The sequence below is a fragment of the Cryobacterium sp. TMN-39-2 genome (assembly GCF_004402745.1).
Lineage (GTDB): Bacteria > Actinomycetota > Actinomycetes > Actinomycetales > Microbacteriaceae > Cryobacterium > Cryobacterium zongtaii.
In genome coordinates this window covers 1-56,752 of record NZ_SOFX01000045.1, presented here as the reverse complement: position 1 = coordinate 56,752, position 56,752 = coordinate 1, and the positions used below count along the sequence as shown (strand labels likewise).

51 protein-coding genes (1 of these 51 cut by a window edge) are annotated in these 56,752 nt (G+C 67.9%); 27 read left to right on the top strand and 24 right to left on the bottom strand.

From position 1 onward, the window contains the following. Positions 1-146 carry the 3' portion of a biotin--[acetyl-CoA-carboxylase] ligase gene (locus E3O57_RS17090; protein ID WP_103478850.1) on the top strand. The gene continues 688 nt to the left of window position 1, outside the view, so only the last 146 of its 834 coding nucleotides appear in the window; its start codon lies off the left edge, out of view; the stop codon is at positions 144-146. A gap of 21 nt (positions 147-167) precedes the next feature. Continuing rightward, positions 168-725 carry a PH domain-containing protein gene (locus tag E3O57_RS17085; protein WP_241990478.1) on the top strand — a complete coding sequence of 186 codons (558 nt, stop codon included), beginning with the start codon at positions 168-170 and terminating at the stop codon, positions 723-725. On the opposite strand, the gene E3O57_RS17080 is transcribed toward E3O57_RS17085, so the two are convergent. Then, on the bottom strand, positions 684-1,250 hold the full coding sequence (locus E3O57_RS17080; RefSeq protein ID WP_088455265.1) for a GtrA family protein: 567 nt from the start codon (positions 1,248-1,250) through the stop codon (positions 684-686). The genes E3O57_RS17085 and E3O57_RS17080 overlap by 42 nt on opposite strands. Positions 1,251-1,389: 139 nt before the next feature. On the opposite strand from E3O57_RS17080, the gene E3O57_RS17075 reads away from it, so the two are divergent. The 3 genes from E3O57_RS17075 to E3O57_RS17065 all read left to right on the top strand — a co-directional run bounded on the left by E3O57_RS17075 (position 1,390) and on the right by E3O57_RS17065 (position 4,441). Then, positions 1,390-2,526 (top strand): 5-(carboxyamino)imidazole ribonucleotide synthase, encoded by a 1,137-nt coding sequence (locus E3O57_RS17075; RefSeq protein WP_088455266.1) that lies wholly within the window; start codon positions 1,390-1,392, stop codon positions 2,524-2,526. Positions 2,527-2,612: 86 nt separating this feature from the next. Beyond that, complete coding sequence (gene purE, locus E3O57_RS17070; RefSeq protein WP_088457867.1) at positions 2,613-3,080, top strand: 5-(carboxyamino)imidazole ribonucleotide mutase; 468 nt, start codon at positions 2,613-2,615, stop codon at positions 3,078-3,080. Then, positions 3,077-4,441 carry an LCP family protein gene (locus E3O57_RS17065; protein ID WP_088455267.1) on the top strand — a complete coding sequence of 455 codons (1,365 nt, stop codon included), beginning with the start codon at positions 3,077-3,079 and terminating at the stop codon, positions 4,439-4,441. Before purE ends, E3O57_RS17065 begins: the two co-directional genes overlap by 4 nt. 23 nt (positions 4,442-4,464) lie before the next feature. Here E3O57_RS17065 and E3O57_RS17060 read toward each other — a convergent pair whose 3' ends face one another. Genes E3O57_RS17060 through rfbB form a run of 3 tightly spaced genes read right to left on the bottom strand, consistent with a single transcriptional unit; the run spans position 4,465 to position 7,458 of the window. Next, entirely contained in the window at positions 4,465-5,610 is a 1,146-nt protein-coding gene (locus E3O57_RS17060) for a glycosyltransferase family 1 protein (protein WP_103478851.1), read from the bottom strand. After that, the gene (gene rfbD, locus E3O57_RS17055) at positions 5,607-6,461 is read right to left on the bottom strand and encodes a dTDP-4-dehydrorhamnose reductase (RefSeq protein WP_103478852.1); all 855 of its coding nucleotides are present in this window, start codon (positions 6,459-6,461) and stop codon (positions 5,607-5,609) included. Before rfbD ends, E3O57_RS17060 begins: the two co-directional genes overlap by 4 nt. Before the next feature lie 10 nt (positions 6,462-6,471). After that, positions 6,472-7,458: a dTDP-glucose 4,6-dehydratase gene (rfbB, locus tag E3O57_RS17050; protein ID WP_103478853.1), complete on the bottom strand. Its 987-nt coding sequence runs from the start codon at positions 7,456-7,458 to the stop codon at positions 6,472-6,474. A 76-nt stretch (positions 7,459-7,534) separates the two neighbouring features. Between rfbB and E3O57_RS17045 the strand changes: the two genes are divergently transcribed. Next, entirely contained in the window at positions 7,535-8,143 is a 609-nt protein-coding gene (locus E3O57_RS17045; protein WP_103461190.1) for a dTDP-4-dehydrorhamnose 3,5-epimerase family protein, read from the top strand. Between the two features lie 3 nt (positions 8,144-8,146). Next, complete coding sequence (gene rfbA, locus E3O57_RS17040) at positions 8,147-9,013, top strand: glucose-1-phosphate thymidylyltransferase RfbA (RefSeq protein WP_103461189.1); 867 nt, start codon at positions 8,147-8,149, stop codon at positions 9,011-9,013. A gap of 75 nt (positions 9,014-9,088) precedes the next feature. Here rfbA and E3O57_RS17035 read toward each other — a convergent pair whose 3' ends face one another. From E3O57_RS17035 to E3O57_RS17025, 3 genes are read right to left on the bottom strand one after another with little or no spacing between them, the layout of a single operon-like run. Continuing rightward, on the bottom strand, positions 9,089-10,057 hold the full coding sequence (locus E3O57_RS17035) for an NAD-dependent epimerase/dehydratase family protein (RefSeq protein WP_103461188.1): 969 nt from the start codon (positions 10,055-10,057) through the stop codon (positions 9,089-9,091). After that, positions 10,054-11,070, bottom strand: coding sequence for a glycosyltransferase (locus tag E3O57_RS17030; RefSeq protein ID WP_241990477.1), 1,017 nt, complete (start codon positions 11,068-11,070; stop codon positions 10,054-10,056). Before E3O57_RS17030 ends, E3O57_RS17035 begins: the two co-directional genes overlap by 4 nt. Positions 11,071-11,110: 40 nt before the next feature. Next, positions 11,111-11,998: a glycosyltransferase family A protein gene (locus E3O57_RS17025; RefSeq protein ID WP_103478854.1), complete on the bottom strand. Its 888-nt coding sequence runs from the start codon at positions 11,996-11,998 to the stop codon at positions 11,111-11,113. Between the two features lie 323 nt (positions 11,999-12,321). Between E3O57_RS17025 and E3O57_RS17020 the strand changes: the two genes are divergently transcribed. From E3O57_RS17020 to E3O57_RS16995, 6 genes are all read left to right on the top strand, one after another. After that, positions 12,322-14,484, top strand: coding sequence for a hypothetical protein (locus E3O57_RS17020; protein ID WP_133159724.1), 2,163 nt, complete (start codon positions 12,322-12,324; stop codon positions 14,482-14,484). Further along, on the top strand, positions 14,481-15,452 hold the full coding sequence (locus tag E3O57_RS17015) for a glycosyltransferase (RefSeq protein WP_103461185.1): 972 nt from the start codon (positions 14,481-14,483) through the stop codon (positions 15,450-15,452). Before E3O57_RS17020 ends, E3O57_RS17015 begins: the two co-directional genes overlap by 4 nt. After that, on the top strand, positions 15,449-16,294 hold the full coding sequence (locus E3O57_RS17010; protein ID WP_103461184.1) for a glycosyltransferase: 846 nt from the start codon (positions 15,449-15,451) through the stop codon (positions 16,292-16,294). Before E3O57_RS17015 ends, E3O57_RS17010 begins: the two co-directional genes overlap by 4 nt. Positions 16,295-16,341: 47 nt before the next feature. Further along, positions 16,342-17,508, top strand: a complete 1,167-nt coding sequence (gene glf, locus E3O57_RS17005; protein WP_103461183.1) for a UDP-galactopyranose mutase — start codon at positions 16,342-16,344, stop codon at positions 17,506-17,508. Between the two features lie 278 nt (positions 17,509-17,786). Continuing rightward, on the top strand, positions 17,787-19,469 hold the full coding sequence (locus E3O57_RS17000; protein ID WP_165787879.1) for a glycosyltransferase: 1,683 nt from the start codon (positions 17,787-17,789) through the stop codon (positions 19,467-19,469). Beyond that, positions 19,457-20,359 carry a glycosyltransferase family 2 protein gene (locus E3O57_RS16995; protein ID WP_103478856.1) on the top strand — a complete coding sequence of 301 codons (903 nt, stop codon included), beginning with the start codon at positions 19,457-19,459 and terminating at the stop codon, positions 20,357-20,359. Before E3O57_RS17000 ends, E3O57_RS16995 begins: the two co-directional genes overlap by 13 nt. A gap of 718 nt (positions 20,360-21,077) precedes the next feature. Here the strand turns inward: E3O57_RS16995 and E3O57_RS16985 are convergent. Genes E3O57_RS16985 through E3O57_RS16970 form a run of 4 tightly spaced genes read right to left on the bottom strand, consistent with a single transcriptional unit; the run spans position 21,078 to position 26,256 of the window. Further along, a complete protein-coding gene (locus E3O57_RS16985; protein ID WP_103461179.1) occupies positions 21,078-23,318 on the bottom strand; it encodes a hypothetical protein in 2,241 nt (746 codons plus the stop codon). 47 nt (positions 23,319-23,365) lie between these two features. Beyond that, positions 23,366-24,649 carry a hypothetical protein gene (locus E3O57_RS16980; RefSeq protein ID WP_103461178.1) on the bottom strand — a complete coding sequence of 428 codons (1,284 nt, stop codon included), beginning with the start codon at positions 24,647-24,649 and terminating at the stop codon, positions 23,366-23,368. Between the two features lie 4 nt (positions 24,650-24,653). Continuing rightward, entirely contained in the window at positions 24,654-25,403 is a 750-nt protein-coding gene (locus tag E3O57_RS16975; protein WP_103461177.1) for an ABC transporter ATP-binding protein, read from the bottom strand. Then, positions 25,387-26,256, bottom strand: a complete 870-nt coding sequence (locus E3O57_RS16970) for an ABC transporter permease (protein WP_174776357.1) — start codon at positions 26,254-26,256, stop codon at positions 25,387-25,389. Before E3O57_RS16970 ends, E3O57_RS16975 begins: the two co-directional genes overlap by 17 nt. 275 nt (positions 26,257-26,531) lie before the next feature. Between E3O57_RS16970 and E3O57_RS16965 the strand changes: the two genes are divergently transcribed. Continuing rightward, complete coding sequence (locus E3O57_RS16965) at positions 26,532-28,313, top strand: hypothetical protein (RefSeq protein WP_133159725.1); 1,782 nt, start codon at positions 26,532-26,534, stop codon at positions 28,311-28,313. A 46-nt stretch (positions 28,314-28,359) separates the two neighbouring features. Here the strand turns inward: E3O57_RS16965 and E3O57_RS16960 are convergent, their stop codons facing one another. Continuing rightward, positions 28,360-29,661 (bottom strand): O-antigen ligase, encoded by a 1,302-nt coding sequence (locus tag E3O57_RS16960; protein ID WP_103461175.1) that lies wholly within the window; start codon positions 29,659-29,661, stop codon positions 28,360-28,362. Beyond that, positions 29,658-30,971, bottom strand: coding sequence for an O-antigen ligase (locus E3O57_RS16955; protein ID WP_165787881.1), 1,314 nt, complete (start codon positions 30,969-30,971; stop codon positions 29,658-29,660). The genes E3O57_RS16960 and E3O57_RS16955 overlap by 4 nt, the downstream gene beginning before the upstream one ends. 103 nt (positions 30,972-31,074) lie before the next feature. Between E3O57_RS16955 and E3O57_RS16950 the strand changes: the two genes are divergently transcribed. Both E3O57_RS16950 and E3O57_RS16945 read left to right on the top strand, forming a co-directional pair. After that, positions 31,075-31,386: a rhodanese-like domain-containing protein gene (locus tag E3O57_RS16950; RefSeq protein WP_088457870.1), complete on the top strand. Its 312-nt coding sequence runs from the start codon at positions 31,075-31,077 to the stop codon at positions 31,384-31,386. Continuing rightward, entirely contained in the window at positions 31,383-31,682 is a 300-nt protein-coding gene (locus tag E3O57_RS16945; protein WP_103461173.1) for a metal-sensitive transcriptional regulator, read from the top strand. The genes E3O57_RS16950 and E3O57_RS16945 overlap by 4 nt, the downstream gene beginning before the upstream one ends. Positions 31,683-31,826: 144 nt before the next feature. Here E3O57_RS16945 and E3O57_RS16940 read toward each other — a convergent pair whose 3' ends face one another. The 5 genes from E3O57_RS16940 to E3O57_RS16920 all read right to left on the bottom strand — a co-directional run bounded on the left by E3O57_RS16940 (position 31,827) and on the right by E3O57_RS16920 (position 37,791). Next, positions 31,827-33,626 carry an HNH endonuclease signature motif containing protein gene (locus E3O57_RS16940; RefSeq protein WP_103478858.1) on the bottom strand — a complete coding sequence of 600 codons (1,800 nt, stop codon included), beginning with the start codon at positions 33,624-33,626 and terminating at the stop codon, positions 31,827-31,829. Between the two features lie 189 nt (positions 33,627-33,815). After that, positions 33,816-34,259: an SRPBCC family protein gene (locus tag E3O57_RS16935; RefSeq protein WP_241990476.1), complete on the bottom strand. Its 444-nt coding sequence runs from the start codon at positions 34,257-34,259 to the stop codon at positions 33,816-33,818. Between the two features lie 8 nt (positions 34,260-34,267). Next, entirely contained in the window at positions 34,268-35,749 is a 1,482-nt protein-coding gene (locus E3O57_RS16930) for an NAD(P)/FAD-dependent oxidoreductase (RefSeq protein ID WP_103478859.1), read from the bottom strand. Then, entirely contained in the window at positions 35,750-36,535 is a 786-nt protein-coding gene (locus E3O57_RS16925) for a polyprenol monophosphomannose synthase (protein WP_088455292.1), read from the bottom strand. 77 nt (positions 36,536-36,612) lie between these two features. Next, positions 36,613-37,791 carry an acyl-CoA dehydrogenase family protein gene (locus E3O57_RS16920; protein WP_088455293.1) on the bottom strand — a complete coding sequence of 393 codons (1,179 nt, stop codon included), beginning with the start codon at positions 37,789-37,791 and terminating at the stop codon, positions 36,613-36,615. A 127-nt stretch (positions 37,792-37,918) separates the two neighbouring features. Here E3O57_RS16920 and manA point away from each other — a divergent pair, with 127 nt between their 5' ends. Next, positions 37,919-39,202, top strand: a complete 1,284-nt coding sequence (gene manA, locus E3O57_RS16915; protein WP_103478860.1) for a mannose-6-phosphate isomerase, class I — start codon at positions 37,919-37,921, stop codon at positions 39,200-39,202. Here manA and E3O57_RS16910 read toward each other — a convergent pair. After that, positions 39,130-40,191, bottom strand: coding sequence for a GlxA family transcriptional regulator (locus E3O57_RS16910; protein ID WP_088455295.1), 1,062 nt, complete (start codon positions 40,189-40,191; stop codon positions 39,130-39,132). The genes manA and E3O57_RS16910 overlap by 73 nt on opposite strands. 89 nt (positions 40,192-40,280) lie before the next feature. Between E3O57_RS16910 and E3O57_RS18815 the strand changes: the two genes are divergently transcribed. The 6 genes from E3O57_RS18815 (at position 40,281) to E3O57_RS16885 (ending at position 47,666) form a co-directional block, all read left to right on the top strand. Then, entirely contained in the window at positions 40,281-40,424 is a 144-nt protein-coding gene (locus E3O57_RS18815) for a hypothetical protein (protein ID WP_165787882.1), read from the top strand. Between the two features lie 51 nt (positions 40,425-40,475). Next, the gene (gene galE, locus E3O57_RS16905) at positions 40,476-41,441 is read left to right on the top strand and encodes a UDP-glucose 4-epimerase GalE (protein WP_088455296.1); all 966 of its coding nucleotides are present in this window, start codon (positions 40,476-40,478) and stop codon (positions 41,439-41,441) included. A 147-nt stretch (positions 41,442-41,588) separates the two neighbouring features. Next, positions 41,589-41,924: a WhiB family transcriptional regulator gene (locus tag E3O57_RS16900; protein WP_088455297.1), complete on the top strand. Its 336-nt coding sequence runs from the start codon at positions 41,589-41,591 to the stop codon at positions 41,922-41,924. A 95-nt stretch (positions 41,925-42,019) separates the two neighbouring features. Beyond that, positions 42,020-45,097, top strand: coding sequence for a glycosyltransferase family 2 protein (locus E3O57_RS16895; RefSeq protein ID WP_103478861.1), 3,078 nt, complete (start codon positions 42,020-42,022; stop codon positions 45,095-45,097). Further along, a complete protein-coding gene (locus E3O57_RS16890; RefSeq protein ID WP_103478862.1) occupies positions 45,087-46,541 on the top strand; it encodes a DUF5719 family protein in 1,455 nt (484 codons plus the stop codon). The genes E3O57_RS16895 and E3O57_RS16890 overlap by 11 nt, the downstream gene beginning before the upstream one ends. Before the next feature lie 24 nt (positions 46,542-46,565). Beyond that, on the top strand, positions 46,566-47,666 hold the full coding sequence (locus tag E3O57_RS16885) for an NAD(P)-dependent oxidoreductase (protein WP_103478863.1): 1,101 nt from the start codon (positions 46,566-46,568) through the stop codon (positions 47,664-47,666). A gap of 29 nt (positions 47,667-47,695) precedes the next feature. On the opposite strand, the gene E3O57_RS16880 is transcribed toward E3O57_RS16885, so the two are convergent. Next, positions 47,696-48,847: a cell wall metabolism sensor histidine kinase WalK gene (locus E3O57_RS16880; RefSeq protein WP_103478864.1), complete on the bottom strand. Its 1,152-nt coding sequence runs from the start codon at positions 48,845-48,847 to the stop codon at positions 47,696-47,698. Then, complete coding sequence (locus E3O57_RS16875; protein WP_198414976.1) at positions 48,844-49,605, bottom strand: response regulator transcription factor; 762 nt, start codon at positions 49,603-49,605, stop codon at positions 48,844-48,846. Before E3O57_RS16875 ends, E3O57_RS16880 begins: the two co-directional genes overlap by 4 nt. A gap of 109 nt (positions 49,606-49,714) precedes the next feature. On the opposite strand from E3O57_RS16875, the gene E3O57_RS16870 reads away from it, so the two are divergent. From E3O57_RS16870 to E3O57_RS16860, 3 genes are read left to right on the top strand one after another with little or no spacing between them, the layout of a single operon-like run. Then, positions 49,715-50,383 (top strand): glycosyltransferase family 2 protein, encoded by a 669-nt coding sequence (locus E3O57_RS16870; protein WP_198414974.1) that lies wholly within the window; start codon positions 49,715-49,717, stop codon positions 50,381-50,383. Next, the gene (locus E3O57_RS16865) at positions 50,380-51,021 is read left to right on the top strand and encodes a DUF2064 domain-containing protein (RefSeq protein ID WP_088455302.1); all 642 of its coding nucleotides are present in this window, start codon (positions 50,380-50,382) and stop codon (positions 51,019-51,021) included. The genes E3O57_RS16870 and E3O57_RS16865 overlap by 4 nt, the downstream gene beginning before the upstream one ends. Continuing rightward, positions 51,018-51,710 (top strand): bifunctional 2-polyprenyl-6-hydroxyphenol methylase/3-demethylubiquinol 3-O-methyltransferase UbiG, encoded by a 693-nt coding sequence (locus E3O57_RS16860; RefSeq protein ID WP_088455303.1) that lies wholly within the window; start codon positions 51,018-51,020, stop codon positions 51,708-51,710. The genes E3O57_RS16865 and E3O57_RS16860 overlap by 4 nt, the downstream gene beginning before the upstream one ends. Here E3O57_RS16860 and E3O57_RS16855 read toward each other — a convergent pair. Together E3O57_RS16855 and E3O57_RS16850 are read right to left on the bottom strand one after the other, a co-directional pair. Further along, positions 51,659-52,147, bottom strand: coding sequence for a hypothetical protein (locus E3O57_RS16855; protein WP_133159726.1), 489 nt, complete (start codon positions 52,145-52,147; stop codon positions 51,659-51,661). The genes E3O57_RS16860 and E3O57_RS16855 overlap by 52 nt on opposite strands. Further along, positions 52,144-53,394: a molybdopterin-dependent oxidoreductase gene (locus E3O57_RS16850; protein ID WP_088455305.1), complete on the bottom strand. Its 1,251-nt coding sequence runs from the start codon at positions 53,392-53,394 to the stop codon at positions 52,144-52,146. Before E3O57_RS16850 ends, E3O57_RS16855 begins: the two co-directional genes overlap by 4 nt. A gap of 111 nt (positions 53,395-53,505) precedes the next feature. Here E3O57_RS16850 and E3O57_RS16845 point away from each other — a divergent pair, with 111 nt between their 5' ends. Then, positions 53,506-54,909, top strand: a complete 1,404-nt coding sequence (locus E3O57_RS16845; RefSeq protein ID WP_134498829.1) for a glycosyltransferase family 87 protein — start codon at positions 53,506-53,508, stop codon at positions 54,907-54,909. Here the strand turns inward: E3O57_RS16845 and E3O57_RS16840 are convergent. Next, entirely contained in the window at positions 54,897-56,480 is a 1,584-nt protein-coding gene (locus E3O57_RS16840; RefSeq protein ID WP_165787883.1) for a glycosyltransferase family 39 protein, read from the bottom strand. The genes E3O57_RS16845 and E3O57_RS16840 overlap by 13 nt on opposite strands. Positions 56,481-56,752 lie beyond the last annotated feature (272 nt).

Sequence of the window (56,752 nt, the reverse complement as noted above, 5' to 3'; positions counted from 1 at the left end):
CGGTGCGCGTCGAACTGCCCGGTGGGCAGGACCTGGTGGGCACCGCTGTCGGGCTGGACGGGGACGGCCGGCTGATCGTGGAAGACCAGACGAACGGCGAACTACAGGCCGTCGCCGCGGGGGACGTGACCCATCTGCGGTACTGAATCTGAGGTATTAATGGGTATATGACCAACCCAGCGCAAGTGATGCCCGGCGTGCCGACGACGGCGCCAGAGGTGGTCATCGCCCGGCTCCGCTCGCACGCCAGGGCGCTGTTCTGGCCCACCCTGTTCCTGATCGGCGCGTGCGGCGTGACCGGCTACTACTCCGGAAGCCTGGCCGAGCCGTGGCAGAACGTGATGCTCCTGGTCGGCGCCGGCCTGGTCGTCGTGCTGCTGTGGTTGTTGCCGCTGGTGTCCTGGCTCACCCGGCGGTACACGGTGACCAGCCGCCGGATCATCTTCGTGCACGGCATCTTCGTGCACGAGCGGCAGGAACTTCTGCACAGCAGGGGCTACGACGTCACCGTGCGCAAGAACTGGCTGCAGTCGCTGTTTCGGTCCGGGACGGTGCGGATCAATTCGGGGCTGGAACATCCGTTGTCGCTGCGGGACGTGCCCGACGCCGACCTCGTGCAGCAGGTGCTGCAGGACCTGATGGAGCAGTCACAGAGCGTGATGGCCTCGCGCCGGCAGGAGCAGTCAGCGCTCGGTGACGAATTCGGCCTCCGCGCGGGACTGTAGCCGCAGCGCTGCCGTGCTGGTGGTCACCGGACCGGTGGCCGCCGTGCCGGTGGGCACCGCAGTCGCGTCCCGGCGGGACGGTGAGAAGACCCAATACCTGTACAGGGTGAAGCGGAAGACGGCTCCGAGCAGCAGGCCGATCACGTTCGAGGAGATGTTGTCGGCGATGACGCTGGTGTAGCCGAGAACGTAGTGGCTCACCCACAGGCAGGCCAGCCCGATTCCCATACCGACGAGGCTGACCGCGAAGAACTCCAGGCCCTCACGCAGGGTCTGTGACCGGCGGTCCTTCGAGAAGGTCCAGTACCGGTTGCCGACCCAGTTGGCCAGGATGGCGAGGACCGTCGAGACGACCTTCGCCCAGATCGGGCCGGAGGCGAGGGCCTCTGGGGAGAAGACGGTGGCCCGCAGCAGATTGAACACTGTGATGTCCACCGCGAAGCCGACGAGTCCGACCATGCCGAACTTCGCGAGCTGGGTCGCGAACGCCAGCACCCGGTACCTGCTGAAGGTTGTTCTCGACATGCATCCGTCCGGCCGATAGGTGAAAATGGAACGTGTAGCGAGAAAACGCGCTTCTCTCGCAGTCTACGTCCCGGCATATTCCTCATCCTGGGAGTTCCCGGCCCCTCGGATGAACGGTCGCACAGAAATTGGTGAACAAATGAGAACGATCGTTGGTGTGATCGGCGGAGGCCAATTGGCCCGCATGATGATCCCCGCCGCGGTGAACCTCGGCCTCGACCTCCGGGTCCTGGCCGAGGCCGACGGAATGTCCGCGCACCTCGCCGCGGTGTCGGTGGGGGACTACCGCGACCTGGCCACTGTCCTCGCCTTCGCCGAGACCGTCGACGTGGTGACCTTCGACCACGAACACGTTCCGCAGGTGATCCTCCGCGAACTGGTGAACCGGGGCATCAGCGTGCACCCCGGACCCGACGCGTTGCTCTACGCCCAGGACAAGCTGCTCATGCGGGAACGCCTGACCGAGCTGGGCCTGCCCGTCCCCGACTGGGCGCGGGTGGCCGACGCGGACGCTCTGGCGCAGTTCCTGGCCGATCACGGTGGCCGGGCCGTCGTAAAGACAGCCAGGGGCGGCTACGACGGCAAGGGGGTGCGCGTGGTGTCCCACGCCCACGAGGCCGACGACTGGTTCCTCGCGCTCGCCGAAGACGCCAACGGCGGCGACCTGCTGGTCGAGGAGCTCGTCGACTTCCGCCGCGAACTCGCCCAGGTCGTCGCGCGACGCCCGTCCGGTGAGATCGCGATCTGGCCCGTCGTCGAGACCGTGCAGCAGAACGGCGTCTGCGCCGAGGTCATCGCGCCGGCACCGAAGTCGGCTGGCCGGCTCAGCGCGCTCGCCGCCGACATCGCCGAGCGGGTCGCCGAGGGCATCGGTGTCACCGGGGTGCTCGCCGTGGAACTCTTCGAAACCACCGACGGCCGGTTGCTGGTCAACGAGCTCGCGATGCGGCCGCACAACAGCGGTCACTGGTCGATCGACGGCTCCACCACGAGTCAGTTCGAACAGCACCTGCGAGCAGTGCTCGACCTGCCGCTGGGCGACACGGCGCTCCGGGACCCCTGGTCGGTGATGGTCAACGTCCTCGGCGGCCCCGCCGAAGGAAGCATGGCGGCCCGGTACCCGGCCGCGTTCGCCGAGCAGCCGACGGTCAAGGTGCACAACTACGGCAAGGACCCCCGCCCCGGACGCAAGATCGGCCACGTCACGGCATCCGGGCCCGATCTGGACTCAGTCAGCTACCAGGCGCGTGCCACTGCGGCATATTTTCAGGACTAAAGCCTAAGATCGTCACCGTGCCAGACAACCTCGCGACTCCCGCCCCCGAGTCCGCCCCCTCCTCAGCCGCGCTCGTCGGCGTCGTCATGGGGTCGGACTCCGACTGGAACGTCATGAGCGACGCCGCGGCCATGCTGGCCGAATTCGGTGTCGCCCACGAGGTGCAGGTGGTCTCAGCGCACCGCACGCCGGAAAAGATGATGCGCTACGGCGCCGAAGCCTGGGGCCGCGGCCTCAAGGTGATCATCGCCGGCGCCGGCGGCGCCGCACACCTGCCGGGCATGCTCGCCGCGGTCACCACGCTTCCCGTCGTGGGAGTTCCGGTGCCGCTGGGCCGCCTGGACGGCCTGGACTCACTGCTCTCGATCGTGCAGATGCCGGCCGGCGTTCCCGTCGCGACGGTCTCGATCGGCGGCGCGCGCAACGCGGCCCTGATCGCCATCAAGATCCTGGCGACGGCGGATGACGCGCTGCGCCTCAAGCTGCAAGGCTACGCCGACCAGCTGGCCGAGCAGGTGGAGCAGAAGAACACGGCCCTGCAAGCGAAACTATGACGAGCGCCAGCAGCCCGATCCGGCACCCGAATTCCGGCTCCAGGCAGGTCATGACCCGCCGGGCCTGGTGGCTCGTGGTCCTCAACATCCTTCTGCCCGGCTCCGCCCAGGTACTCGCGGGAAGCCGCGGCCTCGGCCGGTTCGGACTGCGCGCCAGCCTGAGTCTGCTCGGCCTCGGCGTGATCGCCGGCATCGTCTACGCGCTGAACCCCGAGATCCTGCTCACCGTGGCCACCAACTCGATCGGACTGTGGATCCTCGCCATCGTGATGGTGTTCTACGCCCTGGTCTGGGTGGTCCTGACCTTCGACACCATCCGGTTGACCCGCCTCGTGAAGGCCCGGCCCAAGGCCCGGCCGTTCATCGCCGGACTGGCGACGGTGGTGATGGTCACTGTGGCCGGAACCGCCTCCTACGGCGCCTACGTGGCCACGACGGCCAGCGGGTTCCTGTCGTCGGTGTTCGCGGCCGGCCCGTCGGAGCCGCCGGTCGACGGCCGGTACAACATCATGCTGCTCGGCGGCGACGCCGGTTCCGACCGGTTGGGCATGCGCCCGGACAGCACCTCGGTGGTCAGCATCGACGCCGAGACCGGCAAGGCCGACATCATCGGGATCCCTCGCGACCTCGAGTACGTGCCGTTCCCGGAGGATTCCCCCCTGTACGCCTCGTACCCGGACGGCTACGGCTACGACGGCGTCTGCGACGTGGACGTCTGCCAGCTCAACTCGATCTACACCGAGGTGGAGCTCAAGAGCCCGGAGATGTACCCCAACGCGGTGGCCGAGGGCAGCGAACCCGGCATCGAGGCCATGCGTGACGCCGCCAGCGGCGTCACCGGGCTGACCATCCAGTACTACGTGCTCATCGACATGCAGGGCTTCTCCCAGCTCATCGACGCCCTCGGCGGCGTGGACATCACCGTGGCGGAGCGGCTGCCCATCGGCGGTCAGGAAGACGACCTCAGCGACGTGGAAGGCTGGGTGGAGGCCGGTCCGCAGCACATGGACGGTTTCACCGCCCTGTGGTACGGCCGAGCCAGGCACGGCACCAGCGACTACGACCGGATGTCCCGCCAGCGGGTTCTGCAGGAGGCGATCCTGCAGCAGTTCAACCCGGGCAACGTCCTCACCAAGTTCCAGGGTGTGGCCCAGGCCGGCCAGGAGGTCGTCAAGACCGACGTGCCCCAGGGCATGCTCGGCTACTTCACCCGCCTCGCGGCCAAGACCAAGGAACTCCCGGTGGGCGCCGTCGAACTGGTGCCGGCCAACAACGTGGACCCGACAGACCCCGACTACGACTACATCGCCGGCCTGATCGACGCCGCGCTGAACCCGGTCACGGAGACCCCCGCGCCCTGAGCCGTTGATCGGGCCCGATGGGCTCAGAGGTCGGCGTGCAACTGCCAGACGCGTTCGGCGGTGTCCCGCCAGCTGAACGCCCTGGCCCTGTCGCCGCCGAAGATGCGCAACCTGTCGGCGAGGGCGGTGTCGCCAAGCACCCGGTCCAGGGCGGCGGCGAGCCGATCGGGGTAGCCCGCCGGGTCGTCACGCTCCACCACGAAGCCCGCATCGCCGGCGGCCTCGACCAGGGCCGGCGCATCCGAGTGGATCACTGGGGTGCCGAAGTGGAAAGCCTGGATGATCGGCAGGCCGAAGCCCTCCTCGAGGCTGGGGTAGACGAAGACCGACGCCCGCGAGATCACCAGGGCAAGCTGCTGGTCGGTCAGGCCGTCCAGCGCGCGCACCCGGTCGGGAGCGAGGCCGGCCTCGTCGGCCACCGACGCGAGAGTCAGCTCACCCCAGGAATCCGGTCCGACAACAAGCAGCGGCAGCTCCGCGGCGCCCGGACGGCCCAGGGCCGTGATGAGGGCGGTGACGGCGCGGCGCGGTTCCAGGGTGCCGGCGGTGAGGATGTACTCGTCGGGCAGCCCCAGGGCCACGGCCATGGCTTCGGCGGCGGCGGAATTCGTCGGCAGCACCAGGCCGCTGCTGACGGCCCCGCCGATCACCCGCACCCTGTCGCCGAAGTCCATGATCTCGCCGAGCTGGTCGGCGAGGGCGTGGCTGGGCACCACGATGGCGTCGGCGTGCTTGCGGGCGCGTTTGAGCATCAGCTTGGTGCGGGAGACGGTGGTCGGGGTCAACGACTCCGGATGCGTCCAGGCGAGCACGTCGTGCACCGTCACGGCGACCTGGGTCTCGTCCCTGACTCTGTCGTGCCGGTGCAGCGGAGCGAACAGGCCGGGGGCGTGCACGAGGCCGCGGCCGGCCGAGGTCGCCACACCGAGCTGCCAGGCCGCGGCGAGTTCGCGGCGCGCCAGCGCCATCTTGTGCAGGCCCGCCAGGCCGGGCAAGGCTTCGGTGATCTGGTCGTAGTGCTCCGCCGAGGTGGCGGAGACGATGCCTTCGACCGCACAGTCGGTTGGCGCCGTGGCGATCAGCGACCGGGTGAGTTCCTCGGTGTACCGGCCGAGCCCGCCGGGAACGGGCGAGACCATCTGGTCAACGATGACCCGGAGGGTGATCATGACGGGGTGAAAGCGCCGTGGGTCGCGGCGTCCTCGAGGGCCTCGGTCCAGGGCCGCATCGGGGCCAGGCCGGCAGCGGACCAGGCGTCGTGCCCGAGTACCGAGTACGACGGTCGTGGGGCCGGACGCACGAACGTGCGGCCGTCGGTGGGCAGCACCCGGTCAGGGTCCAGGCCCGCGTTGGCGAACACGGCCCTGGCGAACCCGAACCAGTTCGTCTGCCCGGCGTTGGTGCCGTGGTAGATGCCGGCTGGCGCGTCGGCGTCGAGCATCGCCACGATCTGGCGGGCCAGGTCGACGGTCCAGGTGGGTTGGCCGAACTGGTCGGCGACGACGGAGACGGTGTCCCGGCCCGCGGCGAGGGTGAGCATGGTGCGGCCGAAGTTGGGGCCGTGTGCGCCATAGAGCCACGCTGTGCGCACGATGTAGCTGCCGGCGGGGTTCTCGGTGAGCACGAACTGTTCACCGGCGGCCTTGGTGCGGCCGTACGCGTTGAGCGGGTCGATCGCGGTGTCTTCGGGGTACGGCGTGCTGCCGGTGCCGTCGAAGACGTAGTCGGTGGAGATCTGCACGAGCTTCGCACCGCTGGCGGCGGCCGCGATTGCGAGGTTGCGCGGGCCGATGGCGTTCACCGCATACGCGGCGGCCTCGTTCTCCTCCGCCGCGTCCACCGCGGTGTACGCGGCGGTGTTGATGATCACGTCGTGGCCGGTGACGGCCTTCTGAACGGCGGCGAGGTCGGTGATGTCCAGCTCGCTGCGGTCCACGGCCGTGACATCACGGTCGGAGAGGGCGTCCTGCAGGTCGCGGCCGAGCATCCCGGCCGCGCCGGCGATCAGATAACGGGTCATGTCAGCAGGCTCAGCTCAACGCCGCGCGGGCCTTGAGGGGTTCCCACCAGGAGCGGTTGTCGCGGTACCACTGCACCACGTCGGCCAGGCCCTTCTCGAAGGGCACCTCGGGGGAGTAGCCGAGTTCGGCCTGGATCTTGGAGATGTCCACGGAGTAGCGCAGGTCGTGGCCGAGACGGTCGGCGACCCGGTCCACGTAGGACCAGTCCTTGCCGGTGGCGTCCAGCAGCAGCTGGGTGAGCTCGACGTTGGTCAGCTCGGTGCCGCCGCCGATGTTGTAGATCTCGCCGGCGCGGCCGGAGACCAGCACCATCGCGATGGCGCGGGTGTGGTCGTCCACGTGCAGCCAGTCACGGATGTTGTTGCCCTCGCCGTAGAGGGGAACGTGCAGGTCGTCGATGAGGTTGGTCACGAACAGCGGGATGACCTTCTCGGGGAAGTGGTACGGGCCGTAGTTGTTCGAGCAGCGGGTGATCGACACGTTCAGGCCGTGGGTGCGGTGGTAGCTGCGGGCGAGCAGGTCGCTGCCGGCCTTCGACGCGGAGTACGGCGAGTTGGGCTCGAGGGCGCGCTCTTCGTTCCAGGAGCCTTCGGCGATGGAGCCGTAGACCTCGTCGGTGGACACGTGCACGAACCTGGGCAGGTTGTTGCGCAGTGCCGCGTCGAGCAGCTGTTGGGTGCCGAGCACGTTGGTCTCGACGAAGATCGAGGCGTCCCGCACGGAGCGGTCCACGTGGGATTCTGCGGCGAAGTGCACCACGGCGTCCAGGCCCGGGAACAGGGTGTCCAGCAGAGCGCCGTCGCGGATGTCGCCCTCGACGAAGGTGTAGCGGTCAGAATCGGCCACGGGGGCCAGGTTCTCCAGGTTTCCGGAGTAGGTGAGGGCGTCCAGGACGACGACTTCGGCGCCTTCCAGGCCCGAGTAAGCGTCCTGCAGGGTGCGACGAACAAAGTTCGAGCCGATGAACCCGGCTCCGCCGGTGACGAGGATCTTCATATATATACGTGACCATTCCGTTTGCGTAAAGGTGCCTCCGCGATTCTACTGGACACGCCTTGCTAGGCTGGCAAACGTGCAGATTCGTGAACTCTCCGTCCCCGATTCCTACGAGGTGACCCCCAAGCAGTTCGGGGACGACCGGGGAGTCTTCCTCGAGTGGTACCGCTTCGACAAGTTGTCCGAGGCGGTCGGGCACCCGCTGGACCTGCGTCAGGCCAACACCAGCGTGTCCAGCCGCGGCGTCGTGCGCGGCATCCACTTCGCCGACATCCCGCCGGGCCAGGCCAAGTACGTCACCGCCACGCACGGTGCGATCATCGACTTCATCGTCGACATCCGGGTCGGTTCGCCCACCTTCGGCCAGTGGGACTCCGTACTGCTGGACGACGTCGACCGTAAGGCCGTCTACATTTCCGAGGGCCTCGGCCACGCTTTCGTCGCCCTGACCGACAAGGCCACCGTGAGCTACCTGGTCTCCTCCACCTACACCGCCGGCGCCGAGCACGGGATCAACCCGCTCGATGACGAGGTCGGCCTGATCTTCCCGTCCTCGGCCGGAGAGCTGCTGCTCTCGCCGAAAGACACCGACGCACCCAGCCTCGCCGAGGCCGCCGCGAGCGGACTGCTGCCCACCTGGGACGCCGCCCGCGCCTACTACCAGTCGCTCAACGAAGGGAACTAGACCATGCGCGGAATCATCCTCGCCGGAGGCTCAGGAACCCGCCTCTGGCCGATCACCAAGGGCATCTCCAAGCAGTTGATGCCCATCTACGACAAGCCGATGATCTACTACCCCCTCTCGACGCTGATGATGGCCGGTATCCGCGAGGTGCTCATCATCACCACCCCCGAGTACAACGACCAGTTCAAGGCCCTCCTCGGCGACGGCAGCGAGCTCGGCATCCGCCTCGAATACGCCGTGCAACCCTCCCCGGACGGCCTCGCGCAGGCGTTCACCATCGGTGAGGACTTCATCGGCGATGACAGCGTCGCCCTGGTGTTGGGCGACAACATCTTCCACGGCGCCGGCCTGGGCTCGGCGCTCCGCAACAACGCCGACATCGACGGCGCCCTGATCTTCGCGTACCACGTGTCCAACCCCACCTCCTATGGGGTCGTGGAGTTCGACGACGACTTCACCGCCGTGTCGATCGAAGAGAAGCCGACCAAGCCCAAGAGCAACTACGCCGTGCCCGGGCTGTACTTCTACGACAACTCCGTCGTCGAGATCGCCAAGTCCATCGAACCCAGCGCCCGCGGCGAGCTGGAGATCTCCACCGTCAACGAGCGCTACCTCAACCAGGGCAACCTGCACGTGCAGGTCCTGGACCGCGGCACCGCCTGGCTGGATACCGGCACCTTCGAATCGATGATGCAGGCCTCCGAATACGTGCGCGTCATCGAAGACCGACAGGGCCACAAGATCGGCTGCATCGAAGAGATCGCCTGGCGCGCCGGCTGGATCGACGACGCCCAGCTGAGCCGTCTCGCCGCCCCGCTCGCCAAGAGCGGTTACGGCGTCTACCTGAACGGGCTCCTGAAGAAGGACTAGCCAGCCCGCCGAATCACCTCAAAGGCCCCGTGGATGCGATCCACGGGGCCTTTGCGGCATCTCGGCAGCGGGGCGTCAGCCGCCGGACTGGATGTGGGCGAGGACGTCGTCCATAGTGGCCTTGATCCCCGCGGGCAGGCTGGTCAGCTGCCGCCGGTCCAGGTCGGGCCAAACCGTCGAGGTGATGCGCAGATCCAGGCCCTGCATCGAGGCCTCGGCCGAGTAGCCCAGCATCACATTCGGCTGGCCTTTGGCGAGGCTGCGGATCTGGCCGAGCAGGTTGCTGATCGTCACGGCCTGACCCGAGGCGAGGTTCTTGATCACCTCTGTGCGTCCGGTGGCGGCGGTGACCTCGAGCAGCCTGGCGACGCAGTCCACGACGAGTTCGGCGCAGTCACGCACGAAAATGTAGTCCCGCATGGTCTCCAGCGGCACGAAGATCGACGCCGGCTTGGGTGAGAACTGGGCCTTGGCCAGGTGCGAGATCAGGCCCTGCATCTTGCCCAGCTTCTGGCCGGGCCCGTACAGGTTCGCGATCCGGCCGGCGAGCACCGAGACCCCGCTGGCGCGGGAGAAGGCGAACAGGCTCGCCTCGGCGTCGAGCTTGAACCGTCCATAGCCCGAGATCGGCACCGGTGTGCTGCGCTCGTTGAACGGCGGATGCGCCGAACCGCCGTACACGCCGCCGGCCGAGGACGCGTAGAACACGGCGCCGGCGCCGGAGGTGCCCTGGTGGGCGGCGGCGGTGCCGACAGCGTCGAGCACCAGGCGCAGCTGACGCAGTTCCCGATCGATCGCAGCCGGGGGTGTGGAGGTGACGGCGTTTCCGGCCAGCCACAGCACCGCCCAGTTCGTGCGCTCGGTTGCGGCGGTCTCGAGCAGCCGGGTGGCGGTCGCCGCGGCGGCGGCCGCCAGGGCGTCGTCATCGGCCCACGGCAGCGGTTCTGCGTTCAGCAATACCCAGCCGGGGCGACGGCTGATCGCGGCGGCCGTGGCACCGCCAAGCAGGCCGCGGGCCCCGATCACCCAGACGTATGTGGTCACTTGGCCGCTTTGCGCGTCCGCCCGAGAGGCCCATCCGCCGGGTCGGTCGTGATGAGGTACGGCGGTTTGCCCATGGCCATGTTCACGTTGATGCCGATGTACTCGGCGATGATGCCCAGGGAGAACAGGATGAACCCGGCGCTCAGCAGCACCAGGACGCTGAGCGACGCCCAACCCTGGATGGCGATGTCACCGGCGAGCCGCTGGATGAAGATGACGACGGCGAAGATCACGCCGATCACGGCAAAGACCACGCCGAGCCCGCTGACGATCCGCAGGCCTCTGGTGCCGGTGGTGAGGATCATGCGCCAGAAGTGCGAGAACAGCCGGCGGGCCGAATAGCCGGAGCTGCGTTCGCCTTCTTCGCGCAGTTCGACCGGGGAGGTCGTGACGCGGGAGGCGACCCAGCCGATGGCGACGTCGAGGTAGACCCCGGAGCCGGCATAGGCGGCGACGCTGCGGCCGATGTTGCCGAGCATCAACCGGTAGCTCTGGTAGTCGGCGGCCGCGCCGGTGCCGGACAGCTTGGTGAGCAGGTATTTCGCGGTCTTCGAGGCGGCGTTGCGCACGGGTCCGTGTGGGGCCGGGTTGGTCGGCTTGGCGTAGACGACACTGGCCTGCTCGCGCATGGCGGTGTCAAGCATCCCGCCGATGGCGCGCGGGTCGTGCTGGCCGTCCTCGTCGAGGGTGACGATCCAGTCGCCACCGGAGGACGCCATGCCGGCCAGGGTCGCCGCGTGCTGACCGAAGTTCTTGCTCAGCCAGATGCCGCGGGCGAACGGAAAGCGTTCGGTGATGCTGCGGATGATCGACGCGGAGTCGTCCGGACCGTGGTCGAAGACCAGCAGAACCTCTTCAACCTGGAAGCTGTACCCGTCGGGGGTGATGCTCAGCCGGGTCAGCGGTTCGATCTCGTCGAGCACGCCGGTGAGGGTGCGTTCTCCCTGATAGACGGGGATGACGATCGAGATGCTGTGGTCGGCGACGTCGGGTTCTGCAGAGGGGAGTGTCACGGGTTCAGAACCTATCACACGGGCCGTTTCGTCGAACGGGTCAGTTGGCTGCGGCATCCGTCGTCACCGCCTTGGACATGCGACGACCGAGCCAGATGTAGGCGAGCCGGCGCAACTGGGCCATCACCCTGGCGCGGGCGTTGCCGATCCGCCGGTCGGTGCTGGAAACGACGTCGGGGCGGGTCTTCGCCATCCAGTTGTGGAACCCGATCGCCTGCTCGGCCTGCTCGGCGACCAGGCGCACGCTCCACTGGCTGTCGGAGATGCGGAAGCCGGCCAGGCTGCCGGGTACGCCGACGAACTTCCCTTCGAGCAGGACCATCGAATAGGAGGTCTCGTCGATCAGGTACGGCCAGCGCGAATCCCACCAGCCCACCTTCTCCAGAACGCTCCGGCGCATCATCACGCAGCCGGGTTCGCCGAAGATGTTGGTGCCCTGGGTGATGGTCTTCCGCACCGCGACGGCGCCGTCATGCACGCCGATCAGGCCGGCCAGGCCGCGGTTCTTCAGCACCGGTGCGCCGTTGGCGTCGACGATGTCACGCGGGGAGGCGGTCAGCACGGCGCCGGGCTCGTTCATGAGCGCGGCAACCTGCTGGGCGACGATGGTGGGGTAGAGCAGGTCGTCGCCGCAGACGAGTTTGATCAGCTCGCCGGTGGCCGCCTGGCTCACCCGGTTCCAGTTGCGTAGCGCGCCACCGCCACCCTCGGTGTGCAGCAGGGTGACGCGAGGGTCGGCGCTGTAACGCTGCATGACGGCCCAGGTGTCGTCGGTGGACGCGTGGTCGGAGACGATCACCTCGAGGTTCGTATACGTCTGGCCGAGCACGCTCTTCATGGTCTCGTCGAGGTAGTCCGCGTTGTTGTATGCGGGGATGACGATCGAGACGAGTGGAGAACTCGAGGGCACGGCTGCATCAGATGTCATGGTTAAAGTGTTGCTCGTTTCTTCGGAAGAACAGTGCCCTTACGATACCGGGTGGGCCTGAGAGGACCGTGCGTTGCGATTACCCAGCTGCCCTGCGCGACAATGGGTGAGCGGCTCGCTCCGCGGTGGCGCGGAATTTTCGATCTTCACCGCCTGCGTGGCACCCTGCCTGAACGCGGGTATGTGCGCCGTGACGCCGGATTCCGGCTGGGCGATCGCCGCCGAATAGAAGAGATAGGGCATTTAGTTTGGTCAAGTCGAGATACCTGTGGCCTGCCGTTGTGGTCGCTGCCGTCCTCCTCGGGGCGGCTCTCCCTCTCCTCGTGAACCGTGGATACTACTTCGTCGATGACACTCAGGCGGGCGCATTCGGCCAGTGGTACGAGATCGGTACCCGCATTTTGGAGGGTAATTGGTCGCTGATCAACCCCCTGGTCTGGCAGTCAGGTAACTACCTAGCCGAGGGGGCCTGGGGTATCTTCAGCCCTGTCCTGTGGCTAGTGGGTCTCTGGTCGCACTGGGCGGGTAACGCCCTGGTCTTCTCCACGGTTGTGAAAGTGATCTGCCTCGTGGCAGGCTCCCTAGGTACATACCTGCTCGCCCGCACTTTCCAGGTCACCAGGGCCTGGTCGGCCGCGGTGGCCGCCGCCGTTCCTTTTGCCGGTGTGACGTTTTACCTGGACGCCACAACCTGGGTCAACGGGCTGCTCGCGTGGAGCATGTGGGCGTTGGCCTTCGGCCTGACCCGCCGGGCGGTGTTCTGGGCGAAATCACCGACCCTGGCGATCCTCGCGTGCATCGGCACCGTCGGAATCGGCTACGTGCACGCGACGATCTTCCTCGCCATAGCCCTGCTCGCCACCATCATCGAGGCCTTCGTGGCCCGCCATCGGGCCTCGATCATCCGCGCATTCCTGATCGCGTTCGGTGCCGGATTCTTCGCCATCGTTGTGCACCTGCCCGGCCTGTTGACGGCATCCACATCCGGCCGCAGGCAGGACATCGTCAACACCGGCCTGCTTACGGTCGACTTGAGCGGTCTCGTCGCCTCCGCGACCGCGGTCGGGATCCCGCAAGTCGGCATGTACGGCGCTTACTTCCCATCGGCTCCGCTGGTCTACACGAGCTGGATGCTCCCGCTGTTCGCGTTCATCGCGTGGCGCCGGTTGATGCCTCTGCTGGCCACCCGGCTCAGTGTGGTCATGTTGCTCGGCGTGGCGCTGCTGGGCGTATTGTTGCCCAGCGACGTCGGCCCGCTCCGGATCCCGGTGCGCATGATGCCGTACTTCACAGTCGCGCTGCTCCTCATCCTGGCGATCGGCATGTCTCTCGCCAGGGTCGAGACCATCTCGCGGCGGCGTTTCCTCGCGGCCGCCGGCTACACCGTGTTCGCCGGCGTCCTCACGGTCTACCAGGGGCCGCAGCATGCGAAGGTCATCATGGCCGCCGTCATCGGGGTGGTCGCCGTGTTGTGGATTATCTACCGAATTGGCTCGCCCACGGGGCTGCCCGCTGTGCCGGCCCGCTGGCGAGATCGGGGCCGAAAGGCGCAGGGCTGGATCGTTCCCGGACTCGCCATCGCCGTCACGGTCGGTTTCATTTACCCCCAGCACGTGGTGCACCCCGCCGCGCCGCTACTGGACTACCAGGTCCCGCATCTTGTCGAGGACTACCGCGCGTTGCTGACCGAGGCCGAGGGCGACGTACTGGTCGTCGGCGGGCCGCTCAACTCCCAGATCAACTCCGCGGACTGGCCGGAAACGACCGTCGCCAACCTCTGGTATATCCCCGACGCACCCGTGCAGAACGCCTACACGTCAGTGTTCTACCCGGGCTATGGTGATGCCCTGTGCATGCAGTATCAGGGCGTCACCTGTGCCGACCTCCTGCCTAAGCTGTTCAACTCAAACACTGACACCGGCCAGGACCTCGCCGACGACCTCGGGGTCAGCTCGGTGCTGATCGTTAAGAGCACCGTCGAAGAAGAATTATGGTCTGTCACCCCTGAGGGCTGGCATGTGGCCGCCGATACCGAGCTCACGAGGCTGATCGTGCGGGACGAACCGGTCGCGGGCGCGGGAAGCGTCGTGTGGCACTCGGAAGGTACCCAGGTGACCGTGCTCAACGAAGACGACATGGGCGTCAGCTTCCGTGTCGACGAGGTCGGCCCGGACGGCGGCGAGGTCGCGCTGAGCAGAATCGCCTGGCCGGGCTACGTCGTCGACGGTGGCACGCTTTCGACCGAGCTGGTGAACGACTTCATGATGGGGATCGACATCCCTGCAGACTCCGCCGGCGAGGTCGTCACTGTTGCGTTCCGTGCACCGGGCTGGCCGATGCAGGTTGCTTCCGGCATCTTGCTCGTGATCCTGCTGCTGGGATGGGGACTGATGAGGTTCCTCATCCGTCCCCGTCCTACCGACCGCCGACCGCGGACAGGCTGGATCGGCGAGCTCCGCGACCCACTGAAAGAAGCGAACCGATGACCGCCCTACCTGCTGTGAGGGTCGTGGTCGTGGTCGTGGCCTTCAACCGTCGCGACCTGCTCCTGGAAAGCCTGGCCGCCCTGGCCGGTCAAACCCGCCGGCCCGATGAGGTCCTGGTGATCGACAACGCCTCCACCGACGGCACGGCAGAGGCCGTCCGCTCGGCGCACCCCGAGGTGACCCTGGTGGTGCTCGACCGGAACACCGGCGGGGCCGGCGGCTTCACCGCCGGCCTGGCCGAGGCCGTCGGGCCGCTCGGCGCGGACCTGGTCTGGTTGATGGACGATGACACCGTGCCCACCGAGACCGCACTCGCGGAGCTCCTGACGGCGCGCGCGCACGCTCCGGCGTCCACCAGGATCCTCGCGTCGACAGTGCACTGGACCGACGGCAGGGAACACCCGATGAACATGCCACGGGCACGGCCGTTCGCCGCGCGCCGATCCCTGGAGCGCGCCCGCGAGTTCGACTGCTACCCGGTTCGGTCGGCGTCGTTCGTGTCGGTCATGATCGACGCGCGCGCGGTCGCCGAGCACGGTCTGCCGGTCGCCGGGTACTTCCTCTGGAACGATGACTTCGAGTACACCGCCCGGATCCTGCGCGGGTCGACGGGATACCTCAGCCGACGCAGCATCGTGGTGCACAAGACCAAAGTCTTCGGCTCGACGAACATCGACCCCGGGCCCCGGTTCCGGCTGGAGGTGCGCAACAAGCTGTGGCTGCTGCGCCTCTCGCCGGCACTGTCCCCCTTCGAGCGGGTGCTCTACGCCGGCGCGACGGCCCGCAGCTGGATCAGTACCTTCGTGCATTCCGCAGACCGGGCCACGCTCCGGCACGGCCTCCGGGAGGGCCTGCGTGAAGGCCTCACCACCCGACCGGCCACGAACGCCCAGGTGCTTGCCGGGTTCGGCCGGGTGAGCGAGTCCGTGCAGGCGGCGGAGGCCGGTCCGGCCTGGGCGTCGTCGTGACGAGCCCCGGCCTGCCCTTCTCCCTGCTGCTGCCCGTCTACCTGGGGGACCGACCCGAGTACTTCACCCGGGCGTTCTCCAGCGCCGTCACCGACCAGACCCGTCGCCCGACCGAGGTGGTTCTGGTACGGGACGGCCCGATCAGCCCGGCACTGGCCGAGGCCATCAGCACGGCCATCGACGCCTCCCCGGTGGAGGTTCGCCGGGTCGACCTGGACGTCAACGTGGGTCTGGCCGTCGCGCTGACCCGCGGGCTGGCCGCCTGCCGGTTCGACGTGGTCGCCCGAATGGATGCCGACGACATCTCGCTGCCGGAAAGATTCGCCCGGCAGCTGCCCGCTATCGAAGCGGGCTGTGACCTGGTCGGAACGGGCATGCTCGAATTCAACGAGCTCGACAAGATCCTCGGCCGCCGGGTTCCGCCGGTCGGGCAGGCCGAAATCAGCCGCCAGGCCAGATTCCGCGACCCGTTCAACCACCCCACCGTGGTGTATCGCAAGTCGGCGGTCGAGGCCTCCGGCGGCTACCGCCATCTTCCGCTCATGGAGGACTACTGGTTGTTCGCGCGAATGATCATGGCCGGCGCCACCGTGCGCAACCTGCCCGAACCGCTGGTAATGTACCGGGTCGACTCCGGTGCATACGACCGGCGCGGTGGCTTTTCCCTGTTCCGCAGCGAGCTCGCCCTGCAGCGCCGACTGCTGGCGGACGGGTTCGTCACGCCCGGCCAGTTCCTCCGCAACGTGATCGTGCGCGGTGGCTACCGCTTCGTTCCGGTCGTCATCCGACGAGCGGTTTATCGCCGAATGGCCGTGAGCAAGCACACAGACACGCCCCAGTAGGATCGAAGTTTGGTCGAACTGGCCGCGCGTAAGTGAGGATGGGTGTTATGAACGTTGACCTTGTGGTTGTCGGTGCCGGATTCTTCGGCCTCACCGTGGCAGAGCGCTGTGCCAACGAATTGGGACTGCGGGTTGTCGTCATCGACAAGCGCGACCACATCGGTGGCAACGCATACAGCTCGGTCGAACCCGAAACCGGAATCGAGGTGCACCGCTACGGCGCCCACCTCTTCCACACCTCGAACAAGGTGGTCTGGGACTACGTCAACAGGTTCACCTCCTTCACTGACTACCGGCACCGGGTGTACACCACGCACAAGGGCGAGGTGTTCCCGCTGCCGATCAACCTCGGCACCATCAACCAGTTCTTCCACAGCGCCTATTCGCCCACCGAGGCCCGCGCGCTGATCAGCGAGCAGGCCGCAGAGGGCGAACTCGCCACGGTGAGCAATCTCGAGGACAAGGCCGTCGCACTGATCGGCCGTCCCCTCTACGAGGCGTTCATCAGGGACTACACCGCCAAGCAGTGGCAGACCGATCCGCGGGAGCTGCCCGCGGAGGTCATCAGCCGCCTGCCCGTGCGGTACAACTACGACAACCGGTACTTCAGCGACACCTATGAGGGACTGCCCGTCGACGGGTACACGGCCTGGATCGAACGCATGGCCGATCACCCCAACATCGAAGTGCGGCTGTCGACTGACTTCTTCGACCTCGACCAGGAAATCAACATCCGCGACGCCGTGGGCACGGTCCCCGTCGTCTACACGGGTCCCGTCGACAGGTACTTCGACTACTCGGAGGGTCCGCTGTCCTGGCGCACCCTGGACTTCGAGGAAGAAGTCATCCAGACCGGTGACTACCAGGGCACCCCGGTGATGAACTACGCAGACACCGACGTCGCGTACACCCGCATCCACGAGTTCAAGCACTTCCACCCAGAGCGGGACTACCCGAACGACAAGACCGTGATCATGCGGGAGTTCTCGCGTTTCGCCGAGGAAGCCGACGAGCCTTACTACCCGGTGAACACCGCTGCAGACCGGGAACGCCTGCTGCGCTACCGGGAGCGCATCGCCGAGCAGCCCAACGTGATCTTCGGCGGCCGGCTGGGCACCTACCAGTACCTCGACATGCACATGGCGATCGGCGCCGCATTGTCCACCTTCGAGAACAAGCTCCGTCCGCTTTTCGCCTCGGGCGCCACGAACTGACCCGGCTACACTGGCAAGGACAAGCATGACCTTCCTGATCCTCGCCGCCACGGGACCTCCCGGTTCCGCACTGCGGACCTGGGCCAAGATGCCGCCCCACTGTAATGGGCGACGACCCTTGCTTCACCACACTCCCGAACGCGCCGTTGACGACGTGCCCATCAAACGGGCCGGCATCCAGGCACCCGTGCCTGGAGCGGCCTGGCTGCGGGACGCGACGGTGCCAGAGCGCACACGTCGTTTCCTCGAGCCACGAGAAGCGAAAGTATCTTTTCACCATGTCTGACATCCTCTCGAACGTCCTCGGCAGGCCTGCCCTGTTCACCGCGGACCTCTCGCCGGAGACCGCCGAACGGCTGAGTGCAGCACTCAGCGCGCGCCAGCAAGCGTTATTGGTCTCCGCCGTGAACTTCCACGCACTAGACAATCCGGGCCTAGCCCTACGGATCGTTGTGCACATCGCCGGCGCGGGTGGGATGGCCCACCTGACGGATGCGGGTACTCGCCACACCAAAGTCACCACCGGGGCCACGAAGGTGGGGGAGTTCACCGCCCGGAGTTCGGTCTCGGGTTCACCGCACCCGCACTACACCCACCACCGCAAGGGCTGGCTGACCGATCCTGAAACCGGGGTGCGCAACATCGTTCTCGACGCCGAGCGCGAACCAGGTGCCCCATCGGCCAACGGGCGGGCCAGCCTCTACTGGAGGCTGCGCGGTGGCGTGGAACGCCGCTACCCGTTTGAGTACGACCGGATACGCCAATGGCTGCTGCGGGGCCGGGAATCTTCGCTCAATTCGGTGGTCGTGGATCGCCGGCTCGTAGACGTGACCGGCATACCCGCGGGCGAACCTGCGGCAGGCGGGGAAAGCGCCGTCATTTTTGGTGTGCACTGGCTCGAGTTGGGCGGTGCTGAGCGCTGGGCTATGGAGTCCATCGCACTCGCCACGGCAAAGGGTCTGCGCCCGATCGTCATCACTGACGTGCCGTCAGCGCATCCGTGGATAACACGCGCGGAACTGGGCGGTGCCATCGTCCTTGCCCTGACCCACCCCATCGAACAGCCCGAGCATTCGGAGCCGGTGCTCGAGGCGCTCGCCATGAACTTCGATATCCGGGGCGTGTTCGTGCATCACAGCCGGTGGGTTTACGACCGGTTGCCGTGGCTGCGCAATCGGCTGCCCGGCATCCAGGTGGCCTCTACCCACCACATTCTCGAATACAACGGCGGCGGGTACCCCGCCATCGGCGCTGCCTTGGACGAATTCATCGACGTGCACCACGTGATCTCCCCGCAGCTGGAGGATTGGCTGGTTCGGGTGCAGGGCATCCCCCCGGACAAGATCGCCCTTGCCCCCCTCATCGGGCTAACCACGACCGGAAGTGTCGCTGTCGCCGCGCGCCCGCGCGCCGACGAGTCCGTCTTCACCCTGGGCTTCATCGGCCGATTTGCGGCTCAGAAACGCCCCTACCTGTTTACGAAGCTAGTCAGGGAGCTACACGCCATCGACGGGCTCTCCGTGCGCGTGGTCATCCAGGGCGGTGGGGAACTCGAGCACTTCCTTCGCCGCGACATCGACAGCCACGGACTGTCCGGCATCGTCGAGTGGGTCGCCGAGGGAGCGCCTGTGAGCAACACGCTCGCGCGGGTCGACTGCCTGGTCCTGAGTTCCCAGAACGAAGGACTCACCTTGACGACCCTCGAGGCGCTTGCCGCCGGGGTCCCCGTAATCTCGACCGACGTCGGCTCCCAGCGCACCGTCATCGTGCCGGATGCCCTCGTCGCCCGCGACCCAGGTCGTTTCCTGGCAGAGGCGAGCGCGATTGTCGTCCGGATGGCCGAGTCCGAGGTATACCGCGTCGACGTTTGGCGTCGAGAAGTCGCCCTGGCCCAGGAATTCACCGAGTATGAAAGCGCCCACGATTGGGCCGGAAAGCTGTTCGAGTTATGGATAAAGTAAGCGCCGTCGTCGTCACCTTCAACAGGCTCGCGAAGCTCAAGACGGTGATCGCCTCCATCGAAGCCCAGACCTTCGCGCCCACCCGCCTCATCATCGTGGACAATGCGTCGACCGACGGCACCGCGGAGTACCTCGGTAAGCTGACGACCAGCATCCCGCTCGAGGTGATGTCCCTGCCCACGAACACCGGCGGGGCAGGTGGATTCTCGGCGGGCATGGAACGCGGCTATCAGCTCGGCGCCGATTTCGTCTGGATCATGGACGACGACTGCTACCCGCAGCCCGACGCCCTCGAGAAGCTGCGTGACGGCTTCGTCGCCGCCGTCGCCGAGCTCGGCCCCGAGGTGCCGTTCTCCTGCTCGTTGGTCAACTACATCGACGGCGCCATCTGCGAGATGAACAATCCGGAGCCCACCTGGGACTGGGCCAGGCTCGTGTCCAAGGGTCAGCGTTCGGTGACGGTGAAGAGCTGTTCCTTCGTGTCGGTGCTCATTCCCCGTTGGGTGATCGAGAAGCACGGCCTGCCGTACTCCGAGTACTTCATCTGGTTCGACGACCACGAGTACACCCTGCGCATCACCCGAGCCTGCCCGGGTGTGCAGGTCCTCGACAGCGTTGTCGTGCACGACATGGGCGACAACAAGGGCGTCAACTTCGGCTTGATCGATGACGCCAATGCGTGGAAATTCGCCTACGGCATCCGCAACGAGGCGTCGTTCAGGCTGCACCACCAGAGTCTCTTCGCCTACCTGTATTTGTGCGCCCGGGTGGCCCTGATGATGCGGCGGGGCCGGGTCGCCGGCAAGCTGCAGCGCCGGATGTACGGTCGCCTGCTGGCCGGAATCCGGTTCAACCCGGCCGTCGCTTTCCCCGCAACTGCACGGAGATAGTGGCCGAAGTCCTCATCTGTCGGCGGAGTATCGCTGTTCACCGTCCCGGGCGAACTTAGGGACTTCGATGCCTTTGGCTCGCGGCTCAGCTTCTGCCAGGCGTCCTGAGTGCGCAGTCGTCAGCCGGCTCCGGCTCGGCGGGATCCACCGGTACTAGCTGATCCGGTCGCGCAGTACAGTGCCGAGTAACTCCGCGTGCCAGACCCTTCAACTCCCTTCGCAGATGGGCAGTTTATGAGGTATCGGAGATCGCGAGAAATACGTCGACGCCCACATAGCCGCCGGTGACTCGAGTCGGCCAGAAGTGGTTCATGACTACCAGGACGACTGCCATATCGCGCAAAGCTTGGATGTCTGCCCGGACCGCGCGGGTGCGCAGATCCCGCGCGCTTCGATGCTGCGGTGCACTTGGGACGTGCCGTCGGGCAGACCTGATCCGCGTTTGCTCGACAACAGAGATTGTTTCCTCTAGTTCTCTGATCTGCAGTCGCTTCGACGCCTCTGGATTCGCGATGCCAGCCTTGCGGTGTAGGCGGGACGGGCCGCACACAGATCTTGGATGAGCGTGGCACGTCGTCGGAGACGGACTGGACAAGCAGATGGTGAAACGTGGCGCGCGTCTCCGCCACTTCGAAGACACCCCGTAACAGGAGGCTTCACGATCAGTGCCAGCCGCAGCGGAGGTGCAGCGCGAAACTGTTGGCGGGCATTGTTACAGCTAGGCGGCGGTGCGGTTGGAGCGGCGGCGCAGGTGGCCGATCACGACGAGGATCGTCCAGATGAGGATGCCACCCATAGCGGTCAGCCAGGCCGTCAGCTCGATGGCCCAGCCTGGCGGCTGGAACGTCACGGTGACGATTTCACCCTCCGAGGACTGCGGGATATCCAGCCCAAGGAGAAAGCCGTCTACAGGCGCCGCGGTGAGCGTGGCGCGCTCCGCCGAGTATCCCGGCCAGGCCAGTCTGCTCAGGGCCACGGTCCCCCCCTCAGAGGCGACTGAGAGTACCTTCATCGTGACGGAGGTGTCGGTTTGGGAGAGCGTCTCGACGCTGGTGCCCTCGCTCGTCCACACGACGCCGCCGGCCGGACCTACAGGTTCGTCCCGGCTCCAGACTACGGTCAGCCCGGTATCCTCCACCAGACTCCAGCCCTCAGGGGGCGTGTCCCACGTCACCGTCTCATTCTCGGTCTCTGTGCCCGTGCCGGAGTCAGTCGCAGATTGCTCGTTCTCAAACGAGACTTTGAGGATCTGGATGTTGTCGATGGACAGCTGGTCAACAAGCTGCATACCCGTGGCATCTCGGGTCTCGAACAAAGTAGTCAAAAGCCCGGGGCAGGTGCCGCCCAGATACTGCAGGCACATCGTCGCGTTGTACTGGGAGAAGCCGATGAGCTGATACCGGTTTTGCACGGCGGCGGGGCTGAGGTACCACGTGTTCGCCATCAGGGTCTCCCGCCAAGCCGCAGGGTCGCTCTGGTAGTCCACGGGATCGCCCACAACAATGACGTCGCCGTCGATTCCGGCGAGGACTCCTTGAGGAATGCTGGTGTCGGCGGGGACATTGTTCATCGACAGAGGGCTGGAATGGGTGTCATAGTGCTGCGCAGCTGTGAGTACCAGGCTGCCGGCGACGACAACAGCGGCAACGGACGTCCAAGCTGCTGACGGTACGGCGTCGGCCCGGCGGATCAGCCACCAAATTGCGGCGAGGCCGCCAATCGCGATCGCGCCGGCCGCGAAGAGAGCGAGATAGTGCGGCGGCAATTGGGCCCATGAAAGGTATACCGCGGCGACGATGAAGAGTGAGGCCGCGACCAGGCGCTTGCGTCCGGGGTGCCTGATGGCGGCACGACTTAGGGCGACCACCGTGAGCACGATCAAAGTGAGGGCGAGATACGGCATGAACCGCACCGGGTACCGCAGGGGTCCAAGGATGGTTGGCAACAGTACGTACGCTAGCGCCAAGCCCATGACAATGGTCAGGTCGCGCACATGGGACCGGTTGGCCATGGCCTTGCGCCAGTCGACGAATAGCAGGACGGGAAGGAACCAGGCGACGTAGACGACCGGCGCGGTCGCCGTCGGACCGGTCCACCACCAAGATGCGACCTGGGGGTAGCCGGTAGCGATGGTGGAGCTGAGAAGACCGCCGAGATCGACACTCATCATGCCGTCGTTGCCCATGATGCTGACTGCGCGGTTGGTGACGGAGGCCGTCAGGACGCCGGGCAGGAAAACCGTGATGGCCACGAGAACGAGTGCGACCCCGACCCCGACAACACGGAGCGCCTCGGGCCATCGGCGCCGAATGAGGGAGTCGATACCTACGGCCAGCAATACGAACCCGATGGCGAAGGTGCCCTGCAGGTAACCGACGGTGACGATCAGATAGCCGACCAGGAAAGCCGGCAGGGGGTTGGCGGAGTGTTGTGTGAGCCTGCGCAGCGCGACCCAGAAGTACGGAACTAGCGCCCAGACCAGGAGTCCGGTTACCCATGAGGGGGCATCGAAATACATGGTGAAGCCGTTCAGAGTGACGGCGAACCCGGCGACGTAGGCCAGCGGGGGGGCGGTCTTGTACGAACGGGCGAGGAGATACACGCCGGTTCCGGCGAGCATGAGCATCAGAACCTTGAGCACAGTCATGAAGACGACGGCATTTGAGCAGAGGTACGCGGCGACGCCGATGAGCATGATAAGCGGGTTCCAGGTGCCCCATTGGCCTTCCGCCAAGTAGTTTCCACTAGACCACACCGAAGGATTCAGGACCGGGATCTTTCCCGCCAGTAAACTCTGCCCAATGTGGTACCACACGCCGAACGCGCCGTTTTCCGAATCATCCTGGAAATAGAAGCGTCGGTTCCAGATCAGTGGGATCACTGCGAGGAACCCCACTGTCACGGCTGTGAGTGCGAACCACTTGAGGTCGGCAAGCCTATGCGGGCCGGTGCGGTTCATGGTGATGGTGTCCTTTGTCAGTGAGGTTGGTGTCGTGGTGACTGACATCAGTCAGTGACCAGCGCGTCGGGGGCGACGGGTGCTACTTCGCCGTTCCGTGCGACGGCGAGATACACGCCGTGCAGGAGAACACCGGCGGCCGGTCCGACGAGCAGCGCGAGCATGGTGCGCTCGAGGAAATCGACGGGCAGCAGCAGGCAGACCACGGTGGTGAGGGCGGCGACGACCCAGCCGGCGGTGAAGGCGCTGTGCGCGTTGCGGGAGAGCACCGCGGGAGCGCTCACGCACAGCGCACCGACGAGCGCGGAGGAGGCCACGAAGGTTGCGATGACCCAGCCCTCTGGCACGCCCTGGCCGGGGAAGAGGAAGGCGAACACGGCGGGACCGGCCAGGAAGCCGAGGACGGCCAGGACGGCGCCCAGACCCAGGACCAGGGCCTCGAGCTGCAGCAGCGATCGCCAGAACCGGTCCAGTCGACCGCGGAAAAAGACGATGAGGAAGCTCTGCAGGGCCATCCCCACGACGATCAGCGGAGCCCGGGTCAGGGTGGCCGCGAGAATGACGAGGCCGAGTTCGGCGGCGGGCACCGCCGGTGAGGTGAGACTGAGCACGAGCGGGAACCCGCTGACCATCAGGCCCATCGACGCGGCGGCGACGATGGTGCGCACGACGTTCCAGGTGAGAGCGGGCAGCGCGACGTCCAGCTGGGTCTTGCCGACGACGCGGGACCTGGCGAAGGGCCAGATGGCCAGCACGGTGACGGGGAACGGGATGGCGACAGCCCACGCGAGCGGAACTGAACCGGGCAGGAAGGCCAGCGCGATCCCGATCAGCACCAGCCGCAGCACGCCTTCAACGACGATCAGGCCGAAGAGGGCCTTCCAGTGGCCGATGCCGTAGAGCGACCCGGCCAGCACCGCGAGGGGCACATAGGAGGCGGCGCCGACCGCCAACGGCACGACCAGCGACCAGCCGTCGGTGGGGAAGACCTGAGCCTGCCAGAGCGGGGCGGTGCCCAGCACGAGCGCCAGGACGACCACGAACGCGGCCACAGCGAAGACGCCTGCTCGGTTGCGGTAGCTGGTGTTGCCGGTGTCGCGCGGATGCGTCGCCCTGGTGACCTCCTGCTGGATGCCCGAGAGCGCCGCGGCGACGAGGAAGATGAACGACCAGAACACGGCGAACACGGCGTACGGGCCGACGCCGATCACGGCGGGCACCAGCCAGGTGATGACGTACCCCGCGATGCCCACGATTCCGGTGGCCGCGACGATGAGGATGAAGCCAGAGGACTTCTGGTCTGCTTCCTCGTCGGCGCTCTGGGCCGTCACAGCGTTACGCACCGTTCCCTTGCATCGAGGCGACAGCGTCGTTGACCGCGCCGTCGAAGCAGACCTTGCCGTCGCGCAGCACGATCCCCCGCTTGCAGACCTGGGTGACCATATCGACATCGTGGCTCACCACGAGCATGGTTTTACCCTGATCGGTGAGCTCCTGGATCTTCTTCTTGCACTTCTCGCGGAAAGGGGCGTCACCGACGGCCAGAACCTCGTCGACCAGCAGGATGTCCAGTTCGGTGTGGATCGCCACGGAGAACGCCAGCCTGACGAACATGCCCGACGAATAGTGCTTGACCTCGGTGTCGATGAACTCGCCGATCTCGGAGAATTCGACGATGTCGTTGAACCGGCGGTCGATCTCGTCCTTGTTCATGCCGAGAATCGCGGCGTTCAGGTACACGTTCTCCCGGCCGGAGAGATCGGGGTGGAACCCGGCACCGACCTCGATCAGGCCGGCGACCCGCCCGCGGGTGAGGATCCGGCCGGAGTCGGGTCGCATCACCCCGGAGATGAGCTTGAGCAGGGTGGACTTTCCGGAGCCGTTGTAGCCCAGCAGGGCCACGGATTCGCCCTCCTGAACGGTGAAACCGATGTCGGAAAGCGCGGAGAAACTTGTCGTCGTCTTCTTCTTCTGAAGCTTGGCGATGAACGATTCCTTGAACGAGTGGGTGTGCCGAAGGATGAAAGTCTTGTCGACGCTGTCGATGATGATGCGCGGCAGGGCCGGATCAGAGGTTCTGGGCAAAGTGCCCCTCCAGACGCTTGAAGACGAGTTGCCCGATAGCAAGGATGATGAGCGAAATCAGCAGGCCGATCAGGCTGAACGCGGCCAGGTGTGGCGGCTGGGGCAGGGAGCCCGTCGTGGTGCTGAACCAGAAGCCGGCGTGGAACAACTCAACGGCGGAGGTGAGCGGGTTGGAGAGGTAGAGGTTGAAGACCCAGGGTGAGACCTTGTCGGCGACCATCGTCCACGCGTACAGCACCGGAGAGGTCCAGGTCGCGAAGAGGAGGATCAGTTCGACGAGGTTCTGCGCGTCGCGGAACGCCACGTTGATGGCTCCGAAGAACAGTCCGAGACCGATGGCCAGGGTGACGACGATGAGCATGCCGAGGATGATGCTCGCGATGCCGACCAGGGTGGGTACCCAGCCCGCGAACAGGCAGACGATGACAAGGATCAAGACCTGCGGGAGGAAATGCACGAAGGCGACGATCACGGCAGAGATCGGGAACAGTTCCCGGGGCAGATAGATCTTCTGCACCAGGGCGGTGTTGTCGACGATCGACCTGGTCGCGTTGCCGAAGGCCTCGCCGAACAGGTTGATCGCGATCATGCCGGAGAAGAGATAGATCGGGAAGTTGTCGATCCCCTTGTTCAGGCCGAGGAAGAACCCGAAGACCAGGTAGAACACCAGGAACTGGGCGGCGGGCTTGACGTACGACCACACCCAACCGAGAACCGAGCCGTGATAGCGGGTGAGGGTGCCCTTCCGGATCAGCAGCCGCAGAAGGTATCGGTACGACAGGGCGTCGATGATTCCGCGGCTGTGGCCGGGGACCGTGAACTCGCTCAGGTCAGCAGGAAATTTTTGACTCACTCGAACTGGTTCCGATCACTTGACTGCGTCAGGGACTGTGTGCTCTCTCCCGCGCGGGGCGGCCGGAGAGCTCGCAAGATTGTAGCTGCACTTGTTCAGCGGATGGTGCGGGCGGCGGGCCTGGCGAGCCGTAGCGCATCCGCGGATTCGTGAAGTGCCAGCTTAGACTTCTCAGTCCCCGCTCCTGAAATCCCGTTATAGGGGGAAGCGCGGATCTCGATCGCCCGCTAAGTTCACCGACACAGCATCACATGTGGCACCGGGAGGGCGAACCAGTGGACTCTGAGCGGTCGGCGGGGACATCCGTACGCGGGTGGCTGGCGCGCGGCGCGAGTGTTCTGGTGGCGGTGGCCGTGTTCGCGGCCACGCAGGCCGGCATGTACCTGGCGAATCCCGGCTGGTCGATCAACCGGTTTCGCGCCTTCTTCGAGCACGATCAACTGGGCTACCTGGCAATTGTCACGAACTTTTCTGAGGGGCAGTTCCAGGACGTCGAGCCGGACACCGAGACCGGGTCGAACACGTACCCGCGGGCGTACTACGAGTTCGCGGGACTGGTGGCGCGGGCGTTCGGGCTGACGCCGATCACCGCGTGGAACGTCACCGGCCTGGTGGCGCAGCTGGTGCTGGTCGCCGTGCTCGCCACGGTGCTCATTACGGCCGGAAACCGGTGGTGGATGGGCCTATTGGCCCCGATTCCGTTCCTGCTGGGAACCTTCGCAGTGTTCCAGGGCGACGGCTGGTACACCGAATTGGCGTCCCATGCCGTGCTCTGGGGTCCGTTCGCGGTGCTGCATCCGCTCAACGGTGAAGCCGTCTCCCTATCGATTGCGGGCATGGTGCTGCTCAGTCTCGGCTGGCTCTGGTGGTGGCCGCACGGAAAGCGCGTGCGCCTGTTCGGCACCATAGGGCTCAGCCTGGTGATCGGTCTGCTCGCAAACGTGCAGACCTACTCCTTCATCGCCGCGGTGTATTTCCTGGCCGGGGTCCTCGCCGTGCTGACCATCGTCAGCGGGCGCTGGCTGATTCTCGCTGTTGTCAGCATCGGCCTGATCCCGGTGCTCTTCGTCTGGGGTCCGCGGGTCGCCGCCGAGTTCGGCCAGCTGCCCGCCCTCGTGTTCGGACTGCTGCCGATGGCGCCCGGATTGGGGGTACTGATTGTGCGGACGAGGGGGGTCGTCGTGCTGTTTTTCGGTGCCGCGGCGCTCGGGGCCTCGCCGCAGATCGCTGCGACGGTCGGCGGGCTGGCCGCTGGTGACCCGTTCCTGTTGTACAGGGTTGCGTCGAATTCCCAGCTCGGGGTGCCGGCAGCCGCGGGCCTGCTGGGCGGCACCGTTCTGATCGTGCCGCTGGTCGGGATCGCTATCGCCGGCCTGATCCGGCGGCGACCCGAATGGGCCGCCTACGCGCTGGGCGGCGCGACGGCCTGGCTGCTGCTGGCGTCGAACGACCTGTGGGGCGCCAACGCGGAACCGTACCGGCTGTGGATCGATATGTTCTTCCTCATTGCCGCCACCATCCTTCCGGTGCTGGTGCTGGTGGCGAGGGACCTTCGGGCCCTGTCGGCGGGTCGGTGGGTGGGACTGGCCGGGTTCGCGGTGGTGGCCGTGCTGGCGTTCCTGTCGATGGGGGACTTCGTCCGCTTCGCCGGCTCGTTCCAGGCCAGGGCTCTCATGGACACGGACTCCGACCGGTACCGGGTTGCGGCCGGCCTCGCGAGGGAATCGGCTTCGGAGAGTCCGGGAACGCTGCTTATCGTGGGCCCGTGCCTGGATCCGCGGGTCGTGAAGGTCACCGCGGGGGTCCCCATCGCGTACTTCCACTACGGGATGGCGTGGCCGGAGGATTTCGGCGCGGTCAACGCCATCGTCGCCGCGGGAGGAGCCCTCGACCCGGTGGCGGCCCGGCAGGCGAGCGCGACCCTGGTGCTGACCGATGGGCGCTGCTCGAATGATTGGGCCGCACGGTACGCCGACATCCTGGTGCCGCAGTCGAGCGGGTCCTATGTCGCATCAGACGGTACGACCGCCACGCTGACCATCTCCACCATCCGCTGACCGGTGGGGGAGTCGGGCAGATCAGATCAGATCAGATCAGATCAGATCAGATCAGTTCGTTGCGCGGGCTGGGCGATAGCAGTCGGCGCCAGCTCTGGCCCTGCGCGGCCTTGACGGAGCAGATCAACAGCAGGAGCCAGCCGAACTCGACCAGCACGGTGCTCTCGGCCGCCGAGGTGACCAGAAGCACCACCAGGACCAGCGGCGACCAGACGTACACCACGGGCTTCTTGTTCGAGGCGAGCAGCCACGACCTGATGAAGGCCAGTGCCACCAACACCACGAACGAGAGGAACCCGACCAGGCCGACCTGGAAGTACACGTCGAGGAATGCGTTGAGGGCGGAGGAGTGCCGGCTACCGGTGACGAAGTCGAGCCAGCCGTACGGACTGACGTCCTGTGGCCAGATCCCGGTCCAGCCCCAACCCTCGAGTGGATGGACCTCCACCAGTCGCCACATCTCGCGCCACAGCGACGACCGGGTCTCGAATTCACTGCCGGCGTTGAGCAGGTCGATGATGCCGGTGCGGCCGACGAAGGCGAATAGGGCAGCGAGCACCGTGGCGCCGAGCAGGCTCAGCTGCAGCAGCCAGCGGTCCTCGGCTCGGGTGCGGCGCAGCCAGTACAGGGCCAGCGCGGCGATGCCGACGGCGCTCGCCACGACGACGAACACCGGGGAATGGGTCAGCAGCAGGCCGAGCAGGGCCAGCGCTATCGAGGCGGCGGCGCGGCCCGGTCGTACGGAGCGGGACCGCAACTCGATAATGAAGCTGATCGCGGCGATCAGGGATACCAGGCCGAGGGCGTTACGCGACCCGAAAACGCCCTGGATGGGGCCGAGCATGGTGATGTTGCCCTGCACGCCGAGGAATGCGATCGGTAGGTCCAGGAGCAGTCCGGAAAGCACTTCGAGGGCCAGGGACAGCCCGAGGAGCAGCCTGAGCACATCGCCGGTGGCTCGAACGATCTGAATGGTGTCGCGCACCAGGGCGACGTAGATCGCCAGGAACGCGAAGGCCAGCTGGTAGGCGACGCCGCTGACGGTCTGCAGCGCATACCCGCTCCACAGCACCGACAGTGCGCACCAGACCAGGAAGACCAGGATCGACAGGGGCAGCAGGCCGTGCCATTCGATGCTCTGCCGCCGGGCGATCATGGAGGCTGTCGCGAGCACGACCAGACACACCAGCGCGGCGAGCAGGCCCGGCCAGCCCATCAGGCTGCGCAGAAGGTGTGTTGAAAAGGCGAACCCGAGGATCAGGTGAGTGAGGGTGGCGCTGAACCGCGGCGATGCGAGCACCGCGGTGATGGCGTCGGGAACGTAGGGGGGCCGTGCGGGGCCGGTCATCGCCGGCCCAGGCCGAGCAGCTCCGCGTCTGCGCCGGCGCGCTTGGACCGCACGGCCAGGATCACGAGAAGCACCCAGCCGGATTCGACGAGGATCCGGCTTTCGGCCAGGCTCTGCGCGAGCAGCGCCACCGTGAGCAGGAGGGGCAGGATCGAGGAGACGGCGTAGGTTTCAGTGTCGGCGATGCCCAGGCGGGGCCTGTCGACGGCCAGGAACCAGGACCGCCACAGGGTCGAGAGGGTGAGCGCGGCGAAGATGATCAGGCCGAGGATGCCCAGTTGGAGCCAGACATCCAGCCAGGCGTTGTGGGCCTGCAGGTATTGCACGCCCTTGCGCACCGCGAGGCCGTCGAAGGGTTCGACCCACGGTACCCAGTAGCTCACCCAGCCCCAGCCCACGAGGGGGCGTTCGCCGGCGAGATCGATGACCCGGCCCCAGATGTCGAAACGTCCGGTCAGGTCTTCGCTCTTGCCGAGCATCGAAAGCAGTGCGGGCGAGAACGCGACGAGCCCGACCACCACGGCGGCCAGGACCGCGGCGGCGCTCAGGTAGAGCGGGCGCCGGCCCATCGGCGGCAGCCGACGGGCCCACAGCGTGAAGAGCAGGGCGATGGTGACGGCGAGGAGGGCGACGGACACTGTGGCCGACCGGGTCAGCCACAGCATGATCAGGGCCACGGTCACCCAGGCGATGCCGCGGCCGCGGGCCACGGTGCCGGCGAAGAGCTGCACGGCGAAGACGATCAGTGCCAGCAGGGCGATGAAGCCGAGCAGGTTGCGGCTGGCGACGATGCCCTCGATCGGGCCGCCTTCCAGCAGCAGTCCGCGCGACCAGTAGAACGCGGCCGGGATCTTGCCGGTGTATTCAACCCAGAACGGGAGCACCGCGTGGCCGATGAACACGGCGACGACGACCTCGAAGAGTATCGAGAGGCCGAGGATCCACCGCAGGGCGACCGCGAGTGTGCGCAGGAGCTCGGCCCAGGTGAGGCACAGCGCCAGGAACAGGGCGGTGATCGTGGTGATCCACTGCAGGGTGATACCGATCGCGCTCGCCCCTGGGTACGCCGACCAGGCGAGGGACACCGTGGCGACGAGCATGAACGCGGCCAGGGACTTCGGGAAGCCGCGCCAGGTCCACTCGGGCTTCAGGGAGACGAGGAGACCGATGCTGCCGACCAGAATGAACACGGCGATGGCGCCGAAGCCCCACCAGCCGAGCAGGTTTCGCCAGAACTGGCCGGCCAACACGCTGAAGAACACCAGGGTCGCGAACAGGCGAACTGTGAGGCGGCTCTGAACGGCGGGCATGTGTCTAGGGTACTGGGGCGACCTCCTCTCAACCTGCCCCCATCTTCTGATACCCTCAGGGGTATACCGTCGTGCCCCGCTCTCCGTTCCGAAGGGACCCCACATGACCGACATCTCGGTTACCGAACTCGCAGCCCTTTCCGATCCCGTCGTGGTCGATGTGCGCGAACCTTACGAATTCGAGGCCGGTCACGCGGCCGGTGCCATCCCCATTCCCCTGGGTGAACTGAGCGAACGGCTGGACGAGGTACCGCGGGACAGCCCCGTCTACGTCATCTGCGCAGCCGGAGGCCGAAGCCTGCAGGGCGCGGCATTCCTCGAACGCAACGGAGTCGAGGCCGTCAACGTGACCGGCGGCATGAACGCCTGGCAGCAGGCCGGCCTGCCCACGGCGCTGGACGGGATCCGGTCATGACCGAGTCGACTCCAGTGGCGACGGTCATAACCGACGACCAGCGTGCCGTGAACCAGAAGAAGGTGCTCAACCGGCTGCGTCGCGCGCAGGGGCAGCTGAGTGCGGTCATCACTGCCGTCGAGGCCGGTGGCAGCTGCAAGGATGTCGTCACACAGCTGGCCGCGGTGTCGAGCGCTCTCGACCGGGCCGGGTTCACGATCGTCTCCTCGGCGATGCGGGATTGCATCGCGGACCCCGACAACGCCGAATCACTCACCGTGGACGAGCTGGAGAAGCTCTTCCTCGCCCTGGCCTGACCTGACCTGACCTGACCTGACCTGACCTGACCTGACCTGACCTGACCTGACCTGACCTGACCTGACCTGACCTGACCTGACCTGACCTGACCTGACCTGACCTGACCTGACCTGACCCGGCACCCACGAGTTGAGGTGCCGTGGCTACTCGTTTTGTCGTCGGGTTTTGGGGTTGTGGGCGCGGTGTTGGGGTGGTTTTCGCCAGGTGCCGGTGGGGTCGATCCACTGGGGGGCTTTGACTTCGGGCATGCCCAGGACCATGCGGATGTGCCATCCGGAGGTGTCGATGTTGTGGTGGTGATACCAACACAGCAAAACCCCGTTCGAGACGTTGGTGGGGCCGCCGTTTTGCCACGGTGTCACATGGTGCACTTCGGTCCATTGCGGTGGGCAGGTGCAGCCCGGGATGATGCAGCCGCCGTCTCGGGCGGTGATCGCCCTGCGTTGCAGCGGGGTGAAGCACCGGACTTTATCGCCCAAAGCGAGGACGGCGCCGGTGCCGCCGAAGAAGATCGGCCGGAAGCCGCCGTTGTCGACCATCTGATTGATCGTCTTCATCGAGACGGGGCCCTCGACGCCGTCGATCCAACCAACCCCGACCCCGTTGATCAGGTCGGTTGCGTTCACGTGCACCATCACCGTCGGCGGCATCCCGCCCATGGTCGGGATGCGGGGGTCTTGGGCGACCTGGACGAGGATGCCGCGGAGAATATCGGCACGTTTCTGACCACCGTCGCGTTCATCGAGGATCTCGCCGGGCACGAGTTCGCCGGCCTCGATGCGCTGCTGCTCGTCCGCGGACGGGAACGCGGGGGCGCTGCGCGCGGACTGGAACGTATTGAACAGGTTCTGCATGATGCCCTTGAGCTCCGGGGTCACCCCACCGCGCAGCGGGTGCAGGCCTTGGCTGAGCTTGCCGAACGAGAACGTGGACTTGGCCTCGAAAACCGCATCGCTCGGCGCGGCGCCGTCCGGGTTCAACACCGCCTGCCACGTCGCCGCCATCTCCCGAATCCGGTCCGGCGGGAAGGTGAACCCCGCCGACGCACCCAAACGCCGGACCGGCCCCGCGCAGACTATTCCGGCGCCGGCGCCGGCCTCGGCGTCATCGGTGGCGGTGACGGTGGCGGTGGCGATGTCGCCGGGGCCGGGGGTGCGGCCGAACACGGACCCGGTCGCGGACTCCACCAGCTCGGCCTCACCACCGTCCACCAGCGACTGGTCGGCATCGAAGCGGCCGTGCACCTTGTAGTCGGCCAAACCCTTCACGATGTTCTCCGCCGCGTCAAGACCGATCTCCCCGGCCGCTAAGGCTGCGGCCACGAACGGGAACTCGGGCTCCAGGACCGTGCCGCCCAACATCCGCGGTGCGACCTTCTCACCCAGGGCCACCCGCCGTTTCATCTCCGGACCAGACATGCCCGTCAACCGAATCAGCAAATCCGTGGGGTGCGAGGTGCCCAACCGCCACGCCAACGACTCGGAACCCAACCCCGTACGAGCCCGGTAACCCACCACGGTCGCCGTGGCCACCCGGGCCGCATCCACCGGCCGACCGGTCCGCTCGACCATCTGCGTCAACGCGACCACCTCCGGGTCACTCAACGCGTTCACATCAATGGAGTCCATCACCGCCATCACCGTCCGCGCCGCATCATCCAGAGCCTGGAGCTTCTGACCGAACGCACCGGTATGCGCGCGCTGCACCCCCAGCAACTCGGCCGGATCCCGCCACTCAGGCCGCGGCTTAGACGGACCCCGAGTACGGCCGGCAGTTCCACCTGCAGCGGCGGCCTTCATATCGGTGGTGCCGCTCAAACTGTGGACATCCGGTGCGGGGAGGGGATCCGGACCGGCCAGGCCCGTATTCCAGTCGTGCAAGTTCGACCCGGTGGGAGAAGTTCCCGTCGGTGCGGTGGAGCCACTATCCAGCTCGTCGTCCATACCCCCATTCTCTCACGAATCGTAACTATATGCGAGGAAATGTCAGTAAAGTTTAGATGGAAATCGAATACATTTCTGCACTGAAAAAGGTTGACTCACGGGGTCTCGGCGGGCTCGACCGACGAGACGGGCGCGTTCCGAGAACTCCTGACGGGCTCGGCTTCGGCGACGCGCCCGACGGCGGCGGGGCTAGTTGAACCCGGCGCCGCCCTCGGCGAGGAAGGCGAGCCGGCGCAACGTCTCTTCGTTTCGGATCTTGATGGCCGGTTCACGCAGGAAGGAGGGGGCGAACCGGGCGGGGCCGGCGGTGGCGTCCTCTGTGATGCGTACGACGCATCCGTCGCCGCGAGCCTTCACATCCAACGCCACGTGGGCCTCACCGAGCGGCCAGCCACGAGCCTTGAACAGCGCGTGCCGGGGTGGATCCCACTCCAGAACCGACGTGGTGTCGTCGATCAGGGCGGGCCAGACGCCTACAGAGTGGTAGATGACGCTTCCTGCGATCGGCCACGCCGGGTCGACGTCCCGCATCCGGGAGGCCCCGACGACCCAGCTCGGGTATAACCAGCCGTCCGCCAGAACGGCGAAGACGCTTTCGGGCGGGCAGTTCATGGTGCGATGGTTAACGGCCACGGTGTCACCTATTCCTGATTGGTCGGGGAGAGATCGGGGGCGGTGCGCACCCCAAGGTCGTGACGAAGAGCGCTGAGGGCGGCGTGCCAGCCGGCCAGGCCGTGCACGCCCGGGCCCGGCGGTGTGGACGACGAGCAGAGGTAGACGCCGTCCAGGGGAGTGCGCCAGGGGTCCGGCGAGAGAACCGGCCGCCGCACGAGTTGGGTCATGCTCACCTCGCCGGCGGAGATGTCGCCGCCGATGTAATTGGGATTGTGCGCTTCCACGCTGGACGCGCTGCGAGCGGCGCTGGCCAGGATGGTGTCGCGGAACCCTGGAGCAAAGCGCTCGATCTGGCGCACGATCGCCTCGGTCTGGTCGACGGCGGAGCCGCGCGGAACATGGGTGTACGCCCAGAGGGTGTGCTGACCGGCCGGGGCGCGACTGGGGTCGAGGCCACTGGGCTGGGACACGAGAACGTAGGGTTCCTCGGCGTGCCGGCCGCGCGCGACGGTGTTCTCGGCTCGCCGGATCTGCGCCCGGGTGCCGCCCACGTGCACGGTGCCCGCCGCCCGCAGTCCGGCCGCCTGCCACGGCACCGGGTCGGACAGCGCGAAGTCGACCTTGGCGACGCCGTTGCCGTATCTGAAGGCGCGCAGCCGCCGCGCGTATGCGGCGGGCAGCTCGCCCTCGGCGAGGCGCAGCAGCGCCCGGGGCGTCAGGTCGAGCATCACCACGCGGGCCGGCGGCAGGTCGCTCAGCCGCCGCACCTCGGTTGACGTGACGATCTCGCCGCCGTGGGCGAGCAGGTCGTCGACCATCGCGGTCACGATCGCGCCACTGCCGCCGACGGGGATCGGCCAGCCGCCCGCGTGCGCATAGGTGGCGAGAGTGAGGCCTGCGCCGGCGGTGGCGATGCTCGGCAGCGCCCTGATCGTGTGCGCACTGACGCCGGTGAGCAGGGCTGGCGCCGTCTCCCCCGCGAAGCGCAGGTCCCAGAGGGGGCTGCCCTGCTCGAGAGCCCGCAGACCGAAGCGCAGCGCGGTTTCCGGATGCCTCGGCAGCCGCAGGAGCTGCGCACCGGTGAACTCCGCCACCCGCTCGGAGTGTGCCACCAGGGGAGCGAACAACCGGATCCAGGCCGCGCCGTCCCGGCCCAGCTCGGCGGCGGTGCGTTCCAAGCTGCGATAGGCCAGCCCGGCGGTGCCGCCCGGCAGCGGATGCCCGTAGGAGACCTCGGGGACGACAAGTTCGATCCGGTCCGCGAGCCCGAACCGCTTGAAGAACTCGGAGGCCAGCGCGAGCGGGTGCACGGCGGAACAGACGTCGTGGTGGAAACCCGGCAGGGTCAGCTCCGCGGTCTCGGCGCCGCCGCCGACGGTCGCGGACCTCTCGTAGACCCGCACCGAGAGGCCGGCCCTGGCCAGCGTGACCGCGGCAGCGAGCCCGTTGGGGCCGGAGCCGACCACAATCGCGTCCACCTCAGGCGCTCCCCGCCGCACGGTGACCATCTAACGGACCGTGGCCTGCGCCCGGCCGGAGCGGATCCTCGTGAAGCGACGCTGGAATCCCCACTGGGTGACCCGCAGCATGGCCTCGATCACGATGGCCTGGCTCATCTTCGACTCGCCGGCCTCCCGCTCGCGGAACTCGATCGGGAGCTCTACGACCGAGCGGCCCTGATCGAGCACCCGCAGGGTCATATCGACCTGGAAGCAGTAGCCCTTCGACGACACGTCCGCGAGATCCATCGCCGCGATCGTCGCCGACGAGTAGACCCTGAAGCCGGCGGTGACGTCCTTGAGCGAGAGACCGAGCACCAGGCGCGCGTAGGTGTTCCCGCCTCGGCTGAGCAGCTGCCGGTGCCGCGGCCAGTTGACCACGCTGCCACCGGGCACCCACCGGGAGCCGACGGCGAGGTCGGGGGCGCCGGGTTCGTCGGAGGCGACCCGGCCGATCATGTCGGGCAGGCGCTCCGGCGGATGTGAACCATCGGCATCCATCTCGATCAAGAACTCGTAGCCTCGCGCCAGTCCCCACATGAAGCCCAGCACGTAGGCGGAGCCCAGGCCGAGCTTGCCGGTGCGGTGTTCGACCTTGATGCGGTCGTCAGCCTCGGCCATCCGGTCAGCCAGGGCGCCGGTGCCGTCCGGGCTGCCGTCGTCGACAATCAGCACGTGTGCAGCGGGCGTGGCCGTCAGCAGGCGAGACACGATCTTTTCCAGGTTCTCGAACTCGTTGTAGGTCGGGATGATCACCAGACTTCCGGCGCCGCGGGCCGCTTCTGAGGTTCGCATGCGGGAGAGCTTAGTTCGCCAGTATGACTTTCTCGTCCGAAGTCCCGGTCAGGGCCAGCCGGACCCGCCCGGACCGGTCAGACGAACGCGGCCAGACCGGTGATGCTGCGGCCGACGATGAGGGTGTTCATCTCCTGGGTGCCTTCATAGGAGTAGATCGCCTCGGCGTCGGCGAAGAACCTGGCGATGTCGTAGTCCAGCACGATGCCGTTGCCGCCGAACAGTTCACGGCACCACGACACGGTCTCCCGCATCCGCGACGTCGTGTACGACTTCGCCAGGGCAGAGTGCTCGTCGCGCTGGGTGCCGTCGTCGAGCATCTGGGAGACCCGCACCACCATGCCCAGGCTGGCCGTGATGTTGCCCAGGCTCTTCACGAGCAGGTCCTGCACAAGCTGGTGGCCGCCGATCGGCTTGCCGAACTGCACCCGTTCCACGGCGTACGCCGCCGCGGCCTCGTAGGCGCCGATCGCCAGTCCCACGGCCGCCCAAGACACCTCGGCGCGGGTGAAGCGCAGCACCTTGGCGGTGTCGCGGAACGAGTTCGCGTTCTGCAGCCTGTTGTGCTCTGGCACCAGAACGTTCTCCAGCGTGATGTCGGCGTTCTGCACCGAACGCAGGCTGATCTTGCCCTCGATCTTGGTTGCCGTGTACCCGGCGGTGTCCGTGGGCACGATGAAACCCTTGACGGCGCCGTCCGCGGTGTCCTTGGCCCACACGATGGTGATGTCGGAGAAGGTCGCATTGCCGATCCAACGCTTCTGCCCGTTGAGCACCCAGGTGTCACCGTCCAGGGTCGCGGTCGTCCGCAGCCCCTGCGCGGAGTCGGAGCCGCTCAACGGCTCGGTGAGGGCGAAAGCGCCGACGACGTCACCCGTGGCCAGGCGCGGCAGCCAGAGGGCCCGCTGCGCCGCCGACCCGCAGGCGGCGATCGATCCGGCGACGAGACCGTTCTGCACGCCGACGAAGGTGGCAACGGATGCGTCCACCCGGGCCAGCTCGAGCGCCACGAAGCCACGGAACACCGCGGAGTTCGGGAACGGCCGGGTCTCCTCCCAGCCGAACGAGTACGCGCCGAGGGCGCCGAGCGGCCTGATGATCTCGGACGGGAACTCGGCCCGCTCCCAGCATCCGTTCACGACGGGCCGCACATCCGCCTCGAGATACGAGCGGATGCGCGCGAGCGCGGCCTTCTCGTTCTCCGCGAGGAGGTTCTCGTACCCGAAGAAATCACTGCTGAGCGGTTCGAAAGTCATCTGGCTCCCTTGCACTAGATGCCGGCCGCGCGAGCGCGTTGACCGGGACGTTCAGCCTAGAACTCTGCGCCGGGCGAAGGAAAGCGGTTGGTAGTTTGGTCTAAACCTCGAGGTTCAGGAGCCAAGCATGTTTGTGGGCATCAGCAACACACCGCGCGATTACGCCTGGGGCTCGCCGACAGCGATCGCCGACCTGCTGGGCCGGCCCGCATCCGGCGGCCCCGAAGCCGAGCTCTGGCTCGGCGCCCACCCCGGTTGCCCATCGGTGATCGCCGACCCCACCCTCACCGGGGGAGCGGCCAACCTCGCCGAGTGGATCGACCAGGACCCGGCTTCCGCGCTCGGTTCCGCGCACGCCGGGCAGGCACGCCTGCCCTTCCTGATGAAGATCCTCGCCGCCCACGGCCCGCTCTCGCTGCAGGCGCACCCGTCACCGGCCCGCGCCGCGGCCGGCTTCGCCCTCGAGAACGCGGCCGGCATCCCGATCGACGCGGCCGACCGCAACTACCGGGACCCCTTCCACAAGCCGGAGATCATCTTCGCGCTCAGCGACACCTTCCAGGCCCTGTGCGGCTTCCGCGACCCGCGTCAGATCCGCTCGATCCTCGCCGAATTGCGCGCGTTGGACGCCACCATGGACGATCCCCAGCCCGCGGCCCTGCTCGGCCTGGAAAACCGTCTGATCGGCGACGACGCAATCCACGACGTCGTGGACTGGCTGCTGCGCGACGGTCGCGGCGGCGACACCGGCGAGGTGTCCTGGCTGGTCGAGCGGGTCGTGGCCCTCGCCGAGCAGGCCGCGTTCCTGATCGACGGCGGCGCGAGGGTGAGTTTCGCCGCCGAGTTCGACACCGTGCGCTCGCTCTCGGCCGCGTACCCGGGCGACCCCGGCATCGTCATCTCCCTGCTCACCAACCTGGTGTCGCTGAAACGCGGCGAGGTGCTCTTCCTGCCCGCCGGCAACATCCACGCCTACCTGTCCGGCCTCGGCGTCGAGGTGATGGCCGCGTCAGACAACGTGCTGCGGGGCGGCCTCAGCCCCAAGCACATCGACGTCGACGAGCTCCTCGACGTTCTCGACTTCGCGCCCCTGCCGGTGCCCTACCTGGCACCGGAGCCGCAGGCTGACGGCGTCGCCGTGTACAGGCCCGACGTGCCCGACTTCGAGTTGGCGCACATCTCTGTGCCGGCGGATGCGTCCGCCACAGCATCCGGCCCGGCCGGCGTGCCGATGCGGCAGCTGGCGCTCACCGGACCCGGCATCGCGATCTGCACGGCCGGCCGGTTCATGGTCGCCGGTGCGGGCTCGTCGATCTCGCTGGCCAGGGGAGAGTCGGTCTACATCACACCGGACGAGGGAACGCTCACCTTCGCGGGTTCCGGCGAAGTCTTCCTGGCCACCACGCCGTAGTCCGGCCCGCCCGGAACCATGCCGGCGTAGTCTGGCGCGGTCCGGCGCCGGCCGAAGGTGCGGCGATACGCCGTCGGTGTGGTCTGAAGACTGCGCACGAAGTGGTGCCGCATCACACTCGCGGCCCCGAATCCGGTCTGCGCCGCGATGAGGTCGAGGGTCTCGTCGGTCTCCTCGAGCAGTTGCTGGGCCAGGATCAGGCGCTGCCGGTTCAGCCAGGCCGTCGGTGTGGTGCCCAGCTCGGCCCGGAACCGGCGCGCGAAGGTGCGCGGCGACATCAGCGCGCGCCTGGCGAGCTGGTCGACGGTGAGGTCCTGGTCGAGGCTCTGCAACATCCAGTCGGTGATCGTGGCGAAGGAATCGCTGCGCTGTTCGGGGATCGGCGCCTGGATGAACTGGGACTGACCGCCGTCACGCTGCGGCGGCACCACCATGCGCCGGGCGATCACGTTCGCAGCTGCGGCGCCGAGTTCCCGGCGCACGACGTGCAGTGCCGCATCGATGCCGGCGGCGGTCCCCGCGCCGGTGACCACGTGATTGTCGTCCACGAAGAGCACATCGGGGTCGACGGTGGTGTTCGGGTAGGCCAGGGCGAGGGCCTCGGCGTACATCCAATGAGTGGTGCTGCGGCGCCCGTCCAGGATGCCGGCGGCGCCGAGGATGAACGCGCCGCTGCACACGCTGAGCACCCAGGCGCCCCTCTGCTCGGCCTCACGCACGACGCGGAGAACGTCGGGGTGGATCTCGCTGCCGGCCTCGTAGGCAGGGATCGCGATGAGGTCGGCGTCCGCCGCCGCGGTGAGGTCGTCGCGCACCACGATGTCGAAGCCGATCTTGGTGCGCAGGGCGCCCGGCACCGCCGTGACGACGTGGAAATCGAAGGCCGGGCCGCCGTGTTCCGACCTGTCGATACCGAATACCTCGCAGATCACCCCGAACTCGAAGGGGGCCATGCCGGGGATGGCGACGCAGACAATCTTCTTCAGCATAAGGTCCTCGGAGACGATGGCAGGAATGTGCGGGTAAACGGCAACTCTGCCACTCGTGGCAGAAAGTCGCAAGACCTACCGTTAGTGCCATGATCCTGTTTCTGAGTGTACTGCTGGCCCTCTCCATCTGGGCCGTGGCGGCGAGCATCGTCACCATGCGCTCCGACGGGTACGGCGAGGCCGAACTGGCACGCCGTAACCGGCATCCCGAACCGTTCCCGCGCGGGCGATAGTGTGGTCTGAAGCGGCAGCACACGGTTGCCCGGAGAGCGCAGGGGCACCACATGGCTTGGCTTGTAACCGGAGGGGCCGGCTATATCGGCTCCCACGTCGTCCGCGCGTTCCTCGCCGAGGGCATCGAGGTCGTCGTCCTGGACGACCTGTCCAGCGGGCACGCTGACTTTGTGCCGGCCGGAGTTCCTTTCATCAAGGGAACCCTGCTCGACACCGAGCTGCTGGCGAAGACCTTCGCCGAGCACCCGATCAGTGGCGTCGTGCACGTCGCCGGATTCAAGTACGCCGGTGTATCGGTGTCCCGCCCGCTGCACACCTACGAGCAGAACGTGACGGCGACCGCCCTGCTGCTCGCGGCCATGCAGGAGGCCGGCGTCGGCCGCATCGTCTTCTCCTCGAGCGCCGCCGTCTACGGCACCCCGTTCACCGACCTCGTCACCGAAGAGACCGCGAAGAGCCCCGAGTCGCCGTACGGTGAGTCCAAGCTGATCGGTGAGTGGCTCCTGCGCGATCAGGCCGTCGCCGCGGGACTGGCGCACACCTCGCTGCGGTATTTCAACGTGGTCGGCTCCGGCAGCGCTGACCTGCGCGACACGAGCCCGCACAACCTCTTCCCGATGGTCTTCGAGGCCCTGATCGACGGTCGCACCCCGCGCATCAACGGCAACGATTACCAGACCGCCGACGGCACCTGCGTGCGCGACTACATCCACGTCGCCGACCTCGCGATCTCGCACGTCGCCGCAGCCCGGCGGCTGGACGCCGGCCTGACGATCGCCCCGGTCTACAACCTCGGCAGTGGCGAGGGCGTTTCGGTGGGCGAGATCATGAGCACGGTCGCGGCCGTGACCGGAATCCCGTTCAGCCCGGAGATCGGCCCGCGTCGGTCCGGAGACCCCGACCGCATCGTCGCGTCGGGCGAGATGGCCGCGCGCGACCTGGACTGGCAGATGCGACACACCCTCGAAGACATGGTGCGCAGCGCCTGGGAATCCCGGCAGGCATCCACCGTCTGATCAACGACACGATTCGGGCATAGTGGGCGAGTCTGAACTCTCCAGCCCGCATTGAGGGTTTACGATCCGCGACTTGACGGATGTGAACTACACCGGTGTAATTAGTTCTAGCGCGAAAACGTGCGTGAGCTGATGGGTGGAGGCGATATGACGTTGTCTGAATATCGTTCTGGGGTACCTGAAGACTGGTTCGTCGATCCCGTACGCCTCGGCGTGCCCGGCGTTCGCAAGGATCCGACGATTGTGGAGGGCGCGGACGACAATCCGCTCGCCTGGCAGTCGGACTCCCTGTGCGCCCAGACCGACCCGGAGGCCTTCTTCCCGGAAAAAGGCGGCTCCACCAGGGACGCCAAGAAGATCTGTGCGTCCTGCGAGGTACGCCCCCAGTGCCTGCAGTACGCCCTTGCCAACGACGAACGCTTCGGAATCTGGGGCGGACTGTCCGAACGTGAGCGACGCAAACTCCGTAAGCGGGCGGGCTGAGCCCGATCCGCGGAGCGAGGCCGGACGGCCGGATTCAGGGCGCGCCTGACCGGTTCAGCGATCTTCACCGATAACCGACCTAGGCTGTTCCCGATATGCAAGCCAGAGTCACCGCCATCATCGTCGCCCGTAACGGCGCCTCGCACCTCGAGCGAACTCTCGAGGCCCTCCGCCGCCAGACCCGGCAGCCCGACACGGTCATAGCGGTTGACTGCGGTTCCAGCGACACCACCTCGGAACTGTTGGCTGCGTTCGGGCCCACCCATCTCATCTCAGCGGATTCCGACCTGTCGTTCGGTGCCGCCATCAGCGCCGCCACCCGGGTGATGAGTCCTCCAGCCGGCGACCACGAGCTGCTCTGGCTCCTCGCGCAGGACAGCGCTCCGGAGCCCGGAGCCCTGGAGAGCCTCATCGGTGCACTGGAGGTCGCGCCGTCAGTGGCGGTGGCCGGGCCCAAGGTCATGGAGTGGGTCGCCGACGACTACATCCACGACTTCGGCGAGTCGATGACGCCGTACGGCGCCACCGTGACGCTGGTCGAGAGTGAACTCGACCAGGAGCAGCACGACGGCATGAGTGATGTTCTGGCCGTCAGCGCCGGCGGCATGCTCGTGCGCCACAGCGTCTGGGACAAACTCGGCGGCTTCGACCCCGCGCTTCCCATCGTCGACGACTCCCTCGACTTCTGCGTGCGCGTACGCCTCGCGGGCCACCGCGTCTCCGTGGTCGCCGCCGCCAGGGTCAGCTCGGCCGGGGACGGCGTTGCCGGCCCCGACGGTTCCTCCCGCGGCCGGGCCAGTCGTCGCCGGGCGCGCGCCGAACGGTCCGCTCAGCTGCACCGACGGCTGGTCTACGCCCCGGCCTGGGCGCTGCCGGTGCACTGGATCTCCCTGATCCCGCTCGCCTTCCTCCGCGCCATCGGAAACCTCCTGCGCAAGGAACCGGGGTCGATCCTCGGTGAATTCGCCGCCGCCTTCGCCGCCGCCTTCCAGGGCGGCAGGGTGCTCACCGCTCGGCGGCGGCTCGCCGCCACCCGCACACTCGCCTGGTCGTCGATCTCCTCCTTGCGCGTGTCGGCCGCCGAAGTGCGCCGTCGGCACGCCCTCACCAGGGAAGCTGCCCTCACCGGACTCCGCGGGGACCGCCCGGAAATCCGGTTCTTCGCCGGCGGCGGGGCCTGGACCCTGCTCGCCGCCGCCATGGTCGGCGTCGCCATCCTGGCACCGCTGATCGGAGCTCAGTCGCTCACCGGCGGTGGCCTGCTCCCGCTCTCGTCTACTGTCGGCGACCTCTGGGCCAACGTCGGCTATGGCTGGCGGGACATCGGCCTGGGCTTCACGGGGGCGGCTGACCCGTTCGCGGTGGTGCTCGCCGTCCTCGGCACCATCACCTTCTGGTCACCGTCCTTCGCGATGGTCCTCGTGTACCTGTTGGCCCTCCCGCTGGCCGCCGTCGGCGCCTGGATGGCCGCGACCCGAGTGACCCACCGGGGTTCGATCCGCGCCGTGGCCGCCGTGCTGTGGGCGCTCTCGCCTACCTTCCTCACCGCTCTCGCGGCCGGCCGGCCTGCCGCCATCATCGTGCACCTGCTGCTGCCGTGGCTGTTTTTCGCCGGTTTCGCCGCCGCGCGGTCCTGGTCGGCATCCGGATCGGCCGCTCTGCTGTTCGCCGCGATCGTCGCCTGCGCGCCGTCCCTCGCTCCGGCGCTGCTGGTGGGCTGGCTGATCTGCGTGCTCGTCAGCGGCCGCAGCGTGATGCGATTCGTGGGGATCCCCCTGCCGGCGCTCGCGCTGGCCATCCCCCTGCTGTGGGACCAGGCGCTGCGCGGCAACTGGTTGGCGTTGCTGGCCGATCCCGGTGTTCCGGTGCCCACGGCACCCGTGCCCACCTGGCAGTTCATCCTCGGCTTCCCGGCCGGCGATTTCGGTGGCTGGACCCAGCTGCTGCCGCTCTGGGGCGGCGACGCTGCCGTGGCCGGCTACCTGGTTCCCTTGCTGTTGATCCCCATGGCCGTCCTGGCCCTGATGGCGTTGCTCCTGCCCGGCGCCCGCGGCGCAGCGCTCGCGCTGGTCACCGCCCTGCTCGGGCTGGGCACGGCCATTCTCGCCGGTTCTTTGTCGGTGGCGGAGCTCGGCTCCCAGGCGGTGGGCATCTGGCCCGGCGCCGGACTCAGCCTGTACTGGCTTGGTCTCGTCGGAGCGGTGGTCTTCGCCGCCCGCGGCCTGCACCGCATGGCCATCGCACCGCTCGTGGTCACGGCCCTGGCCCTGGCCGTGGTTTCCCTGCCGCTGGCCGGGGCGATCCCGCTCGGCACCTCGGCCGTCGACGAGGGCATCGGTCGCACGCAGCCCGCTTTTGTCACCGCCGAGGCCGCTGTCGAGCCCAGGGTCGGCACCCTGCAGATCGTGCCGCAGCCCGATGGCGGCATCCTCGCCACCATCGTCCGGGGCTCCGGCGTGCGCCTGGACGCCCAGTCCACCCTGAACAGCACAGCCGGCACTCTCACCGACGAACAGACCGAGCTGGCCACCCTGGCGGGCAACCTCGCCTCACAGAGCGGACTGGACGCCTCGGCCGACCTGGCGAAGTTCGGCATTCGTTTTGTCCTGCTGCTGCCGGCCGCCGCCGAGCCCGCCGAGTGGGGTGACGACATCGGCATCACGCAGGCGGCCAGCGACACGACCACCCGCACCACGACCTCCCTCGACGGCAACGCCGCCCTGGCACCCGTCGGTGATACCGCTTTCGGCCGGCTGTGGCGTTCTGACGTGCCGACCGACGCCGCCGTCAACGGGCAGGTCCCCGCTGATGCCGGCGGAATGTTCGGGCTGGTGACCGGCCTGATCGCCGTGTTCGTGATCGGCGCGACGGTGCTCCTGTCGGTGCCGACCGGGGCCGGTAGAGAGGCCGTCCGGCAGGCGCACCGCGAAGCGATCCGACGCGCATCCCGCCTGAGCAAACCGGCCAAGCCCACCCGGGTGGCGCGTCCGTCGCGGCCCGCGCGGCCCCGGCGCATGAAACGTCCGGCAGGCCGGCGCGCCAAGGGCGTCCTCCCCAGCATCGAGGACTCGGCCTCGCCGACACCGACGGAAGCTCCGGCCGAGCCGGCCGAGGCCACTGACCTACCGTCGGCGGACACCAGCAGCCCGAAGGATTCAGACCATGGCAACTAAGCGAAGAGTCGCCGTCCTCGGCGCCAGGTATGCCGCGGGCCTGATCGGCATCGGAGTCGTCGTCGTCGCCGTCGGTGGTGCCGCGATCGTGCCCTGGCCCTCCCTCGTGAGCGACCCGCCGTCGACCCTGGTGACGCCGGTCGCGAGCGACCAGTTGCGGGTCTGCCCCGGCCCCCTCCTCACCCTCGCCGAAGACTCCACCCAGGCGGATGCCGCGACCTCCGTCGGCCCGTTCACGGCCGTGTACGCGGCGCGCGGCACAGGCTCCGGCGCCGAAGAGGTCCCCGTAGAGCGCACCGACCTCACCGCAACAGACAACTCGCAGGCACCACGCGACGGCGCCCCGAGCGTGCTGACCGTGCCGGTAGAGGCCGGCGCCACCGACGCCCCACTCGTCGCCGGTTCCCAATCACAGACCGCGACGGGCGAGTCCGTCGGCGGGCTGGCGGCGGCCGCCTGCACCGAAGCGTCCAGCGACTCCTGGCTGGTGAGCGGGTCGACCGACGTCGGCCGCACCAGCCTCGTGCTGCTGAGCAATCCCACCACCGTCGTGGCGTCCGTCGACCTCGCCGTCTACGGCGAAGCCGGCCCGGTGGATGCCCCCGGCTCCACCGGCATCCTCGTGCAGCCCGGTAGCCAGCGGATCGTGTCCCTCGCCGGGCTCGCGCCGAACCTGCGGTCCCCGGTCGTGCACGTCACGGCCACCGGTGGGCAGGTCGCCGCGGCCCTGCAGCAGAGCCTGGTCAGGGGCATCCAGCCCGGCGGGGTCGATCTCAGCGGGCCGACGACCACACCGTCCACGACCCAGACCATCCCTGGCGTCGCCGTCACCGCCTTGGGCGCAGAAGCCTCTGCCGATGTCGGTGCCGTGTCCGACGACACCCCGTCGGTGCGCGTGCTGGTTCCCGGCGACACTGACGCGACCGTCAGCGTCGGTGTGCAAAGCGAGGACGGCGCGTCGACAGGGACCTCCCTCGAGGTCGAAATTCAGGCCGGCATCGCCACCGAGATCCCGTTGAGCGGAGTCGTCGCCGGCAATTACACGGTCAGGCTGAACGCCGACCAGCCGCTGGTCGCCGCGGCCGTCACCACGACGGCCGGAAGCGCCGCCGCCGACTTCGCCTGGTCCGCCGCGGCCGCGCCCCAGGACGGCGACTTCCTGGTCAGTGTCGCTGACGGTCCGTCGCCGGCCCTGCACCTGGCCAACACCTCAGGTGCGGACACCGACCTGACCATCACCTCCGAAACCGGGTCGGTCATCGACGTGAGCGTGGCCGCCGGCCAATCCGTCGTGGTGGCACTGGCCGGATCCCAAAGCCACGTGGTTACCGGCGGAACGGGCATCGCGGCGTCGGTCCGGTACACCGGTGACGGCCAGTCCGCGTCGTTCACTCTCAGCCCGATCGGGCCGCTGGCCGCCGCCATCCCGGTTTACTCGCACTGACCCCCGTCCTCCAAGGAGCCCGCCGTGACCCAGACCAGCAACGCACCGGGCGCTAGACGCCAGACCGGCCGCCACCTCCTCGTCACCGGCGGCGCCGGCTTCATCGGCGGGGCAATCGTCGATGAAGCCCTCACGCGTGGCTGGCGGGTGCGGGTACTCGACTCCCTCCGCCGTGACGTGCACGGCGGACTGCCCGCGGTCGATCCCCGAGTGGAGTTCGTGGTCGGTGACGTCACAGACACTGCGGTCGTCGCGCACGCGTTGCGCGGCATCGACGTGGTCTGCCATCAGGCTGCCAAGGTGGGTCTCGGCGTCGACTTCTCCGATGCGCCCGACTACGTGCACAGCAACGAACTCGGTACCGCGGTGCTGCTGGCGGGGATGGCCGCGGCGGGGATCGACAGGCTGGTCCTGGCCTCCTCGATGGTCGTCTACGGCGAGGGCAGCTACCGCAGCGCCAACGGGGTGGCCCGGCCGGGCCCGCGCCGCGCCGCGGACCTCGACGCCGGCCTCTTCGATCCGACCGACGCCGCCACCGGGGAACCGCTGGAACCCGCGCTGGTGGCTGAAGACGACCCCCTGGACCCCCGCAACGTCTACGCGAGCAGCAAGCTCGGCCAGGAATACCTCGCAACGGCCTGGAGTCGCAGCACCACCGGCCGCGCAGCAGCGCTTCGGTACCACAACGTCTACGGCCCGGGGATGCCGCAGAACACGCCGTACGCCGGGGTTGCGTCCCTGTTCAGGTCCGCCCTGCAACGCGGCGAGGCCCCCACGGTTTTCGAGGACGGCCGCCAACGCCGCGACTTCGTGCACGTGCGCGACATCGCCTCGGCCAACCTCGCCGCGATCGACTGGACCGGCACCGCCCCGGCCGGAACCTTCCGCCCGTTCAACGTCGGCAGCGGCACCGTGCACACCATCGGTGACATGGCCGAGGCCCTGAGCACGGCCGCCGACGGGCCGGCCCCCGTCGTCACCGGTGAATACCGTCTCGGCGACGTGCGGCACATCACGGCGTCGTCAGAGCGGATGCGCACCGAACTCGGCTGGACGCCGTCGGTGAGCTTCGACGAGGGGATGCGCGAATTCGCCACGGCCCCGCTGCGGGCGGCCGTGGTCTGACTCCTGCGGCCGGGCGCCCGCGTCCGGGATCACACCCCGGCAGGCCCGGGGTGCGGGGGAAGCAGCACGTCGAACCGGCATCCGCCCGGCGTGTTCTGCACGGTAACCTCGCCGTGGTGTGCCGCCACGATACCGTCCACGATGGCCAGGCCGAGTCCCGCGCGGCCCTGGCTCGCCGACTCGGCCTCAGGTGTGCGCGGTTCGGTGCCCCGCCAACCGGGCTCGAACACCCGCTCGAGGTCCGCAGGGTCGATGCCGCCGGCCGAATCCTGCACCGAGATGACGGCGCGCCCGTCGGCGTGTTCGGTGACCGACACCACGATGGTGCCGCCGGGCGCCGACTGTTGCACCGCGTTCATCACCAGGTTGCCGACGGCCCTGGCCAGCTCGCGCGGGTCGGCCAGGATCGTCAGGCCCATGGCGCCCTCGAAGCGCAGGTCAAGCGATTTTGCCCGCGCGACGGGACTGAGGTCGGCCACGGTGTCGCTGATCAGGTCGTAGAGCGCAACCCGCGCCAGGTTCAGCCGGAGGGTGCCCGACGTGATCCTGGACAGCTCGAAGAGGTCATCGACCATGCCGTTCAACCGGTCCACCTGGCCGCGGATCTGAACGTAGTAGCGGATGGGATCCTCGACCATGTCATCCTCCAGGGCCTCGGCCATCGCCCGGATGCCGGCCAACGGCGTGCGCAGGTCGTGGGATATCCACGCGACCAGCTCCCGACGGGCCGACTCGATCTTGCCCTCACGGTCCCTGGATTCCCGCAACCGTTCCCCGGTCGCGGTCAACTGCTCGGCCAGAGCCGCGAATTCGGTATTGCTGTGCCGCTCCGCGGACGTGACGGGCTCGCCCCGGCCCAGGCTCGCCGCCGCCAGAGTGAGGTGCCGGCTGTCCCGCGCGATCCACCGTCCCAACAGACCCGCCATCAGCAACGAGACGCTCCCCGCCACCCCGGCGACGAAGTAGAACACCGTCAGGTCGTGATCTGACACGTACATCAGCGACGCGGCCGCGGCCATCCCGCTGACCACCGACACGATCGTGGCCAGGGCCACCACCACCAGCTGCAACACGAGCGAGTATCTGGCGAGCAGGCGCAGGCTGATCAGGCCAAGGGTGCCCACGATGAGAGCGCAGGCCAGTGCGATGACGAGCACACTCACCAGCCCGGGAACCGTCATCGGAGGACTCCCGGGTCCAGATCGCCGGCCCGGCCGGCGGCCAGGGGCTCGGGGTCGAACCTGTAGCCGACCCCCCACACTGTTTTCAACAGCTGGGGACGGGTCGGGTCGGCCTCGATCTTCTCCCGCAACCGGCGCACGTGCACCGTCACGGTGGACAGGTCGCCGAAGTCCCAGCCCCAAACCGACTTGAGCAGCTCCTCCCGGCTCAGCGCCCGGTGCGGACGACCGATCAGATGCGCGAGCAAATCGAACTCCCTGGCCGTGAGCACCAGCGCGGCACCGTGCATCCGCACCTCGTGCGCCGCCAGGTCCAACGTGAACGGTCCCGCCTCGACGGTCCCGCCGCGGGCCGGTTCGGCGACAGTGCGGCGCAACACAGACTGCACGCGCAGCACGAGTTCGCGGGGTGAGAAAGGCTTGGCGAGGTAGTCGTCGGCGCCGGCCTCCAGCCCTTCGATCCGGTCCTCCTCTTGGTTGAGCGCGGTCAGCATGATCACGGGAATCGCCCAAGTGGTCTTGATGCGGCGGCAGACCTCGATGCCGTCCAGCAGGGGCAGCATTCGGTCCAGCACCACGAGGTCGGGGCGCTGGGCCTCGGCCTGGCGGAGGCCGAGGCGCCCGTCCGGTGCCCGATCCGCAACGAATCCTGCCGCCACCAGGTAGCGGCAGACGATTTCGGAGACCGTCGGGTCGTCATCGATGACCAGAATGCGGCGTTGAGTGTCGGGGGGCCCGGTCGTCGGCGAGGGGTTCACCCTTGAAGGATAGGCGCTCCGGCTCCGCGGCGGCTCTGCCACAGATATTTCCCCAGTCCGTAACGTTTGCTGCGGAGTGTCGGCACGCCCCCCGACCTAGGGTCGAGGGGTGAGCGAAAACCTGGTCGATGTCGTGATGCCGTGCCTGAACGAGGCGGGGGCGCTGCCCTGGCTGCTGGCCCGGCTGCCGGAGGGGTACCGGGCGATCGTTGTCGACAACGGCTCGACGGATGACTCGGCGCGCATCGCCGAGGCGGCCGGGGCCCTGGTCGTGACCGAGGCCCGTCGGGGGTTCGGTGCGGCCGCGCACGCCGGGCTGTTGCGGGCGACCGCTCCCATCGTGGCGTTCTGCGACGCCGACGCGTCGATGGATCCACGCGACCTGCCACTCGTGGTTGACCCGGTGCGAGCCGGCGAAGCCGATCTGGTGCTCGGCCGGCGCCGTCCGACGACAGCCGGATCGTGGCCCGTGCACGCCCGGATAGCCAATTCCACTCTTTCTTGGCGACTGCGCCGAACAACAGGTGTGAACATTTACGACTTGGGCCCGATGCGGGCCGCCCGGAGAGACGACCTGCTGTCCCTCGACCTTCAGGACCGGCGCAGCGGCTACCCGCTGGAGGTCTTCCTCAAGGCCGCCGCACGAGGTTGGCGCATCCGCGAGGTCGATACCCCGTACGCTCCCAGGGTCGGCCGCAGCAAGGTCACCGGCACAGTGCGCGGCACCCTCACGGCGATCACCGATATGTCGCGGCTCCTGAAGGAGGCCAGACGATGACCACCCTGATCGTCATAGCCAAGGAATGCCTGCCCGGCAAGGTGAAGACCCGGCTGCACCCGCCGCTCAGCCTCGAGCAGGCCGCGGAGCTGGCCTCCGCCAGTCTCAACGACACCCTCGCCGCTGTCGCCGCGCTGCCCGCCACACGTCGGGTGCTTGCGTTCGACGGTGCGGTGGCGCCCGCCGCCGCCGCCGGCTACGACATCCTGCCCCAGGTGGCCGGTGGCCTCGACGAACGCCTCGGCGCGATATTCGACGGCTGCACCGGACCTGCCGTGCTGATCGGCATGGACACCCCCCAGGTGACCGCCGACGTGCTCGCCCCGCTGTTCGAGGACTGGCCCGACGACGTCGACGCCTGGTTCGGCCCCGCCGCCGACGGTGGATTCTGGGCCCTCGGCCTGCGTCACCCCGACGGCGACCTGATCCGCGGCGTGCCGATGTCCCAGAGTGACACCGGCATGCACCAGCTCGCCCGGCTCCGAGCCGCGGGGCTTCGGGTGCGCCTGTTGCCGACCCTCACCGACGTGGATCACATCGAGGACGCCCACGTGGTGGCCGCTCTCGCCCCGCACAGCCGGTTCGCGCTTGCACTGGCCGGCTTCGGCGCACTCCAGCTGAGCGAGGTGACCCGATGACGCTCCTCGCCGGCCGCGCCGGTCTCGAGGCGGACCCCACGTTCGGCTCCGGCGGCACCGAACCATACGCTGCCGCACTGCGCGACGAATCCGCGGTGCTGTACCTGCGCAACACCGCGGCGCAGGCCCCGGCGGCGGCTCCGATGGATGCCGGCCGCTGGAGCGCGGGCGCCGACGCCACCGACCTCGACGTGCTGACCGGCGCCGCCGGGCCGGTGCTCGACATCGGCTGCGGCCCGGGCCGGATGGTTCGGGCGGCCATGGACCTGGGCTTGTCGGCCCTCGGTGTTGACGTATCCCCGACCGCGGTGCGCATTGCCACGGAGGCGGGCCTCACGGTGCTCAACAGTTCGGTCTTCGCCCCGATGCCGCTCGAGGGCGGCTGGGGCACGGCCTTGCTCCTGGACGGGAACATCGGCATCGGCGGCGACGCCGGGGCGCTGCTGGCCCGGTGCGCCGAACTTCTCGCCGCAGACGGCGCGCTCGTGGTCGAGGTCAGCCAGGATCCCGATCGCGACCATGCCTTCGAGGGCACCCTCGAAGACGCCCAGGGCCGCAGCAGTGGCGTGTTCCCGTGGGCCGAGATCGGTATCGTGCCGCTCCGGGCGCGCGCCGAAGAGGCGGGGTTCCGGGTGGATCAGGACTGGATCCGCGACGGCCGCTGGTTCGCCCGCCTGGTGCGCACGTAGAGCCATACGGAGATCAGGGCGCTGGCCACGGCGAGCGTGAGCCAGAACAGGCCCAGGTTCCGCGCGTAGTCCAACGGCAGGATGGTGGGGTTCTTGGGCCCCAGGCCTTGCGCGGCAATGGCCGGCAGCACGATGAGCGTCATCAGTGACCCGAGCACGATGGCGGCCTGAACGGTCACGATGATGGCGCCGGCCAGCCGGTGCCCGGCGCGCCGGGTGAGGACTCCGAGCCCGAAGACCAGAGGCGAGATCACGGCGTCGTGCAGCACGATGGCCGCGCCGATCCAGAGAGCGACTCCCGGCAGCCGCCGCAGAGTGACGGTGTCGACCATCAGGTACCCGCCGAAGGCGAGTCCGAGCGCGCCGACGACGACGAGAACCACTCGCGCCGCCCGCATCCGGCTCGATGGCAGGGCCGGGGATGATGTTGTCATCATGCGTCGATCGCCTCGATCCGGCTGAGCCACTTGGTCTGAAGAACGCCGGGCCGGCCCGGCGCGATCATGCGCGCCGGATAGCCGTGCTCGAGGTCGAGGATCTCGCCGTTCAACTCGAGGGCGACCAGGGTGAGCGGGTCACGCACGTACTCGCTGCCCATTTCGGTCTGTTTGAAGCCGCCGCGCTGCTCCAGGCTGATCAGCCTGAGGTCGGACTCGGGGGAGCCGCCGGCAGCGTCGACGAGGTCACGCAGGCGCACACCCCGCCAGGCGGCCATCTGGCTCCACCCCTCCACGCAGGCGATGGGCAGGTCGACATCGGTCTGCGGGAGTGCGGCCAGGTCGGCCCGACTGAACGAACGTTCGGTGTCGCCGACCGCCAGGGTGAGTACCCAGTCGGCCGACAGGGCCGCCGTGGCCACCTTGGCCTGCGCCGAAGTGCGGTTGACGGGCACGCCCTGCTGGCCGACGCCCTTCTTGCGCGGTCCGAACACGTTGACGGCGTCCAGCGGCGCGAAGGTCTGGCCGGCCGTGAGCCCGACGACGGCCGCGACGGCCAGCGCCACGGTGGCCAGGAACCCGCGGCGGCTGGTGCGGGCGGGGAGCTCCGGGGTGCTGTCGATGTAGGCGAGCACCCGTCCGGTGAGGCCGCGAGTGCGAGACAACCCCTCGTCATCGGCTGACGTTGCCTCGACGGTGTCGACGGGGTGGCGTTCTTCGGGTCCGGGAGCCGGTTCGGCTCGCCAGTGCGCCGCGATCAGCGGCAGTTTCACGCCGATGTGCACCAGAAGCGAGCCGACGATCACGAAGGCCAGCGCGAAGTGCACCTGCTTGAACGGGAACGGGAACGGGTACCACTGGTACGTGTTGAGCAGGCCGATCGTGATCTCCACCAGTGAGGCGCCCACGAAGAGCGCGATCGATGCCCGCTCGAGGAAGTTGGCGAACGAGGTGACCGGCGGGTACTGGAACAGTTGCGGGAAAACCACATAGAGCTTGGCCAGCAGCAGCGGGAAGCAGGCGATCCCGGCGATGATGTGGGTGCCCTGGCTGACCTGATAGAGGCCGACAGGTCGGGTGGGGAAGGTCATCCACGGCAGTGGCTGCTGCAGGAAATGGCTGTACAGGCCGGTGCCGAAGCAGAGCAGGAAGGCCAGTCCGAGGAGGCGGCCGATGACGGTGGCCATCCGCGGGTTTCGCACCGGAGAGGCGAGCTGGGCCCTAGCCTCGTACATCAATCGGCGCATAGTCCATTCCACCACCTCATCGACGCCGGGAGCCTCGGTAATCCTTACGGTTCAATGACGCCGCCACCAGCCCGTCGGGGCGCCCGTCGACGGGTGCGGGAGGATGGCAGGGTGCGTATTGCCATTGTCTCGGTCCTCTTGGCCGCCAGTGCTGCCCTCACGGCGGGTATCGTGCTGGCTTTCGACCTGTTCAGGCCGCACCGGGACACCGTGCCTCTGCTGCTGGGCACCGTTGTGCTCTGGCTGTTTTTCGCCGCGGCCTTGGTGGTCCTGCGGAGGGTGCGGGGCCGGGCCGTCGTGGTGCTCGTGCTCGCCGGGTCCGTGTTGATCGGTGGGGCCGCGATGGTCGGCCCGCCGAACACCAGCACCGACTCCGCGCGCTACGCGTGGGACGGCATCGTGCAAAACGCCGGCATCTCGCCGTACGCCTATGTGCCCGCCGACGACAGACTCGACGAGCTGCGGCCGGACTGGCTGTTCCCGGCGCCGGTGTCCGGCGCCGGCGGGCCGGACTGCGTGGGCGAACGAATAGAGACCGTGGACCGGGGTGCCGGCCTGCCGCTCTGCTCGGCGCTGAACCGGACGACGGTGCCCACCATCTATCCGCCGGCCGCCGAAATCTATTTCGCCGCCGTTCGGGCCGTCGTCGGGGCGGACGCGGGCTATTGGCCGCTGCAGCTGACCGGTCTGCTGCTGAGCGTCGGCATCACCGGGATGCTGCTGGTCGGCATGCGCCGCCGCGGCATCGACCAGCGCTATGCGGCGGTGTGGGCCTGGTGCCCCCTGGTCGCGACCGAGGGCGTCACCAATTCGCACGTGGATCTGCTGGGGGTGGCCTTCGTCGTCGCCGCCGCGTTCTGGGTCAGCAGCGCGAAGTATGTCCGCGGCGGCATCCTCCTCGGGATGGCCATCGGGGTCAAGCTGATCCCGGCCATCGCCGCGCCTGCCATGCTCAAACGACAGGGCTGGAAGGTCGTCGTCGCGGCGATCGTGACCTTCGCGCTTCTGTATCTGCCGTATGTGCTGGCCACCGGCATCGGCGTGCTCGGTTACCTGCCCGGCTACCTCACCGAGGAGGGCTACGAGGACGGGTCCAGATTCGCGTTGGTCTCCCTGATCGCGCCGGGCGGATCGGCCATCGTCGTCGCGGCGATCCTGCTGGCCGGTCTGGCCGCGTTGACCATCTGGAAGACCGACCCCGAGCGTCCCTGGCTCGGCCAGCTCGTGATGATCGGCGGCACCCTTCTGGTGCTCAGCCCCCGGTACCCCTGGTACGCGCTGCTGCTGTTGCCGTTCATCGCGCTCAGCGGTCGGTGGGAGTGGTTGGCGATTCCGCTCGCCCTGACCGTGCGTCTGCTGGTGCCCACGCTCACGGTCAGCAGGGTCTCGCTGGGCATCGCGCTGGTGCTGATCGTGGTCGTGTCGGTGCGACGCGCCGGTCCGGGCGCGCTCGACCGGTGGCGGGGCGCGCTGACCCGCATCCCCGCCGCGCTCAGGAACGGTCAGCGCACGTAGCGCAGAACGTTGACGCCGGTCAGGCCCCATTCCTCGTCGAGGGCATAGCCGAGCGTGCCGAGCTTGGCGGTGACGCTCGGGCGCCAGTCCTGCTTGTCGCTCGTCACCAACCAGACCGCGTCGACGCCGTCGAACCGGTCGGTCACGGCATCCAGCGGGTACCGGGTCTCCCACAGCCCGCCGGTCTGGGCGGCCGGGGTTTTCAGCTTCACGTCGATCAGCCCCTCGAACGCATCCGGATACGAATACGCGATCACCCGGGTTGTCGCCGCCGGATGCTGGCGCACCGGCCCGTAGATGATGGCGGCAGTGTCGTCGGGACGCGCGGCCCGCTCTGTGCTGATGAGGTCGGCGACCTCGCTCCAGGACGAATTCTGCTTGGCCTCCGGCTGTCGCTGTGCGACGAACTGCGGAGCGGCCAGACCGGCCAATGCGACGAGGGCGGTGACGATCAGCCAGCGGCGCCGCAGCAGGTCGAGCGCCACCCCGATCAGGATGGCCACCGCCGGCGCGCTGAACGTGAGGTAGCGAGGGGAGTACAGCGGCGTCGCCATCGCCGACGCGACGATGACCCCGAGTGTGGGCACGACCAGCCACGGTACCGCGATCGCCAGTAGCGACGGATTTCGGGACTGCTCCCGCGACAGCGCGAAACCGGTGGCCCTGGTCCGGCGGGCCGCGACGACCAGGGCGACGACGCCGACAACCATCAGGGCCCAACCCGCCACCGCGAACGGCCGGTTCAGGTAGAACCACTGGGTGACGAAGACGCCGTTCCAACTGCCCCAGCTGATCGGGGCGATCCAGCTCACCTGGCCGGACTGCCCTACCACGGCCAGGGCAAACGGCACCAAGAGCGCCCCGGCGGCGAGCGAGGCGACGATCCAGCCGAACAGCGATGCGCGGGCGGCCCGGTTCCGCCGCCGGCCGGCCCACACCGTCCACAGCGCGGTCAGCCCGTGGGCGCCGACCAGGAAGGCGAGGTAGATGAAGGTGACGGTGGAGACAACGGCGACCGCGCCGTAGAGCGTCCACCAGAGCACGCGGATGCGCCGCGGCGCCGGCCCGCGGCGCCACGCGGCGAGGAAGATCAGGGTCAGCGCCACCGCGAGTGCGGCGGTCAGCGCATACGACCGGCCCTCGGCGCCCATCCATGTCACCCTGGGCAGCAGGCAGAAGGCGACGCCGGCGAGTATCGCGGCGCGACGGCCGGCCCGAGAGCGAACCAGAATGACCGTCAGCGCGGCAGCGACCCCGACGCAGACGGCGCTCGGCAGGCGCAGCGCGAACGGCGAGTAGCCCACGAGGTCGAGCCAGAGGTGCATTCCGGCGTAGTACAGACCGTGCACGGCATCGATGCTCACCAGCATCCGGCCCAGCTCCGGCCAGCTACGCATGGTGGCGGAAACCGTCGCCGCCTCGTCGAACCAGAGAGAGGGCTGCCACGACCAGGCCAGCGTCAGCAGGGTGCCGAACAGCCCGACGAGCAGGGCGTCACGCCCCGACGAGCGGACCGGGATGCGCATGGTACGAATCGGTGCGCGGCGAAGTGTTGTGGTGGGGGCGGTCATGGTCGAGCGTTCTCCCATTCGTACCCAGTCATGTCGGTCGGCGGCCGATGCGACCCCCTGTCGAGGGTAGGCGACTTTTCCCGGGAATCTACCCGGAGGCACATATCGTCGTGTAGCCCCTCAGAGCCCCGTTCACGGGTACGGCCCGCTTTCGCGGTCTGGGCACGGGGTGCGGGGTGCTTGTGGCGCGAAAAAACGGCCGAGCTGGTGCTCGGCCGTTTTTCGTGTGGTGCGGGGGTGTTACTTGGTGTTGACGGTGATGGTGGCGATGC

Excerpts from the sequence above, each read along its gene's own strand:
- E3O57_RS17085 (WP_241990478.1), top strand. The coding sequence starts at position 168 with ATGACCAACCCAGCGCAAGTGATGCCCGGCGTGCCGACGACGGCGCCA.
- E3O57_RS17080 (WP_088455265.1), bottom strand. The coding sequence starts at position 1,250 with ATGTCGAGAACAACCTTCAGCAGGTACCGGGTGCTGGCGTTCGCGACC.
- E3O57_RS17075 (WP_088455266.1), top strand. The coding sequence starts at position 1,390 with ATGAGAACGATCGTTGGTGTGATCGGCGGAGGCCAATTGGCCCGCATG.
- purE (WP_088457867.1), top strand. The coding sequence starts at position 2,613 with ATGGGGTCGGACTCCGACTGGAACGTCATGAGCGACGCCGCGGCCATG.
- E3O57_RS17065 (WP_088455267.1), top strand. The coding sequence starts at position 3,077 with ATGACGAGCGCCAGCAGCCCGATCCGGCACCCGAATTCCGGCTCCAGG.
- E3O57_RS17060 (WP_103478851.1), bottom strand. The coding sequence starts at position 5,610 with ATGATCACCCTCCGGGTCATCGTTGACCAGATGGTCTCGCCCGTTCCC.
- rfbD (WP_103478852.1), bottom strand. The coding sequence starts at position 6,461 with ATGACCCGTTATCTGATCGCCGGCGCGGCCGGGATGCTCGGCCGCGAC.
- rfbB (WP_103478853.1), bottom strand. The coding sequence starts at position 7,458 with ATGAAGATCCTCGTCACCGGCGGAGCCGGGTTCATCGGCTCGAACTTT.
- rfbA (WP_103461189.1), top strand. The coding sequence starts at position 8,147 with ATGCGCGGAATCATCCTCGCCGGAGGCTCAGGAACCCGCCTCTGGCCG.
- E3O57_RS17025 (WP_103478854.1), bottom strand. The coding sequence starts at position 11,998 with ATGACATCTGATGCAGCCGTGCCCTCGAGTTCTCCACTCGTCTCGATC.
- E3O57_RS17015 (WP_103461185.1), top strand. The coding sequence starts at position 14,481 with ATGACCGCCCTACCTGCTGTGAGGGTCGTGGTCGTGGTCGTGGCCTTC.
- glf (WP_103461183.1), top strand. The coding sequence starts at position 16,342 with ATGAACGTTGACCTTGTGGTTGTCGGTGCCGGATTCTTCGGCCTCACC.
- E3O57_RS17000 (WP_165787879.1), top strand. The coding sequence starts at position 17,787 with ATGTCTGACATCCTCTCGAACGTCCTCGGCAGGCCTGCCCTGTTCACC.
- E3O57_RS16995 (WP_103478856.1), top strand. The coding sequence starts at position 19,457 with ATGGATAAAGTAAGCGCCGTCGTCGTCACCTTCAACAGGCTCGCGAAG.
- E3O57_RS16985 (WP_103461179.1), bottom strand. The coding sequence starts at position 23,318 with ATGAACCGCACCGGCCCGCATAGGCTTGCCGACCTCAAGTGGTTCGCA.
- E3O57_RS16960 (WP_103461175.1), bottom strand. The coding sequence starts at position 29,661 with ATGACCGGCCCCGCACGGCCCCCCTACGTTCCCGACGCCATCACCGCG.
- E3O57_RS16955 (WP_165787881.1), bottom strand. The coding sequence starts at position 30,971 with ATGCCCGCCGTTCAGAGCCGCCTCACAGTTCGCCTGTTCGCGACCCTG.
- E3O57_RS16950 (WP_088457870.1), top strand. The coding sequence starts at position 31,075 with ATGACCGACATCTCGGTTACCGAACTCGCAGCCCTTTCCGATCCCGTC.
- E3O57_RS16945 (WP_103461173.1), top strand. The coding sequence starts at position 31,383 with ATGACCGAGTCGACTCCAGTGGCGACGGTCATAACCGACGACCAGCGT.
- E3O57_RS16940 (WP_103478858.1), bottom strand. The coding sequence starts at position 33,626 with ATGGACGACGAGCTGGATAGTGGCTCCACCGCACCGACGGGAACTTCT.
- E3O57_RS16930 (WP_103478859.1), bottom strand. The coding sequence starts at position 35,749 with ATGGTCACCGTGCGGCGGGGAGCGCCTGAGGTGGACGCGATTGTGGTC.
- E3O57_RS16925 (WP_088455292.1), bottom strand. The coding sequence starts at position 36,535 with ATGCGAACCTCAGAAGCGGCCCGCGGCGCCGGAAGTCTGGTGATCATC.
- E3O57_RS16920 (WP_088455293.1), bottom strand. The coding sequence starts at position 37,791 with ATGACTTTCGAACCGCTCAGCAGTGATTTCTTCGGGTACGAGAACCTC.
- manA (WP_103478860.1), top strand. The coding sequence starts at position 37,919 with ATGTTTGTGGGCATCAGCAACACACCGCGCGATTACGCCTGGGGCTCG.
- E3O57_RS16910 (WP_088455295.1), bottom strand. The coding sequence starts at position 40,191 with ATGCTGAAGAAGATTGTCTGCGTCGCCATCCCCGGCATGGCCCCCTTC.
- E3O57_RS18815 (WP_165787882.1), top strand. The coding sequence starts at position 40,281 with ATGATCCTGTTTCTGAGTGTACTGCTGGCCCTCTCCATCTGGGCCGTG.
- galE (WP_088455296.1), top strand. The coding sequence starts at position 40,476 with ATGGCTTGGCTTGTAACCGGAGGGGCCGGCTATATCGGCTCCCACGTC.
- E3O57_RS16900 (WP_088455297.1), top strand. The coding sequence starts at position 41,589 with ATGACGTTGTCTGAATATCGTTCTGGGGTACCTGAAGACTGGTTCGTC.
- E3O57_RS16895 (WP_103478861.1), top strand. The coding sequence starts at position 42,020 with ATGCAAGCCAGAGTCACCGCCATCATCGTCGCCCGTAACGGCGCCTCG.
- E3O57_RS16890 (WP_103478862.1), top strand. The coding sequence starts at position 45,087 with ATGGCAACTAAGCGAAGAGTCGCCGTCCTCGGCGCCAGGTATGCCGCG.
- E3O57_RS16880 (WP_103478864.1), bottom strand. The coding sequence starts at position 48,847 with ATGACGGTTCCCGGGCTGGTGAGTGTGCTCGTCATCGCACTGGCCTGC.
- E3O57_RS16865 (WP_088455302.1), top strand. The coding sequence starts at position 50,380 with ATGACCACCCTGATCGTCATAGCCAAGGAATGCCTGCCCGGCAAGGTG.
- E3O57_RS16860 (WP_088455303.1), top strand. The coding sequence starts at position 51,018 with ATGACGCTCCTCGCCGGCCGCGCCGGTCTCGAGGCGGACCCCACGTTC.
- E3O57_RS16855 (WP_133159726.1), bottom strand. The coding sequence starts at position 52,147 with ATGATGACAACATCATCCCCGGCCCTGCCATCGAGCCGGATGCGGGCG.
- E3O57_RS16850 (WP_088455305.1), bottom strand. The coding sequence starts at position 53,394 with ATGCGCCGATTGATGTACGAGGCTAGGGCCCAGCTCGCCTCTCCGGTG.
- E3O57_RS16840 (WP_165787883.1), bottom strand. The coding sequence starts at position 56,480 with ATGACCGCCCCCACCACAACACTTCGCCGCGCACCGATTCGTACCATG.